This is a genomic window from Gemella parahaemolysans (assembly GCF_053758945.1).
On sequence record NZ_JBSMTP010000007.1, the window covers coordinates 1 to 57,671 of the forward strand.

At 31.2% G+C, this 57,671-nt stretch carries 53 protein-coding genes, 1 rRNA gene and 1 riboswitch (1 of these 55 running past the window's edge); of the genes, 13 read left to right on the top strand and 41 right to left on the bottom strand.

The genetic code is table 11. The features are described 5' to 3' along the window. The 3 genes from ACWOBP_RS05515 to hisS all read right to left on the bottom strand — a co-directional run. Positions 1-64, bottom strand: a 16S ribosomal RNA gene (locus ACWOBP_RS05515); the annotation flags it as partial. 535 nt (positions 65-599) lie between these two features. Beyond that, on the bottom strand, positions 600-2,372 hold the full coding sequence (gene aspS, locus ACWOBP_RS05520; RefSeq protein ID WP_048803091.1) for an aspartate--tRNA ligase: 1,773 nt from the start codon (positions 2,370-2,372) through the stop codon (positions 600-602). Then, positions 2,372-3,652 (bottom strand): histidine--tRNA ligase, encoded by a 1,281-nt coding sequence (hisS, locus tag ACWOBP_RS05525; protein WP_455337840.1) that lies wholly within the window; start codon positions 3,650-3,652, stop codon positions 2,372-2,374. The genes aspS and hisS overlap by 1 nt, the downstream gene beginning before the upstream one ends. A gap of 565 nt (positions 3,653-4,217) precedes the next feature. On the opposite strand from hisS, the gene ACWOBP_RS05530 reads away from it, so the two are divergent. Then, positions 4,218-5,081, top strand: coding sequence for a hypothetical protein (locus ACWOBP_RS05530; RefSeq protein ID WP_455337841.1), 864 nt, complete (start codon positions 4,218-4,220; stop codon positions 5,079-5,081). 30 nt (positions 5,082-5,111) lie between these two features. Here ACWOBP_RS05530 and ACWOBP_RS05535 read toward each other — a convergent pair whose 3' ends face one another. The 6 genes from ACWOBP_RS05535 to ACWOBP_RS05560 all read right to left on the bottom strand — a co-directional run bounded on the left by ACWOBP_RS05535 (position 5,112) and on the right by ACWOBP_RS05560 (position 10,712). Then, entirely contained in the window at positions 5,112-5,495 is a 384-nt protein-coding gene (locus ACWOBP_RS05535; RefSeq protein WP_003147859.1) for a RidA family protein, read from the bottom strand. A gap of 327 nt (positions 5,496-5,822) precedes the next feature. Further along, on the bottom strand, positions 5,823-6,023 hold the full coding sequence (locus tag ACWOBP_RS05540; RefSeq protein WP_003144740.1) for a cold-shock protein: 201 nt from the start codon (positions 6,021-6,023) through the stop codon (positions 5,823-5,825). 225 nt (positions 6,024-6,248) lie between these two features. Beyond that, a complete protein-coding gene (gene rpoE, locus ACWOBP_RS05545; RefSeq protein WP_448913366.1) occupies positions 6,249-6,728 on the bottom strand; it encodes a DNA-directed RNA polymerase subunit delta in 480 nt (159 codons plus the stop codon). Positions 6,729-6,758: 30 nt separating this feature from the next. Continuing rightward, positions 6,759-8,393, bottom strand: a complete 1,635-nt coding sequence (gene argS / locus ACWOBP_RS05550; RefSeq protein WP_455337842.1) for an arginine--tRNA ligase — start codon at positions 8,391-8,393, stop codon at positions 6,759-6,761. Positions 8,394-8,416: 23 nt separating this feature from the next. Beyond that, positions 8,417-8,800, bottom strand: a complete 384-nt coding sequence (locus ACWOBP_RS05555) for a hypothetical protein (RefSeq protein ID WP_455337843.1) — start codon at positions 8,798-8,800, stop codon at positions 8,417-8,419. Then, entirely contained in the window at positions 8,793-10,712 is a 1,920-nt protein-coding gene (locus tag ACWOBP_RS05560) for an ABC-F family ATP-binding cassette domain-containing protein (RefSeq protein WP_455337844.1), read from the bottom strand. Before ACWOBP_RS05560 ends, ACWOBP_RS05555 begins: the two co-directional genes overlap by 8 nt. Before the next feature lie 414 nt (positions 10,713-11,126). Here ACWOBP_RS05560 and ACWOBP_RS05565 point away from each other — a divergent pair, with 414 nt between their 5' ends. Together ACWOBP_RS05565 and ACWOBP_RS05570 are read left to right on the top strand one after the other, a co-directional pair. Beyond that, positions 11,127-11,807: a YdjY domain-containing protein gene (locus tag ACWOBP_RS05565; RefSeq protein WP_455337845.1), complete on the top strand. Its 681-nt coding sequence runs from the start codon at positions 11,127-11,129 to the stop codon at positions 11,805-11,807. A gap of 24 nt (positions 11,808-11,831) precedes the next feature. Next, positions 11,832-13,019 (top strand): TVP38/TMEM64 family protein, encoded by a 1,188-nt coding sequence (locus ACWOBP_RS05570; protein WP_455337846.1) that lies wholly within the window; start codon positions 11,832-11,834, stop codon positions 13,017-13,019. Between the two features lie 355 nt (positions 13,020-13,374). Here ACWOBP_RS05570 and ACWOBP_RS05575 read toward each other — a convergent pair whose 3' ends face one another. Then, positions 13,375-15,990 carry an FtsX-like permease family protein gene (locus ACWOBP_RS05575; RefSeq protein ID WP_455337847.1) on the bottom strand — a complete coding sequence of 872 codons (2,616 nt, stop codon included), beginning with the start codon at positions 15,988-15,990 and terminating at the stop codon, positions 13,375-13,377. 4 nt (positions 15,991-15,994) lie between these two features. Next, positions 15,995-16,696, bottom strand: coding sequence for an ABC transporter ATP-binding protein (locus ACWOBP_RS05580; protein WP_455337848.1), 702 nt, complete (start codon positions 16,694-16,696; stop codon positions 15,995-15,997). Between the two features lie 173 nt (positions 16,697-16,869). Here ACWOBP_RS05580 and ACWOBP_RS05585 point away from each other — a divergent pair, with 173 nt between their 5' ends. Next, entirely contained in the window at positions 16,870-17,229 is a 360-nt protein-coding gene (locus ACWOBP_RS05585) for a Spx/MgsR family RNA polymerase-binding regulatory protein (RefSeq protein ID WP_455337849.1), read from the top strand. Positions 17,230-17,367: 138 nt separating this feature from the next. Beyond that, a complete protein-coding gene (rplS, locus tag ACWOBP_RS05590; RefSeq protein WP_004263065.1) occupies positions 17,368-17,712 on the top strand; it encodes a 50S ribosomal protein L19 in 345 nt (114 codons plus the stop codon). Between the two features lie 203 nt (positions 17,713-17,915). On the opposite strand, the gene ACWOBP_RS05595 is transcribed toward rplS, so the two are convergent. The 20 genes from ACWOBP_RS05595 to gnd form a co-directional block, all read right to left on the bottom strand. Further along, the gene (locus ACWOBP_RS05595; protein ID WP_455337850.1) at positions 17,916-18,989 is read right to left on the bottom strand and encodes a PTS transporter subunit IIC; all 1,074 of its coding nucleotides are present in this window, start codon (positions 18,987-18,989) and stop codon (positions 17,916-17,918) included. Between the two features lie 139 nt (positions 18,990-19,128). After that, a complete protein-coding gene (locus ACWOBP_RS05600) occupies positions 19,129-20,403 on the bottom strand; it encodes an NAD(P)H-dependent oxidoreductase (RefSeq protein WP_455337851.1) in 1,275 nt (424 codons plus the stop codon). Between the two features lie 17 nt (positions 20,404-20,420). After that, the gene (locus tag ACWOBP_RS05605) at positions 20,421-21,134 is read right to left on the bottom strand and encodes an NADPH-dependent FMN reductase (protein ID WP_455337852.1); all 714 of its coding nucleotides are present in this window, start codon (positions 21,132-21,134) and stop codon (positions 20,421-20,423) included. Between the two features lie 57 nt (positions 21,135-21,191). Beyond that, on the bottom strand, positions 21,192-22,127 hold the full coding sequence (locus ACWOBP_RS05610) for an FAD:protein FMN transferase (protein ID WP_455337853.1): 936 nt from the start codon (positions 22,125-22,127) through the stop codon (positions 21,192-21,194). A gap of 546 nt (positions 22,128-22,673) precedes the next feature. After that, positions 22,674-22,967, bottom strand: coding sequence for a hypothetical protein (locus ACWOBP_RS05615; protein WP_455337854.1), 294 nt, complete (start codon positions 22,965-22,967; stop codon positions 22,674-22,676). Then, a complete protein-coding gene (locus ACWOBP_RS05620) occupies positions 22,967-23,659 on the bottom strand; it encodes an N-acetylmannosamine-6-phosphate 2-epimerase (protein WP_455337855.1) in 693 nt (230 codons plus the stop codon). Before ACWOBP_RS05620 ends, ACWOBP_RS05615 begins: the two co-directional genes overlap by 1 nt. Before the next feature lie 4 nt (positions 23,660-23,663). Then, the gene (locus tag ACWOBP_RS05625) at positions 23,664-24,491 is read right to left on the bottom strand and encodes a carbohydrate ABC transporter permease (RefSeq protein ID WP_455337856.1); all 828 of its coding nucleotides are present in this window, start codon (positions 24,489-24,491) and stop codon (positions 23,664-23,666) included. 11 nt (positions 24,492-24,502) lie between these two features. Continuing rightward, a complete protein-coding gene (locus ACWOBP_RS05630) occupies positions 24,503-25,408 on the bottom strand; it encodes a carbohydrate ABC transporter permease (RefSeq protein WP_455337857.1) in 906 nt (301 codons plus the stop codon). 71 nt (positions 25,409-25,479) lie between these two features. Continuing rightward, positions 25,480-26,781, bottom strand: a complete 1,302-nt coding sequence (locus ACWOBP_RS05635; protein ID WP_299321669.1) for an ABC transporter substrate-binding protein — start codon at positions 26,779-26,781, stop codon at positions 25,480-25,482. A 55-nt stretch (positions 26,782-26,836) separates the two neighbouring features. Next, entirely contained in the window at positions 26,837-27,940 is a 1,104-nt protein-coding gene (locus tag ACWOBP_RS05640) for an ABC transporter ATP-binding protein (protein WP_455337858.1), read from the bottom strand. Positions 27,941-28,469: 529 nt separating this feature from the next. Beyond that, on the bottom strand, positions 28,470-29,786 hold the full coding sequence (eno, locus tag ACWOBP_RS05645) for a phosphopyruvate hydratase (protein WP_455337859.1): 1,317 nt from the start codon (positions 29,784-29,786) through the stop codon (positions 28,470-28,472). A 65-nt stretch (positions 29,787-29,851) separates the two neighbouring features. Then, positions 29,852-30,616 (bottom strand): triose-phosphate isomerase, encoded by a 765-nt coding sequence (tpiA, locus tag ACWOBP_RS05650; protein WP_455337860.1) that lies wholly within the window; start codon positions 30,614-30,616, stop codon positions 29,852-29,854. 26 nt (positions 30,617-30,642) lie between these two features. Then, on the bottom strand, positions 30,643-31,839 hold the full coding sequence (locus ACWOBP_RS05655) for a phosphoglycerate kinase (RefSeq protein ID WP_455337861.1): 1,197 nt from the start codon (positions 31,837-31,839) through the stop codon (positions 30,643-30,645). A 94-nt stretch (positions 31,840-31,933) separates the two neighbouring features. Next, entirely contained in the window at positions 31,934-32,941 is a 1,008-nt protein-coding gene (gap, locus tag ACWOBP_RS05660; RefSeq protein WP_455337862.1) for a type I glyceraldehyde-3-phosphate dehydrogenase, read from the bottom strand. A gap of 13 nt (positions 32,942-32,954) precedes the next feature. Further along, positions 32,955-34,001: a sugar-binding transcriptional regulator gene (locus tag ACWOBP_RS05665; protein WP_455337863.1), complete on the bottom strand. Its 1,047-nt coding sequence runs from the start codon at positions 33,999-34,001 to the stop codon at positions 32,955-32,957. Between the two features lie 171 nt (positions 34,002-34,172). Then, positions 34,173-34,799 carry an exonuclease SbcC gene (locus ACWOBP_RS05670; protein ID WP_455337864.1) on the bottom strand — a complete coding sequence of 209 codons (627 nt, stop codon included), beginning with the start codon at positions 34,797-34,799 and terminating at the stop codon, positions 34,173-34,175. Positions 34,800-34,897: 98 nt separating this feature from the next. Next, positions 34,898-35,860: an asparaginase gene (locus ACWOBP_RS05675; protein WP_455337865.1), complete on the bottom strand. Its 963-nt coding sequence runs from the start codon at positions 35,858-35,860 to the stop codon at positions 34,898-34,900. A 13-nt stretch (positions 35,861-35,873) separates the two neighbouring features. Then, entirely contained in the window at positions 35,874-36,449 is a 576-nt protein-coding gene (locus tag ACWOBP_RS05680; protein ID WP_448905150.1) for a beta-class carbonic anhydrase, read from the bottom strand. A 151-nt stretch (positions 36,450-36,600) separates the two neighbouring features. Then, positions 36,601-37,992, bottom strand: a complete 1,392-nt coding sequence (zwf, locus tag ACWOBP_RS05685; protein WP_455337866.1) for a glucose-6-phosphate dehydrogenase — start codon at positions 37,990-37,992, stop codon at positions 36,601-36,603. Continuing rightward, complete coding sequence (gene gnd, locus ACWOBP_RS05690) at positions 37,964-39,376, bottom strand: decarboxylating NADP(+)-dependent phosphogluconate dehydrogenase (protein WP_455337867.1); 1,413 nt, start codon at positions 39,374-39,376, stop codon at positions 37,964-37,966. Before gnd ends, zwf begins: the two co-directional genes overlap by 29 nt. Positions 39,377-39,825: 449 nt before the next feature. Between gnd and aldA the strand changes: the two genes are divergently transcribed. The 6 genes from aldA (at position 39,826) to ribH (ending at position 46,817) form a co-directional block, all read left to right on the top strand. Then, complete coding sequence (gene aldA / locus ACWOBP_RS05695; RefSeq protein ID WP_455337868.1) at positions 39,826-41,277, top strand: aldehyde dehydrogenase; 1,452 nt, start codon at positions 39,826-39,828, stop codon at positions 41,275-41,277. Positions 41,278-41,760: 483 nt separating this feature from the next. After that, the gene (locus tag ACWOBP_RS05700; protein WP_455337869.1) at positions 41,761-43,104 is read left to right on the top strand and encodes a sodium-dependent transporter; all 1,344 of its coding nucleotides are present in this window, start codon (positions 41,761-41,763) and stop codon (positions 43,102-43,104) included. Positions 43,105-43,211: 107 nt separating this feature from the next. Next, a riboswitch (FMN riboswitch) is annotated at positions 43,212-43,336 on the top strand. A gap of 171 nt (positions 43,337-43,507) precedes the next feature. Then, positions 43,508-44,578, top strand: coding sequence for a bifunctional diaminohydroxyphosphoribosylaminopyrimidine deaminase/5-amino-6-(5-phosphoribosylamino)uracil reductase RibD (gene ribD, locus ACWOBP_RS05705; RefSeq protein WP_455337870.1), 1,071 nt, complete (start codon positions 43,508-43,510; stop codon positions 44,576-44,578). Further along, positions 44,563-45,174, top strand: a complete 612-nt coding sequence (locus ACWOBP_RS05710; RefSeq protein ID WP_004263116.1) for a riboflavin synthase — start codon at positions 44,563-44,565, stop codon at positions 45,172-45,174. Before ribD ends, ACWOBP_RS05710 begins: the two co-directional genes overlap by 16 nt. Beyond that, positions 45,167-46,342, top strand: coding sequence for a GTP cyclohydrolase II (gene ribA, locus ACWOBP_RS05715; RefSeq protein ID WP_455337871.1), 1,176 nt, complete (start codon positions 45,167-45,169; stop codon positions 46,340-46,342). Before ACWOBP_RS05710 ends, ribA begins: the two co-directional genes overlap by 8 nt. Before the next feature lie 13 nt (positions 46,343-46,355). Further along, positions 46,356-46,817 (top strand): 6,7-dimethyl-8-ribityllumazine synthase, encoded by a 462-nt coding sequence (gene ribH / locus ACWOBP_RS05720; protein ID WP_455337872.1) that lies wholly within the window; start codon positions 46,356-46,358, stop codon positions 46,815-46,817. A gap of 57 nt (positions 46,818-46,874) precedes the next feature. Here the strand turns inward: ribH and guaB are convergent, their stop codons facing one another. The 8 genes from guaB to ACWOBP_RS05760 form a co-directional block, all read right to left on the bottom strand. Further along, the gene (gene guaB, locus ACWOBP_RS05725) at positions 46,875-48,338 is read right to left on the bottom strand and encodes an IMP dehydrogenase (RefSeq protein ID WP_455337873.1); all 1,464 of its coding nucleotides are present in this window, start codon (positions 48,336-48,338) and stop codon (positions 46,875-46,877) included. A gap of 17 nt (positions 48,339-48,355) precedes the next feature. After that, the gene (locus ACWOBP_RS05730) at positions 48,356-48,946 is read right to left on the bottom strand and encodes a xanthine phosphoribosyltransferase (protein ID WP_455337874.1); all 591 of its coding nucleotides are present in this window, start codon (positions 48,944-48,946) and stop codon (positions 48,356-48,358) included. A 108-nt stretch (positions 48,947-49,054) separates the two neighbouring features. Continuing rightward, a complete protein-coding gene (gene hslO, locus ACWOBP_RS05735; protein WP_455337875.1) occupies positions 49,055-49,930 on the bottom strand; it encodes an Hsp33 family molecular chaperone HslO in 876 nt (291 codons plus the stop codon). Positions 49,931-50,213: 283 nt separating this feature from the next. After that, on the bottom strand, positions 50,214-50,759 hold the full coding sequence (locus ACWOBP_RS05740) for an LOG family protein (RefSeq protein ID WP_455337876.1): 546 nt from the start codon (positions 50,757-50,759) through the stop codon (positions 50,214-50,216). A 129-nt stretch (positions 50,760-50,888) separates the two neighbouring features. Continuing rightward, on the bottom strand, positions 50,889-51,662 hold the full coding sequence (locus ACWOBP_RS05745) for a type III pantothenate kinase (protein ID WP_455337877.1): 774 nt from the start codon (positions 51,660-51,662) through the stop codon (positions 50,889-50,891). Between the two features lie 149 nt (positions 51,663-51,811). Beyond that, positions 51,812-52,990 carry a helix-turn-helix transcriptional regulator gene (locus ACWOBP_RS05750; protein WP_455337878.1) on the bottom strand — a complete coding sequence of 393 codons (1,179 nt, stop codon included), beginning with the start codon at positions 52,988-52,990 and terminating at the stop codon, positions 51,812-51,814. A gap of 28 nt (positions 52,991-53,018) precedes the next feature. Next, positions 53,019-53,840 carry an ABC transporter permease gene (locus tag ACWOBP_RS05755; protein ID WP_455337879.1) on the bottom strand — a complete coding sequence of 274 codons (822 nt, stop codon included), beginning with the start codon at positions 53,838-53,840 and terminating at the stop codon, positions 53,019-53,021. Beyond that, positions 53,840-55,042: an ABC transporter ATP-binding protein gene (locus ACWOBP_RS05760; RefSeq protein WP_455337880.1), complete on the bottom strand. Its 1,203-nt coding sequence runs from the start codon at positions 55,040-55,042 to the stop codon at positions 53,840-53,842. The genes ACWOBP_RS05755 and ACWOBP_RS05760 overlap by 1 nt, the downstream gene beginning before the upstream one ends. Positions 55,043-55,538: 496 nt before the next feature. On the opposite strand from ACWOBP_RS05760, the gene ACWOBP_RS05765 reads away from it, so the two are divergent. Further along, entirely contained in the window at positions 55,539-56,105 is a 567-nt protein-coding gene (locus ACWOBP_RS05765) for a 5-formyltetrahydrofolate cyclo-ligase (protein ID WP_455337881.1), read from the top strand. After that, on the top strand, positions 56,080-56,850 hold the full coding sequence (locus tag ACWOBP_RS05770; RefSeq protein WP_455337882.1) for a class I SAM-dependent methyltransferase: 771 nt from the start codon (positions 56,080-56,082) through the stop codon (positions 56,848-56,850). The genes ACWOBP_RS05765 and ACWOBP_RS05770 overlap by 26 nt, the downstream gene beginning before the upstream one ends. A gap of 3 nt (positions 56,851-56,853) precedes the next feature. Here ACWOBP_RS05770 and ACWOBP_RS05775 read toward each other — a convergent pair whose 3' ends face one another. Next, entirely contained in the window at positions 56,854-57,120 is a 267-nt protein-coding gene (locus ACWOBP_RS05775; protein WP_455337883.1) for a UPF0223 family protein, read from the bottom strand. Positions 57,121-57,128: 8 nt separating this feature from the next. Further along, positions 57,129-57,671: the 3' portion of a response regulator transcription factor gene (locus ACWOBP_RS05780; RefSeq protein WP_455337884.1), read on the bottom strand. Its footprint extends 132 nt past the window's final position; the window shows 543 of its 675 coding nt (coding positions 133-675); its start codon lies beyond the right edge, outside the window — the gene reads right to left on this strand; it ends in the stop codon at positions 57,129-57,131.

Sequence of the window (57,671 nt, forward strand, 5' to 3'; positions counted from 1 at the left end):
CGACTTGCATGTATTAGGCACGCCGCCAGCGTTCGTCCTGAGCCAGGATCAAACTCTCCAAATAAATTTGTTAGCTTGATTAGCTCATTAAAAAGTTTTATAGTTTCTTTTTAAAACTGTCCTTTTTGGAATTAACGTTGACTTAATTCGTTTAGTTTTCAATGTTCAAATCGTTGCGATTAACAACTTTTATATTTTAACATTTTTAAATTTCTTTGTCAAGTCTTTTTCAAAACTTTTTTTAAAAAATGTTTTCCATCTTCTTTCAGAAGACTTTTACTATTTTATCATTTCTTCGAATGTTTGTCAAGAAGTTTTTTTATATTTTTTAAAACTTTTTAACCGTTTACTTCGTTGAAACAATCAACTTCGTCTTTCTTCAAGACTTTTATAAGTTTATCATTTCTTTTATATTTTGTCAAGAGCTTTTTTATAATTTCTTAACATTTAATATTTTGAAATATTTGATTGTTCGTCTTCTTCTTGAGAAGACTTTTACTATTCTATCATCTGTTTTAGATTATGTCAATACAATTTTTAAAAAAATCTGAGGAAAAGATAATTTTTTCCTCAGATATTCTTTATATTACTATGTTGATTTATTTTCTTAGTAGTGAAATATTTAATTCTAATAGTTGCTCCAAATCTACAGGAGACGGAGCTTGAGTCATTGGATCTGCCGCATTCGCAGTTTTAGGGAACGCAATTGTATCACGTAAGTTATCACGTCCAGCTAATAACATAACGAATCTATCTAATCCTAATGCACATCCTCCGTGAGGTGGTACACCATATTCAAATGCATCTAATAAGAATCCAAATTGCTCTTGTGCTTGTTCTTGTGTGAATCCTAGTGCTTTAAACATAGATGATTGAACTTCTTTATCGTAAATACGGATACTTCCTCCCCCTAACTCATATCCATTAAGTACTATATCATAAGCTTGTGCATATGCTTTTTCTGGTGCAGTTTCTAATAACTCTACATCTTCTACTTTTGGCATTGTGAATGGGTGGTGAGCTGCACTATAACGACCTTTCTCTTCATCATACTCTAATAAAGGCCAATTTACTACCCATAGATAGTTGTATTTATCTTTATCAATTAAGTCTAAATCAGCTGCTAATTTTTGACGTAATGCACCTAAAGATGCATAGCATACTTTCTTACTGTCTGCAGCAAATAGAATAATATCTCCAACTTCTGCATCTACACGAGCTACTAATTCTTGTGCTACTTCATCTGTAAAGAATTTAGCAATTGCTCCATTTAATCCTTCTTCTGTTACTTTAACCCATGCTAATCCTTTAGCTCCATAGTTTGCAACATATTTACCTAAAGCGTCAATATCTTTACGAGAATATTGCTCTGCACATCCTTTAGCTACGATACATTTTACTGCTCCACCTTGTTCTACTGCATTTGAGAACACTTTGAAGTCTAAGTTCTTAACAAGATCACTAACATCTTTTAATTCCATTCCGAAACGAGTATCTGGTTTATCACTACCAAATCTTTCCATCGCTTCTTCATAGTCAAGTCGTGGGAATGGTAATACTACATCGATACCTTTAACTTCTTTCATTACATGAGCAATTAAACCTTCTATCATAGTAAGAATTTCTTCTTGCGACATAAAGCTCATTTCCATATCGATTTGTGTAAAATCTGGTTGTCTGTCTGCACGTAAATCTTCGTCACGGAAACAACGAGCTACTTGATAGTATCTGTCAAATCCTGCAACCATTAATAATTGTTTAAATAATTGTGGTGATTGCGGTAATGCATAGAATTCACCAGGGTGAACCCTACTTGGTACTAAGTAGTCACGTGCTCCTTCTGGAGTAGACTTAGTTAAGATCGGTGTTTCAACATCAACAAACATGTTGTTGTCTAAATAATCTCTTGTTGCTTTAGTAATTTTTGAACGTAAATGTAATACTTCTGCAAGTTCTGTTCTTCTTAAGTCAAGGTAACGATATTTTAGACGTAGCTCTTCACTCGATAAACTTGCATCGTCTAATACGAATGGTAATGTTTTTGCTTTTGATAAAATTTCTAATTTATCAGCGATAACCTCTACTTTACCTGATGCAATTTTCTCGTTTACAGTAGATTCATTTCTTAACACTACTTCCCCTTCAATAGAAACTACGAATTCGTTTCTTAAAGTTCCAGCTAGTTCATGTAATTCTGCATTTTTTTCTCCTGAGAATACACATTGAACTACACCCATTCTATCTCTTACATCTATAAAGATTAAGTTACCAAGGTCACGACGTTTACTAACCCAACCTTTTAATGTTACTTTTTTTCCTACATATTTTTCATCTATACGACCAGCGTATTCCGTTCTTCCGTATGCGCTCATTATTTTTCTCCTCTCAATTTCTCTTGTAAATAATCAACAATGTTATCTAGGTTAATTGTTTCTTGTTCAAATGATTTCATATCTTTTACGACAAGTGTTCCATTTTCAAGTTCACTTTGTCCAATTATTATAGAATATTTTGCATTATATCTATCTGCAATCTTCATTTGAGCTTTCATTTTTTTATCGAAATAATCATTTTGTACGCTATATCCAGCTAATCTCAAATCATTAGTAAGTTTTACTCCAGCATTTGAAGCTTCTTCACCCATAGCAACTACAAACACATCGATTGTATCATCTATAGGTAATTCAATACTTTCACTTTCAAGTGCTAATAGTAATCTTTCAATACTTAAAGCAAAACCAATACCTTTTTTGTCTTCCGGTCCATCTAACAATTTAATTAAACCATTATAACGACCACCACCACAAAGTGTTTTTAATTCCACTTCAGGATTATCTATCATAATCTCAAATGCAGTATGAGTATAGTAATCTAATCCACGAACTAAATTATGATCGATTTCATATTTTACACCTAATGCATCTAAATGCTTAAGTACTTCAGCAAAATATTGTTTTGATTCTTCACCTAAGTAATCTAATAATTTTGGTGCTGATTTAATAAGTTCATGTCCTGCATCAACTTTACAATCTAAAATTCTCATAGGGTTTTTGTAAAGTCGATTATTACAATCTTCACAAAACTCATTTATTCTAGGTTCAAAATGTTTTACTAATGCTTCATTATAAGCTTGTCTTTCTTCAGGGTTACCTAAAGAGTTAATACTTACTTTGATATTTTCTATACCAAACATTCTGTAAATATTATACGCTAGGCTTATTACTTCTGCATCAATTTTTGGACTTTCTTCTCCAATAACCTCAACCCCATATTGAACGAATTGACGATAACGTCCTTTTTGTTTTCTTTCATATCTAAACATCGGACCAACATAGTATAGTTTTTGTGGTTGAATTGTTTTTGCGAATAATTTGTTTTCTATATATGAACGAACTGTTCCAGCTGTTCCCTCAGGTCTTAGCGTTAAAGATCTATTACCTTTATCTTGGAAAGTATACATCTCTTTTTGAACTATGTCAGTAGTATCTCCAACACCTCTACTGAATAATTCTGTTGATTCAAACATCGGTGTTCTAATTTCTTCATAACAAAAGTTCTTGCTAATTTCTCTTAGTTTCCCTTCAATATACTGCCATTTAATACTTTCTTCAGGTAGTATATCTTGAGTTCCTCTCGGCATACTAATTACCATTTCATTCTCCTTTCAATGATTTATCTACAAATCATACTTCAATATAAATTAAAATCGCCCCATATAGCCTATACTATATGGGACGATAACTAAATTCGTGGTGCCACCCTAATTCATATCGAAATATCGATACCTTATTTTTAAATTATTAAGTTTTACAAAAAGTGTTACTTATTTTAATCATTAATATTTAATCTTTCAGCCTAGGGATTAAATTCTCTTTAATTAAAACATAAAATAAAATTCTTTTTACTTTTTTTGTCACGTTTCTTTTAAATATATTATACCAAACTATTATTATTGTCAAGAAATTATTATATATTTCATCTTATTATTTTTAAAATCCATCCCAAACATTCTAGCCTGTATATAAGATTATTTTTCTACAAAATTCAACATTAATAGTCACTATTTTTTTCACTATACTGAATGTGCATCAATTAATTAAACAGCTAACTCACGTATTTAATTTAATTACTTATTATTTTATTCACTTGATTTTTCTTTCTTAACATTATACAATAAATTATAGTTAAAGACATTAAGGAAAGGAGTTTAGCCTTTTATGAAAAAATTAATTTCTGTTTTAATGCCTATATTAGCAATTTTTTTCTTAGTTGGTGGAACTTACTACTACCTAAATGCTGGAAATAAAAATTTTAGAGAAGAACACTCTAAATATATCTCATTAATTAACGATTCATATGATTTCAAAGCTGGATTAAACGGTCTTGAAATATTAACCACAGAAAAAGCTAAAGAAACACTACGAAATATAGATAACGAAGTTAATATTGCTAGTGAACTAGTAAAAATCGATAATGCACTTAATAACACAGACACAGAAACTGCTTATGAACATTTAAAACAAGCAAAAAAATTAGACACAAATCGTACTTTTTCAAAAGCAATTTCATATTTAGATACACAATTAGATAATTATGATAATGCTCTTACTGAGATTTTAGAATTAGATACAACTTCACCTAACTATGCTGATCAAGTTAAAACTATAATAGCTAAGTATGAATTTAAATACGATGCTTTAAAAGAAAAGCTATTGAATTCTGAAACTTCAGACCTTGAACAAGATCACAATACTAATATAACAAAAAAAGAAGAGACAAAAAAAGAAATAGCAATTAAAGAGGATTCAAAAAAAGACAATGTTTCCGCTAATAAAAACTCTAATATTGGTAAACATGGTTCTACAGATTCTAAAAAAGCTTCATCTATACCAAATACCCAAAATCATCCTCAAATTATTGGTCAACAAGTACCTGAAACATACAATACAATACGTTATACTCAAGAAGGCAGTACTAGTAGAAGCATTATCGAAAACGAATTAAAAGGTGATATTTCTAATTTTACAAATGAAGAAATAAACTCTGCAATTGCAAGCTATAACGCAAAAAATCAAGGATAGCGATGACTATCCTTGATTTTTTATATTTCATTATTTTTCTACCGCTATAACTTCAATCTCAATATTACCACCTAATGGCAGTGCTGCTACTTGGAAAGCAGATCTAGCAGGAAGTACATCATTGAATTGTTCAGCATATACTTTATTCACTTCAGCAAAATCAGCAATATCTTTTAATAATACTAATGATTTTACAACATGATTCATAGAACTCCCAGCTTCTTCTAAAACTGCTTCAATATTTTTAAACACTTGTTTCGCTTCTTCGATAACCCCACCTTCAACTATTTTTCCAGTTTCTGGGTTAATTCCTAATTGACCCGAGCAAAAAATTAGATTCCCTACTTTGTTTGCTTGTACATATGGTCCTACAGCTTTTGGTGCTTTTGGTGTATTTACTTCTGTAATTTTCATCTTATAAATCTCCTTTTTCTAGATAAAATACCACAATTTCAGTTCTAAAGAATGGAAGATATCTATACTCTTACCTCTAAAATTAGAGTTTGACAATCTTGAATTCATCATTTTTCTTTGTGTACACTCTCTATACTGATATTTTTTACTTTTAACATAATTATAATTTATATGTAATTATTTTTCAATAGAATTGCGTTCGTTTCCATTAGTGTGTTTCATTTATCATAATAAGTTTATTAAAACTACAAACCTAAGATATATATACTTATAAAAAAAGCTATAACTAGACATAAAAGTCTAATTATAGCCTTCTTACATTTCTAATTAAAGAACAACTACGTTAGCTGCTTGTGGTCCACGAGCTCCATCTTCAACTTCAAATTCAACTTTATCGCCTTCTTTTAAAGTTTTGAATCCGTCTTTTTTAATGCTTGAGAAGTGAACAAAAATATCCTTTTCACCTGCTACTTCGATAAATCCGAATCCTTTTTCCTCGTTAAACCATTTTACTGTACCTTGTTTCATAAGTTACAATCTCCTTTATATTTTTTATTATCAATAATCAATCGTATTCTTGCTGTTAAAGATAATAAATAAAATAAATGTGTATTGTGTTATTCACTTAAAAAACTTAGAACCTGTATTACAATTTTTACTATATGTTTTATTGACTTACCCTATTATACTTCATACAGAAAGTATATGCAACTAATAAGACTCACAAAATAAAAAAGCCTTACGGCCTTTTTATTAAAACTCTTCTTCTTCAGTTGAAATGTTGAATTTTGACACAATACCATCGTTATCAAAATCATAAACATCTTCACTTTCTTCCATATCCTCTTCTTCAATTAAAGCATCTACTTCGTCATGAATATCTTCTTGTTCTTCTTCTCCAAGTTCTTCAATATCATCTTCATCATCGATTTCAAATTTTTGAACACTTGGCTCAACGAAGTTTTTAATATCTTCTACGAATAAACTATCTCTTAATTTCCAACTTCCATCTTCAACGCATACAAAACGTCCATCTAAGTTTAAATCAGTGTAGAAATATGCGGCTTGTGCTGTAAATTCTTCTTCATCAACATTTCTTAATGGTTTAATATAATCTAGGAAATCATAAATATTTAATTTTTCAATTCCTTCTTCTACCATATATGCATAACATAAATCTATTAATGACATTTCCTTAATTTTTTCTGCGCTTAAATCTTTTAACTTTACCATTTATATTAGATTCCCTTCTTTTTTTATTTATTACATTTTTTCTGGAGCAGATACTCCAATTAAGTCTAAAGCGTTTCTTAAAGTTATCTTAACAGCAGTGATTAATGCTAGGTAACTTTGAGTTTGTTCTTTATTTTCAGTTATTACTTTGTTATTATTATAGAATTTGTGGAATGAACTTGCAAGACTTTGTAAATAATTACAAATTCTGTGTGGTTCATAATTTTTAGCTGCTTGTGCAACTATTTCTGGATAATATGCTAAGTTTTTCAGTAAATCTACTGAGTACTCATCTGTTAATAATTCATAATCACAGTTATTAACATCATATTCAACTTGTTCAGCTGCTTGACGTAAGATTGAGCAAATTCTAGCGTGAGCATATTGAACATAGTATAGTGGGTTATCACTTGATTGTTCTTTTGCCACTGCAAAATCAAAGTCTAAGTGACTATCTGCACTTCTCATTACTAAGAAGTAACGAGCAGCATCAGCTCCTACTTCATCTATTAAATCACGAAGTGTAATTGCTTTACCTGTTCTCTTACTCATTTTTACAACTTCACCATTATTAAGAAGTTGTACCATTTGCATAATTAGAACTTCTAATTGCTCTGCCTTATACCCCATAGCAACGATACTTGCTTTTAATCTTGCAATATATCCGTGGTGGTCTGCACCAAGTACATCTAGTAATAAATCGAATCCACGATCTAATTTATTTTTGTGATAAGCTATATCACTAGTTAAGTATGTTAGTGAACCATCTGCTTTAATTAATACACGGTCCTTATCATCGCCTGTACCTAAAGCTGTTGTTTCTAACCATAAAGCTCCATCTTTTTCATAAACAAACCCTTGTTCTCTTAAAGACTCTAAAGCTTTATCTACAAGACCATTTTCATATAATGACTTTTCACTAAAGAACACATCATATTCTAATCCAAAGTCACCTAAATCTTTTTTAATATTTTCCATTTCATACGCTACTGCATACTCACGAATAAACTCATTTAAGTCTTCTCTTTCTAATAATGATTCACCAAATTCATCTTTTAGTTTTTGACCTAGAACTTTAATATCTTCACCGTGGTATGCATCATCCGGCATTTCAGCATCCATACCTAGTGCCTGTTTATAACGAACGATTGCAGAAATTACAAGGTTATTAATTTGATTACCAGCATCATTGATATAGTATTCACGAGATAAATCGTATCCTGATTTTTTCATTATTCTTGCTAATGAATCAGAATATGCAGCATTTCTAGCATGCCCCACATGTAATGTTCCAGTTGGGTTAGCTGATACATACTCTAAAAGAACTTTTTTACCTTGCCCTATGTTGTTTTCACCGTATTTAAAATCATCTTCTAAGATTTTTCCAACAACACTTCCAAGACTTGATTTTTTAACGAAAAAGTTAATAAATCCTGGTCCAGCTATTTCAATTTTTTCTACCGCTTCATCTTCATCTATATTACTGATTATTTCCTCGGCAATAACTTTAGGGTTTTTACGTAAAACTCTCGTTAATTGCATCGCCACATTTGAAGAAAAATCTCCATTATCTGTGTTTTTCGGAGTTTCTACATGAATATCTACTCCATCAATTTCTAATTTGGCTAAAGAATTTTGTATTAATTCTACTATTTTATTTTTCACCAAAAATTCCTCCTAATTACCTACTATATATTTTTCACTAATATTTTCAATTTATTTTGCTGTTTATCATTACTTCCGAAATGTATATTGTACACTATTTCGTATAAAGTAAGGTTATTTTTTGTTTTTTTACTTATATTTACAAGCTGTGTTTCTAATTTCATCTGACCATATTGCGTACTGTAGTCATTACTTGTTTTCGTATATGCTAAGTACATTTTTGAATCGTCTTTTTCTATACTAACACTTTCTTTTATTTTGTCAATAAAAATCTCTATTTTTTTATTATTTTTATCACTATAGCTTATTTTTTCACTACTTGTTTGCTCTAAAAAACTTCCTAGATAAGATTCTTCATGTATTTTTTCAGAGTCAACATAAGTCGTTATTTTTACTTTACTATCCATTTATACTCTCTAATTCCTCTTCAATTTCTAACCAAGAATCATTTAACTCTTCTAATTCAGAAGAAAGTTGTTTTAACTGCTCATTAAATTCTTGAGTTTTTACCATATCAGTATAAACTTCCTCTTTGGCAAGTTCATTATTTACAACCTGTATTTCTTCTTCTAAAGTTTCAATTTTATTCATCAGCTCATCACGAGTTCTCTCTAATTTTCGAACACGTCTTTTCGCTTCTTTATCTAGTATATAGTTATTCGCTTCTTTCTCAACAACTACTTCTTCATTTTGTTTAGTTAGTTGTTGAGCTATTCTCTCTTGTTCTCTTTTTTCCAAATAGTAATCATAATTTCCTAAGTACATATTATGACCATTATCAGTAATATCTAGTACTTTATTAGCTATCTTATTAATGAAGTACCTATCGTGACTGACAAAAAGAATAGTCCCTTCGTAATTTTTTAATGCTTCTTCTAATACTTGCTTACTAGTAATATCAAGGTGGTTAGTCGGCTCATCTAATATAAGAAGATTGTTTTTCTCTAACATCAATTTAGCAAGTTGCAGTCTCGCTTTTTCTCCACCAGAAAGATCTCTTACTATCTTAAGAACATCATCACCTCTAAATAAGAATCTACCAAGCACCGTTCTTACTTCCGCTTCTTTCATTAAAGGATATTCATGCCACAATTCATTTAATATTGTTTTTGAAGATTCAAACTCTGCTTGTTTTTGGTCGTAGTAGCCTAATGACACTTTACTTCCATATTGTACAGAACCCGCGATTTCTTTTTGTCTCTTCGCTATAGTTTTTATTAAAGTAGATTTTCCTATACCATTTCTTCCTACAACCGCTATCCTATCACCTTTATATACAGAAAGATTATAACTTTGACCGACTCTAGTTCCATTATAACCTACTTGTAAATCACTAATCGTTAGAACATCTCGACCGCTTTGCTCCTTAATTAGAAACTCTATACCTGCTGCCTTATCATCTTTTTTAGGATTATCAATAAGTTCCATCTTATCTAATACTTTTTGACGACTTTTAGCCATTTTACTAGTAGATGCTCTAGCTATATTTTTCTGAACAAACTCTTCTAATTTTTTTATATCCTTCTGCTGACTCGTATACTCTTTTAGTTGTTTTTCATAGTCTTCTTCATATTGTACTAAGAATTTCGAATAGTTACCTACATACTTCTTAAGTTTACCAAATTCTAAGTTATATACAACATTTACAACTTTATCTAAAAAATATCTATCGTGACTGACAATAACAATTGCTCCATTATATGATGAAAGATAATTTTCTAACCATGCTACATTTTCCATATCAAGGTGGTTGGTCGGTTCATCTAAAACTAATAAATCTGGCTCACTTAATAATAGTTTAGCCATTGATAACCTTGTTTTCTCTCCACCAGAGAAAGTACTAATTTTCTTATCAAAAACATCTTTTGTAAAATCTAATCCGTATAATACACTCTCTATCTTACTTTTATAATGATAATCCTTATGTGTTAGCACTTCATTTTGTAATCTATCGAATTTATTAAGTAGCGTTGGATCATTTTCTATATTTTCTGGAGTCAATTCAAATGAAAGTTTTTCTAATTCTGCTTCTAATGTAATAATTTCATCAAAACATGTAATCATCTCTTCATAAATTGACAAATCTTCTCTTACGATAAATTCTTGAGATAAATATCCAACAGTTGTATTCTTAGAAATAGTTCTCTCCCCACTATCGAAACTAATAGCACCTGATATAATTTTTAATAACGTACTCTTCCCCGCTCCATTTCTTCCTACAATGGCAACACGATCTTTATCATTAATTTCTAATTTCACATTTGAAAAAATTTCATTAACAACGAAATTCTTTGTTACATTATTTAATTGAATTAACATTATTTTCTCCTTTCTCTGATTTTTTACTTTTTTTCATAAAATCCTTATATTTTTCATTTATAACTGAACTATTATACCATATTTCCGATTATTTAGCTAATAATTGTTACATCTATATTATCCCAAATATGCTACACAGAATAGTTGATAATATATATCAATTATTCATTTTTATTATTTTATATCCTAGAGTATAAAATTTATAATAAATTATTTATTCAATACAGTTACATACTTATTATTCCTATCAATATATTACATTTAAAGTAAAATAATATTTTTTTATAATTAAATTAAATTTCTAGTATTTTGTCTACTAAATTTATAATATTTATTACAGATTATTGTTACAGCATTATATAAATGTTATAATACAAATATATGATAAATTAAAACTATAAGGGGGATTCTTTCATGAAACCAAAAAAAATATTATCGGTCCTTATGGCTGCTGGATTAACTTTTACAGCTGTTGGTTGTAGTAGTTCATCTAATTCAACATCGCAAAACTCTAACCAACCTGCAGATTATGTAGCAGGTGTATCATTAGATAAACCAATAAAAGTAGATAAAGAAGCGGGCACTATAACAGTACTTACAAAAATCAATGGAAAGTACTTTGATGAAGCTACAAGACACAATTCAGTAGAACAAAGCGGTACAAACGGTGCTAAATCTATATTTACAGCATTCGCTAAACCTGAAGAATTCTACAACGCCCTAATCGAGATTGGTGCTAAACCTGGAAACAATATGACTGCAAATAATGCAACTACTACGCATGTAGAAGGAACACCAATTAAAGCTGAAATTACTTGGAATGGTGCTGACAAAAAATATGACATCAACGAAGTAGTAAAAGACAGTAATGGGAAACAAATTGATTTTCGCTTCGGTGGTAACTTGAAAAACGCTCTTGATAAAAATACAGGATGCTTATCTTGTTTAGACAGTTGTCCTGTTGGTATTATATCAAATACTACCTACACTTATGGAGCTGTTGAAACTCGTAAAGAAGTGAAATTTTCAGGTAATGAAGATGTTCTTCCAGAAGATGGAACATATGCGGCTGTTATCTACAGCATTAAGAAATAATAACTAACTTCAAGGAGAGAGTTAATGAAACGATTAAGACTTTTATTTTATTTTACTAGTGTTGGTATAGCAGTCGGTTACTTCTTCGCATTTTTACTATTTTTCTTTACAAAGTTTGAAATGCTTGCTGATCAAAGTCTTGTAGTTTTTGTTTGGACTGTATATGGTATAATGACGGGGATATATTTCAAACGTATTAATCGCAAGTATACATTCTTTATTATTGAAGCAATAATACTTTTAATGGCTATTTTTTCAGGGAAAACAAAAACATTACTGTATATAGCTCGTGAAATATTACACGCTGGTTCACTTACTCAAATCAAGACTCCATTTATTATCGCTGTGATAGTTATTAACTTAATAAACCTTTATATTATTTTAACACTTTCTAAATATCAAACAGTTTATACTAAAGATGAACTTAAAGTATTAAAAGAAAAAGAAGTAAAACTTAGCGATTTAAGAGAAGTTGATCCTGGAGAAGAGAAAAAATTAAAAGCACAGCGTAAAAAAGTAAGATATATTACACTTGCTTGCTTTGCAATTTTCTTCGCAATTTACTTCACAGTACCTAGTTTTAAAACTGGTATTAATACAGCATTCGCAACTTTATCTCAATTTGATACAAATGCAGTAATCGAATATCTACGCGGATGGGGAGCCTGGGCTGCGGTTGTTTCTGGAGTACTAATGGTACTTCAATCAATCGCTGCACCAATTCCAGCATTCTTAATCACGCTATCTAATGCTGCTATCTTTGGATGGGTACTAGGAGCTGTATTATCTTGGTCAACTGCGATGATAGGGGCTGCATTATGTTTCTATATTGCTCGCGGATTAGGGCGAGATGTCGTAGAAAAACTTACGAGTAAAGGTGCAATGGCAAGTATTGACGTATTCTTCGAACGCTACGGAGACAAAGCTATTCTTATTTGTCGATTATTACCATTCGTATCTTTCGACTTCGTTAGTTACGCTGCTGGCCTTACTAATATGAGTTTCTGGCGATTCTTTATTGCTACAGGAATTGGGCAACTACCAGCAACAATAGTTTACTCATACGTTGGTGGTACACTTTCTGGTGGAGCAAGAAATCTGTTCATCGGATTAATGTGTTTATTCGCACTATCAATCGTCATTGGTATTATGAAAAAAATCTACAACGATAAACACAAAAAAGAAGAAGAGCTTAGCGCCTCTTCTAACTAAGACATAAAAACAACTAGAAATGATATTTTCCATCTCTAGTTGTTTTTTTCTATGTCGTTAAGCTGTAATTCCCACTTGGTTAAAATATTTCATAAATAGGAATTTTTCAACACCAATTTCTACATTTTCTCCTATATTTAATCTATAGTCAATATAAACATCTATTCCATCAACTACATATTTCGAATATAATTCTTTATCGAATTTGCTTGCTATCGAAACCCCGATAACTTTATTTACTCTTCCCCCTCAACAAGCTTGTTGAAATAATGATACTAATATATAGTTTTTATTTTTATCTTTTAATAATTGTTTTGCTTCGTCATTTATTATAATTGCCATTTTTTCTCCTATTCTACTCTATTGCCTTAAGAGCTTCTACCATGTTTACTTTTTTTAGTTTTTTATGCATTACTATCATTACGATTATAGTAATCAATATTGTTATACCTGATGCTAATAAGTATACTACTAAAGGTACTTTACTACTAAACATCATACCTCTACCCGCAAGTTCTAGTATTATTTTCAAGTACATTTTGTAACCTAGATAATTACCTAAAATAATACCTACCCCACTCAAGTAGAAAATCTCTCTAAATACATAAATAGTTACTTCACTTGGATAAAAACCAAGAACTTTTATCGTTGATAATTCTCTAATACGCTCAGATACATTAACATTTATTAAATTATATAATACTACAAGTGCTAAGGTAACTGAACAAATCACCATAACTGCCACTATAATATCTATTCCTTTAATAAAATTATCAAGTATCTCTTGTATTTTAGAATTATCACTTATATTTACTATATCACTATTATCATTTAAATTATTTACTACACTTTCAACAGTTTTCTTACCACCTGTAGTTTGTATTAAGAATGTATTGTCCTTATACTGTTTTTTAAATACTGATTCATAATATTCTTTATTAATATATATTGTATGTCCAAAGTAATTTTTATTAATTTCACCAACGGTAAGTGTGTATTCTTTATTGTTTACAATTATATTAAAACTATCTCCAATATTCAATTTGTGTAAATATGCAATTTTTTCACTTACTACAGCTCTATCCTTAGGAATATTAATTTCGTTTTCACTGCTATCTTTTAAATTAATATACTCCTTATATTCATTTTTGTCAACTGTTATCAACTGTGCAGAATCAACAATTTCATTATTATTTTCAAAAGTAGCAAGTTGCATATTTACTTTGGTGCTAGCTTTAACATCCTTATTATTATCAATATTTTTTTGAAGTTTTTCTACACTTTCATTATCTATATAAGAATTATAAGTAGCTGCGATATCTACCTTATTAATTACTTTGAATTGTTCATTAGAAATATTTATTACTCCATAACGAATACCAAAACCTATAAACATAAGAGTTAGACATCCTGCGACTCCAAAAATTGTCATTAACATTCTAATTTTATAGCGGAAAATATTTCTAAAGGTTACCTTCCTTAAAAAGCTAAGTCTTGACCAAATAAATGATATTTTTTCTAAAAATATTCTACTTCCTCCACTCGGAGCCTTAGGACGCAACAAGTACGCACTCTTTTCTCTTAAATTTTTTCTAAGTGGTATATAAATCGCTAAACTTATACATCCTAATGAAATAACAAAAGCTGCGATAAGTATACTTGGAGTGTATACAATCTCCGGTGTGTTAAAAGTAAAGAACCTTGCATAAGAATTATATATTATCGGCACAATCACCAAATATGCTCCAATAATCCCTAATATCGTACCTATCAAGGTAGATAATCCACCATATACAAAATATTTTTTAGAAATTTGATAATTACTGTATCCTAGTGATTTAAGAGTACCGATATTTATCCTATTTTCATCTATCATTCTAGTTAATGTTGTTAGTGAAACTAAAATCGATACAACGAATAAGAATATTGAAAAAACATTAGCTACAAAGGTTAAACTACTCGCAGAATCTATAAATTGAGCATAATTTTTTAAACCTCTAATATTTTCTACAGAGAATCTAGGATAACTTTCTTCTGAAAGACTAGCTTTCCCAATATTTAGTTGCTTTTTATTATCATCAATCTCTTTTTGAGCTTTATTCAATTTTTCTACTTGTTCACTATAACTCTTGCTATCAATATTTTTTAATAATTCAAGTTTTTCTTTAACACTATTAAGTTGTTCTTGTGCTTGATTTATTACTTTTTCATTTTCGTTTAATTTCTTATTATTTTTATCTAAATAATTTTTTTCATCAATTTTCTGCTGAGTTTTTAATTTTTCTATCAAGGTATCTCGAGTCTTATTAACTTCAGTAATATAGTCTTTATCACTATATTTGTAGTTAATATCTTTAAGTTTTATATTAACTCCACTTACATTTTCAAATTTGAAAACATCTCTTTTTACATACCCAAAATAATCCTTATTAGCTAAATTATTATTAGAAACCTCTATATGATCTGCTCCTTGAACAAAACCAACTACCTTAAATTTATACTGTTTTAAAATATTACTTTCGCTCTTATCTGAAATAAAAGAGATCTTATCCCCAATTTTATACCTACTTTGCAGTGATTCAACTAAAGCTATTTCTTCATCATTTGTAGGTAGAGCCCCTTCTGTTACCTTGGATAAAACTAATTTTTGAGGTAAAGATTCAATATTTACAAAGTCATTACTATTAGTTACCTGTAGTTTTTTTATGAAATAACTCTCACTTAAATCAATATTATCCAGAGCATTTATGATTTTCATATCTTCTTCATTGATTCCAAAATTATGACTTACTCGTAAATCATACATCTTATGATGTTCTATGTACTTATTATAAGTATTCATCATCGCTGGCGATGTTTCTTTTAAACCTACAAAGATAAAAACTCCCAGAAACATTATTATCATTATCGATATAAACTTCGATTTTGTTTTTGAGATTTCTCGTAATATATCTCTATTTATTACTTTCATAACACTACCACTCTATTTCATCAATACTTTTAGGATTAGTATTCTGTATTACTTTCTTCACCTTAGCATCATATATTTCTATTACCTTATCTGCAGCTTCAGCTATAGAGCTATTATGAGTTATAATAACTACCGTTTTTTTCTCATCAATACTATAGTCTTTCAATATCTTTAAAATATTTTTCCCCGTTTTATAATCTAATGCTCCCGTTGGTTCATCACAAAGTAATAGTTTTGGATTTTTAGCGATTGCTCTTGCTATAGCAACACGCTGTTGTTCTCCACCAGAGATTTGCGAAGGGAAATTATCCATCCTATGTTCTAATCCTACTAACTTTAAAATATCTGTTGCTTTTTTAGGTCGTTTCACTATTTGTCCAGCTAATTCTACATTTTCCAAAACTGTTAGGTTTGGTATTAAATTATAGAATTGAAATACAAATCCTATATCTTCTCTTCTATATTTTGTAAGTTCGTCTTCATTTAAACCAACAATTTCTTTTCCAAATACATTAATAAATCCCTCACTAGCATTGTCCATTCCACCTATAATATTCAACAATGTACTTTTTCCAGCCCCACTAGGACCTAAAATCACAACGAATTCCCCTTCATCAATATCAAAACTAATAGCATCATTTGCCATAACTTTATTATTATTTTCACCATATATTTTAGAAACATCTTTTACAATTATCTTTTGCATAGCATTTCTCCTTTATTCCTATAATATAATTATATCACATATTATTTGTTCAATTAATCTAAATGCTTTTCATATACACTAAATCCTAAACAGATTTCTTTACACTAATAAAAATAAATATTATAATATCAATTAATTATTTAGAATTCATAAAAAATTATTGAGGAGATTATATGCTAACTATTTACGAATATCCAACATGCTCGACATGTAGAAAAGCAAAAAAACTTTTAACAGAAAACAATATTGAAGCAACATATTTCAATGTTAAAGAAAAGACACCAACAGTAGCAGAATTTAAAAAAATTATTAAAACATTCGAGCTACCATTAAAAAAATTATTCAACACTAGCGGCCTAGTTTATAAAGAACTTGGATTAAAAGATAAGTTAGAGACTTTATCTCTTGATGAAGCTTTAACATTACTTCATGAAAATGGTATGTTAATTAAGCGTCCCTTAGCATTTGATTTTAAAAACGATATCCTACTTCTTGGTTTTAAAGAAGAAACTTGGGAAAAAGCTCTTTTATAATAAATTTTATTAAATTTTCTATTGATATTTAATTGAAATAATGTTATAATAGTCAAGATGTGAAAACATTAAATTACGATGTTCCTCTGTTAATCAAGCATTAGTAATGAACATTTTGTAAAAAAAGGAGAAAGAATAATGAGCAAAATCATTGAAGCGATCACTAAATCGCAATTAAGATCAGATATTCCTGAATTTAAAGCTGGGGATACAGTAAGAGTACACGTTCGTATCGTTGAAGGTGGACGTGAACGTATCCAACAATTTGAAGGAGTAGTTATCAAACGTCGTGGTGGAGGAATCTCTGCTACTTATACTGTACGTAAAATTTCAAACGGTGTTGGTGTTGAAAGAACATTCCCTGTTCACACTCCAAAAGTTGAAAAAATTGAAGTTGTACGTAAAGGTAAAGTTAGACGTGCTAAATTATACTACCTACGTAACTTACGTGGTAAAGCTGCTCGTATTAAAGAAGTACGTTAATAAGAAGAAGCTTAAAAGCCCTATTACATCAGTAACGGGGCTTCTTTTTTTTTATTTTCAATGCCATTTTAATGCCATATACATAGGAGTGCCTTAACAAAATCTACAAAATCTTGTTTCTCCGAAATCACGATTTTCTACTCACTCCCTATAAACGTAAAAAAAGAACTAACTATATTTTTCTATAGCTAGTTCTTAAATTTTTATAAATCTAATTTATAATCTTCTGCTTTTACAAAACCTTTTTTCTCCATATAGTAATATACCCCATATGAAATAATCGCAGGTAATATAAAATGTAGTAACAATATTTCAATTAACAATACTGAATGAGCTGTATAAGAAGACATTGTTTGCCATGTCATAAGTTGTCCTACTAATCCTGATGTTCCCATTCCTCCACCAGCTGGATTATTTTCCATTCTACAAACAATTGTAGCAATAGGTCCTAAAACAGCACTTGCTACTATTGGTGGAATCCAAATCACTGGTTTTCTCATAATATTAGGTACTTGCAACATAGACGTTCCCAATCCCTGTGCAAATAGGCCATTCCAACGATTAGCTTTAAAACTTATTACTGCAAATCCTATCATTTGAGCTGCACATCCTACAGTAGATGCTCCTGCCGCTATCCCAGATAATCCCAAGATAATAGATAATGCAGCAGAACTTATCGGTAACGTTAGAATTATTCCCATAACTACAGAAACAACTATTCCCATAATGAATGGTTGAAGTTCAGTAGCTTCTCTTATAAAGGTACCTAAAATTTTCATACCTTTTATTAGATATGGTCCAGTAAAGTACGATACAATCGCTCCAATTACTATAGTAATAAATGGGGTTACAATAATATCTATTTTCGTTTTACCTGACACTAGCCTTCCTATTTCTGCTGCAATAACAACAGAAATGAACGCTCCTAATGGATCACCAGAACCACTAATAACTAATTTACCTTGTTCTAATAAATGATTAGTTCCAAGATTCGAACCAAATGCTCCTAGAAACCCAACAACACCTGACGCTAAAATTACCAACTTAGGAGCTTTTAGCGCGTGAGCAACACCTATACCAATAACAGGACCTGTTAAAGCCATTGAAATTGTAGCTACAACAATAAAAAAATTTGATAGAGGACCACTTAAATTAATCGCAATTTGCTTAATAATTAACCCTATAATCAATGTACAAAACAAACCTAAAGCCATTCCATTTAACGCAACTATAAAGTATCTATGGAATAACTTTGATAATAAGTTATTTTTATTCATATAATACTCTCCATATTTAGCAAAGATTTTTTTGCACTAACTTGTGCTTAATTAATATTATAACTCATTCTTCCTTATTTTTCTCTAAAAATACTTCCTAAAAAAGAAAAAAGGTTTAAGTAATTTTTACCTAAACCTTTTAATATTTTCTACTATTATGCTGAAGCTCCGCTTGTTGCGTCTGCTGCTGGTGCTGGCGCTGCTGGTGCTGCTCCACCATGTGACCTGCATCAGAAGCTCCACTTGTTGCATCTGCCGCTGCAGGAGCTGGTGCTGCTGCATATCCGTGACCTACAGGTACTCCATTTTTAACTAATGATTGACCTGTTTGTTTTAAGTACCAGTCTACAATTGGTTTGAAGTCTAAGATATACTCGTTGATACCTGCATATTTACCATTTTTGTCGTACATAGCTTGGTAGTTGTGCACAACATATTTATCTGGTCCGTGAGTTGGAACGTGTGTACGGAATACATCGATTTGTCCTGAACGTAGTAATCCTACTAACCAGTTTACACTACCATAAACTCTTTCAGGGTGAACTTTTGCTAATGAGCATCCAACTTGACCTGGACGACGTTTTGCAAGCATTTCATAATCTTCTTTGTTGTAGTTATAGTAGATGAATTGGTTATTGCTATCTGCATAAGTTAATTCCATTGGCATAGAGTTTAAGAAATAGTTAAGTTGGTCTACTGTTAAAATACCACGGTCAAGTTTAACATATGTATCTCCAGATACAGCATTAACTTTCTCAGCTGCTAATTCAACCCAGTTATCATCATCCATATCAACACCTTCAATTGTTGTATCACATTTTCCACTAGCTGTTAAGTCTTCTTTTGGTGTTGGTTTTCTTTCTGCTAATGATTGAGCTACTGTAGCAAATTTAACGAATTTAGTTAAACACATACGTAAGTATCCTACTGTACGATCATCAACTAAGTTACCTTCAGCATCGAAAGCTTCTTTAGCTTTACCTAAAAGGAACTCGTGACCAGGGAATACAATTGCGTTTACACCTGGAGCATCTAAGATTTGACGTAAGTGTAATTGAGCACGAGATGATCCTTGATCATAGTATGAAGCTCCAAGTACCATTACAGGTTTGTTTTCAAGTGGGTGTAATTCGAATGATAACCACTCTAAAGCACTCTTAAGTGATGCAGTAATTGTGTGGTTGTGCTCAGGCGTAGCGATAATAACACCATCAGCTTGTAAAATTTTACGATTCATTACTAATAAATCTTTGTTTTCTCTTGAATGATCTTCATCTTGGTTAAACATTGGTAAGTTAGTAATGTCTAATAATTCTAAAGTGAATAAATCTTTATATTCTTTTGCTATAAATTCCATTAATTTGCGGTTATAAGAGATTTCCGCATTTGAACCTACGATTCCTACTAATTTCATGTGTCTACACTCCTATCCTATTTTAAATCTTCCCAAGAGAAGTTTTCAATTTCTTTTTCAGCTAATTTATGTGCATTAATTAATTTTTCAGTAATTTTAATAAATAATAAGAAATCAGCAAATAAACTATCTAATTTAGCTACAGTTTCTGGGTTAGAGATATCTCCAGCTTCATCAAAAGCTTGTAAAGAATGTCCTAATAAGAATTCAGAACTTGGCATTACACGTGCTTTAACTTCTGGTGAGTCTAAAATTTGACGAAGGTGAGCTTGAGCACGTGATGATCCTAAAGTTCCGTATGAAGCTCCTGTTAACATTACTGGTTTGTCAAGTAATGGGTGAATTCCATAAGATAACCAAGCGATTGCACTCATTAGTGATGCAGGTACTGCGTGGTCATACTCAGGTGAACTGATGATAACTCCGTCTGCCGCTTCAATTTTAGCTGCAATTTCTTTAACTCCTTCAGGTACTTCTTTATTCGCTGGTTTGTTGAATAAAGGAAGATCTTTAATTTCAACTAATTCGATGTCAGCTTTACCTGCAAAATGTTTTTTAATATATTGTAAAAGTTGGCGGTTTGTAGATTTTTTAGAGTTTGTTCCAACTAGACCAATTAATTTTACCATGTTTTTATTTCCTCTCTCTTTTTTTGTACTATCTACTTTATTTGTATCTAGATTTTCTTGTCTTGTTTTTTTAACATTTTTTTTATTTTTTACTTCAGCCACTTTAATAGAGCCTCCTTAAATTAATAGTATTTTCAGTATTCTTCAAGATATTATTAGCTAACATATTATTTTATCTAGCACTCCGCTTGTATAATAGATTTTACCTTCAATTGTTACAACAACACCTTCTATATCAGGTAAACTTTCTATTTCATCCATAATATCTTTGACATTTTTTCCAAATAACCTTGTAGTCCAAATTTCCCCATCCACTGAGGCTGTTGAAATTATAGATAGACCAGCTACATTGGTTTCGACAGGGTAACCTGTTTCAGGATTTAATATATGATGATAAGTTTTTCCATTTTCTGTGTGTTTACGTTCATAAATCCCAGAAGTAACAACAGATTGATTTTTTATACCTATAGTAAATAGATGATTCCCTCGAGATTCAACTGGATTTTGGATACCTATGCGCCACATTAAATCTGGATTATGTTTAGCATCACCAAACGTTAATACGTTACCACCTAGATTAATTAATCCCGCGTCTACACCTCTTTTTTTCAAATATTCAATCATCAAATCAGCAATATATCCTTTTGCTACAGCTCCTAAATTAATAGCCATGCCTTTTTTAGCAAGATAGACAGATTGTTCTTCTTCGTTAAGAATTATTTTATTGGGATCCGTTATTTCTAATAGACTATCAATTTCTTGTTTTGTTGGAACTTTTACATCGTTAAATCCAATTCTCCATGTTTGCACAATCGGTCCAATAGCTATATTTAAAAAACTATTAGACGCACAACTATGAACTTTCCCTATCTTTATTAAATCAAATAAATCTGGATGGACTTTGACAGCTTTAATACCTGCATTATGATTTACTACCATAAGTTCAGAACTATCATCGTTTGCACTAAATCTATGCTCATACATCTTTAGCATTTCCACAGCATCATCTAAAATATTTTCAGCATCAATGCTATCAAAAATAAGAATATCTATATGAGAACCCATTAATTTTAAGGTTTTTCTTCTTAAATTCATTTTTTTACACCTTACAATAAAAAATTTATTTGCTTAAGATAACTAAATATGTTGTATACATCTACAAGAAACCTGTTATTAAAAGACAAAGTAATAATAGATAATTAATACTTTAATTACATTATATAACAGAATTATCATCAAATCAATAAAATATTTTACATATAAAGAAGTTAATTAAAATCTTTTTCATTAAAAATCACAATAAAAAAAAATCATTTTTTTTTAATTATATAGTTAAAAATAAATAAATGCCTAATAAAACTGTTTATTAATTCATTAAAATAACTGATTTATCAATAATTAAAACAAGTATTAGTTTTTTGAAATTTCTTAAAATATACTTATCTATAAATTATAAAAATACAAATATTAACTATTTAAAAAAATAATTGCAATTGATTTTTTCTGATTTTCATTGATTTTCAATATTATTTAGAATTTTATAACACTATCAAAATGTTTCGTTACAACAAAATAAAACTATTAATTAGTTCTTTATATAAATATCTCTTAACTTTTTAACTAATTAATAGTCCTATTATATTATTTTAATTTCAATCTAATTCTTCTGATACCAAACACCAATAAATTCATTATAATGCTAGAAAATACTATCGGCATATACACATTTAATACTGATGCTCCTACTTCTTGCCCCTCTATTAACTTATAGTATATACCTATAAATAATACTCCCAATGCAAGTGCATTTATCAATAATGGTGAAAGCCATAATTTCTTAAATGCTATGTTTAAAATATATGTGATAAACCACGATCCTAGTATATACCATTTACTATAGGTATACCAATATGCCAATAAAACAATTATACTCATTATCTCAACTCACTTAAAAATCTTGTCGCAATTTCTTGCGGTCTAGTTATTGCTCCACCTACTACTATACAATGCGCCCCCACTTCAAACGCTTGTTTTGCTTGTTGTGGAGTATGGATTTTCCCTTCTGCAATAACTGGAATTTTTACATTTTCTACGATTTCTTTTACTAAACCTGGATTAAATTGTTTTGAATCTGCTGTGTACGGCGTATAACCATTCATAGTAGTTCCTACAAAATCAACTCCTGCTTTTTCAGCTTCAATCGCTTCTTCTAAATTAGAAATATCTGCCATCAATAATAAATTTGGATATTTTTCTTTAATTTCTCTTACGAATTCGCTTGGAGTTTTACCGTCTCCACGTTCTCTATTCGTACAATCTAACGCTATTATATCAGATCCTGCATCAACTAATTTATCAACTTCATCCATTGTAGCAGTTATATATGTAGCATATCCTTCATATGATTTTTTTATTATACCAATTACTGGTAAATTCGTCTGTTCTTTAATCTGTTTAATATCTAAAACACCTTGAGCCCTAATAGCCTTTACTCCTGCATTCTTAACAGCTTTAGCCATTAGACACATTACTCCACCTTCTTCTTTATATAAGGCTTCTCCTGGTAATGCTTGACAAGAAACTATCATTTCTCCTTTTAGATATTCTATTAATTGTTGTTTATCCATAAGATTATCCTTTCACCGCTCCTAAAGTAACACCTTGAGTAAAGTAATTTTGGAAACAAATGAACACGATTATCATCGGTAATGACGCTAATGATGCCCCTGCCATTAGTAATCCATAGTCATTAGAGAACTCTTGACCTTGTGCTAACGCTGCTAACCCTAAAGGTAATGTAGACATGTCTGGTGTATTAGAGAAAATTAATTGTGAGAAATAATCGTTCCAGCTTGCGATGAATGTAAAGATCGCTAATGCACCGATACCAGGTTTAATGATTGGTAACGCGATATTCATAAATGTTCTTACTTCACCACAACCATCAATTCTTGCTGATTCAAGTAATTCTGTTGGAATTGCTTGCGAGAACTGTCTCATTAAGAATACTCCAAACGGCCAACCTACTGCTGGTAAAATTAACGCATAGTATGTATTCATTAAGTTAAATTCAGTGATTAGATTTAATAAAGGTATTAAAATTACTTGTTTTGGTAATGCCATTGCTGCCACAAATACCATAAATATTATCTTAACACCTGGGAAATTTTTCTTAGCTAATGCATACCCTGCTAATGCTGATGTTGCACAAACTAAGAATGTTGTCATTACTGAAATAAATACTGAGTTAAAGAACCATCTTAAAGTGTTCGATGTGAATAACTTCTCGTAGTTTTCCAATGTTGGAGTCGATGGCCACCACTCTGGTGGAATTGTTATCGCTACATCTTGTAATTTAAATGATCCTGATGCAATCCAATAAAATGGAAAAATAAAGAATATAGTTAACCCAAGTAATATTATCATTGATACTATTTTAAAAATACTTATACTTTTCATTCTAAATCCTCCTAATCATTGTCTGTAGATAGGAACTTGAATTGTAATATTGAAATTATTCCAATAATTACAGCAAGGATAATACCCATCGCACTAGCTACACCATGATTTCCGTTTTTAATTGCCGCTTCATATACTAGGTACATGATTGTACTTGTTCCGTAGTTCGGTCCCCCTGCAGTTAATAACTGGATTAGGGCGAAAATTTGGAACGAGTTGATTGTTGTTACAACTACAATATATAATGTTGTTGGTTTAATCAGCGGCCAAGTGATTTTTGTGAATACTTGCCATTTTGTTGCTCCATCAATCTCTGAAGCTTCTAATAATTCTTTTGGCACGTTACCCAATGCAGCAACATAAAGTATTATAGGTTGACCTAATGAAGTAGTAATCAAAATTGTAATAATAGCATATAGTGCTGTTTTCGGATTTCCTAACCAGTCAACATTTTCACTAATTAAATGCATTGACTTAAATACATAATTCAAAATTCCATATTCTGGATGATAAATCCAAGCCCAAACTACAGTAACAGATACTACTGAAGATATAGCTGGAATATAAAATACCCCACGGAAGAATGATCTTACTACTGCACTCTTATTGTAAATCGTTACTGCAACAAAAATCGATACCAATACTACTATCGGTACTGCAACAACTGTTACTACTATCGTGTTAACAAGAGATTTCATGAATGGTTCATGAATTGTTGCACCGTTGCCACTAAACATCAAATCTGAATAGTGTTTCAATCCAACAAATACTGGATTTTTTTTTGCAAAACTATATAATGATAACTGAAGTCCACGTAACATTGGGACTAAAACGAATGTTATGAAAAATAAACTAACTGGCAAAATAAATAGATATGCACTAAAGTCTATTTTTTTTCTTTTCTTAGTAGTTTTCATAGAACCTCCTAAAAAGTTTATTTTTTATCTAAAAAAGGGATAGAAGCAACTCTATCCCTTCATACGTCAAATTACAATGCTTCTTTTATTGTTTTATTTGCATCTTCAACAAATTTATCTAATCCTTCTTTAGGTGTAGTTTTTCCATTTAATACACCTTGAACCATGTTGAACCATAGCGGTCTCATTTTAGCGAATCCTGGAATTGTGTTATAGTATGGAGCGTATTGTCCAGTTAATCCTTCAGCAAATTTAAGTTCTTCTGAATCATATAATCCTGTTTCACCTTTTTTAGCTGAGAAGTTACCAGATGCTAATAGAGTACGTTTACCCCAATCTTTATCATTAACCATAAAGTCAACGAATTTTTTAGCTGCTGCCGCTTTGTCTGCATCACCATTATCAAAGATGGCTGGTCCTGCAACTAGATAATCGTATTTAGCTTTTCCTCCATTGTTAGGGAATGGTAAGAATTTGTAGTTAAATCCAGATGCGTGTGAAGCTGCGATACCAGGAGAGAATAAGATTGTAGTTGCCGCACGTCCTGATTTGAATGCTTCTAGAGCATCTTTTGCTTCTAATGCAACCCCTTGTCCTAATAAACCATCATCGTAAGCTTTTTTAACCCACTCTAATCCTTTAACACCATTTGCATCATTAATAGTGTATTTGCTGATTGCATCATCTGTAATCCAAGAATTGTATAAGTTTGCTACAAATGCTCTTGGTCCCTGGTCTCCTGCTTGAGATTTAGTGTAAAATAAAGCTGGAGTAATACTTGAATCTTTTTGTTTAACTGCTTTTAGGAATTTTTCATATTCTTCTACAGTCCAACTTCTATCTTGTTTGTTAAGAGGTAGAAGGTCTGTAACACCTAATTTATCAGTTAAGTCTTTATTCACACCCATTAAGAATGGCGCTACCCCTTGTGGATACATGTAAAGTTTATCTTTGTAACTAGATGCTTTAACTGCTGCTTCATTTAATTTAGATTTATCAACATCATCTAATGGAACTAATAAATCTTTCGCTGCCCAAGCAATTACACGTCCTGGTGCATCATAGATTACATCTGGAGCTGTTTTCGATTGAATAGCTGTTTCAATTTTTGCTGGTCCATCTGTAAATTCAATTTTTTGATAGTTAACTTTAATATTTGGATTTTTTGCTTCAAATGCTTTGATTAATGCTGCATCAAAATCCTCAGTCTTTTTGAATTCTTTATCTTTTGTAAATTGTGGAAAATCCCAATAAGTAATTTCTACTTTTTTATTCGGATCAGCTTGTTTTTCTTCTTTTTTGCCGCCCACACACCCTGTTAAAACAAGAGCTGTTGTTGCTGCTACAGCAAACAATTTATTTAATTTTCTCATAATATGAGCCTCCTTATTTTATATGTTTTTTTAAAAATTTGACGTCTTATTTAAATTATTCCAAGATACTAAGTTCTGTATCTACATCGAAATAATGAGCTCTATTCATATCTAAAGCGAATGTTAGTTCGTCTCCCATTTTAATATTTTGTCTTGAGTGTACAATCGCTTTAATATTTTCACCATTTAGATCAGTATGAACAATATACTCAGATCCTAATAACTCTGCCACAATTACTTTTGAAGTAATTTTAGCATGTGAATATGTCTCCAGTACAAGTGGATCATTAGATATATTCTCTGGTCTAATCCCTAGAACTACTTCTTTTCCTTCATAACCTAGTTCTTTTAATTTATCATAGTGTCCTATCGGAATTTCTATTTTCCCTCCATCTTTAGTCACAAAGTTACCTTCAGCAACTCTACCTCTCATGAAGTTCATCGTAGGTGCTCCGATAAATCCTGCTACGAATAGATTTTCTGGATGATCATAAATCTCTTTAGGACTTCCAACTTGTTGAACAATACCTTTTTTCATTACTACAATTCTATCTGCCATTGTCATAGCTTCAGTTTGGTCATGCGTTACATAAATCGTAGTAGCTCCTAATGTGTTATGTATTTTAATAATTTCCGCTCTCATGTTACTTCTTAACTTAGCATCCAAATTCGATAACGGTTCATCCATAAGAAACACTTTAGGACTTCTAACTATTGCTCTTCCCAATGCAACCCTTTGACGTTGTCCTCCAGAAAGTGCTTTTGGCTTTCTATCTAAAAGATCTTCTAATCCAAGAATTTTTGCAGCTTCTTCAACCTTCGCTTTAATTTCATCTTTAGGTACTTTTCTTAATTTTAAAGCAAATGCCATATTATCGAAAACTGTCATATGCGGATATAATGCATAACTTTGGAATACCATTGCTATGTCTCTATCTTTAGGTTCAACATCATTTACTAGTTTATCCCCTATATAAAACTCACCTTCTGTTATATCTTCTAAACCTGCAATCATTCTAAGGGTAGTAGATTTCCCACAACCTGATGGTCCAACAAATACAACGAATTCCTTGTCAGCTACTTCCAAATTAAAATCAGTTACCGCACAAAAACCATTATCATATTTCTTATAGATTTTTTTTAATGATAAACTTGCCATATTAACCTCCTAAAAATTAATATTTATCTTTTCAACAAAAATAGTACCATATATGAAAACGTTTGTAAAGATAAAAATATAGATATTTAATGTTCTAACTTTATTATAATTCCATTATTTTTTTATTTTATTTAAACAATAATCAAACTAAAATATCTTATTTTATTAGAAATATAAGAAAAAAAGCACATTTTTCTTGTAAAAACAAACATTTAATTGATTAGATTATTATTGATATATTCCAGGTTGAATTTAATACGTTAATACCATTATAAATTTTATTGTCTTTTTAAAATCTATTGTCTTTCATATTTTTAAAATAAAATCATATTGAATATTAAAATTAGTGTTTTAAAATAATTTTATTTAATATAACCAACATCACCATGAGTGATAATATTCTTTATAATTATAATAAACAATATTTAATATCCTTAATATATTTTTAAAAAAAAATAAATATAAATATAATATTTTAAAATAAAAAAGGTAAGAGTCATAGACTCCTACCTTTTTAAATATATTCTAATTAGCGTTTGATGTTGTAGAATGCTTTAGCTCCTGGGTATTTAGCTGTTGCATCTAATTCATCTTCAATACGTAATAATTGGTTGTATTTAGCAATACGGTCTGTACGGCTAAGAGAACCTGTTTTAATTTGTCCAGCGTTAGTAGCAACTGCGATATCTGAGATTGTTGAATCTTCAGTTTCTCCAGAACGGTGAGAAATAACAGCTGTGTAACGAGCACGTTTAGCCATTTCGATAGCGTTTAAAGTTTCAGTTAAAGTACCGATTTGGTTAACTTTGATTAGGATTGAGTTACCAACACCTTGTTCAATACCTTGTGATAATTTCTTAGTATTAGTTACGAATAAATCGTCACCTACTAATTGTACACGGTCACCGATACGGTCTGTAAGTAATTTCCATCCTTCCCAGTCGTTTTCATCCATACCATCTTCGATAGTGATGATTGGGTATTTGTTTACTAATTCTTCTAAGTAATCAACTTGCTCTGCTGAAGTACGAACTGCTCCACCTTCACCTTCAAATTTAGCATAGTTGTAAACTCCGTTTTCGTAGAATTCAGATGACGCACAATCGAATCCTAGGAATACATCTTTACCTGGCTCTAATCCAGCAGCTTTAATTGCAGCTAGGATAGTTTCAACCGCATCTTCAGTTCCTTCGAATGTTGGAGCGAATCCACCTTCGTCACCTACTGCAGTAGATAAACCACGGTTGTGTAATAATTTAGCTAAGTTGTGGAATACTTCAGCTCCCCAACGTAAAGCTTCTTTAAATGTAGGTGCTCCTACTGGTAAAATCATGAACTCTTGGAATGCGATTGGAGCATCTGAGTGAGATCCACCGTTTACGATGTTCATCATTGGAGTTGGTAATTCTTTAGAGTTAGTTCCTCCTAAGTATCTGTATAGAGGCACTCCTAAAGAATCAGCTGCAGCATGTGCTACTGCTAAAGATACACCTAAGATAGCGTTAGCTCCTAGACGTCCTTTGTTTTCAGTTCCATCTAACTCGATCATAGCAGAATCAATTCCCACTTGATCAAATACGTCGAATTTACCTTCTAATAATGGTGCAATTTCTTCATTAACGTTAGTTACAGCTTTAGTTACACCTTTACCTAAGTAACGACCTTTGTCTCCATCACGTAATTCAACTGCTTCATATTGTCCAGTTGATGCTCCTGATGGTACTAGTGCGCGTCCAAACGCTCCTGATTCAGTTGTTACTTCAACTTCTACAGTTGGGTTACCACGTGAATCTAAAACTTCTCTTGCATATACTTCTGCGATAATATCAAATGTTTTTGCTAACATTAATTTTCTCCTTGTTGTTTAATTTATATTTCTATTATACTACAATTTTTAAAAAATTGCTAAACCTAATCTAATTTTCCGCCTTCTAAAAGAGCTAAGAATGATTCTGGTTGTAAAGCAGCTCCACCTACTAATGCTCCATCTACGTCTGGACACGATAGGTATTCTTTTACGTTTTCAGGTTTAACTGAACCACCGTATTGGATACGAACTTTTTCAGCAACTTCTTTTCCGTATAGTCCTTCAACTACATCACGAACAGCTTTACACATTTTTTGTGCATCTTCTTTAGTAGCTGATTTTCCTGTTCCGATAGCCCAGATAGGTTCATAAGCGATAACTAATGATGCTACTTGTTCAGCTGTTAAATCAGCTAAAGCTCCTTTTACTTGAGCTCCTACGAATTCAGCAGCTTTTCCTGCTTCATAAGTTTCAAGTGTTTCACCACAGCAGATGATTGGTAATAATCCATTTGCAAAAATAGCTTTTGCTTTTTTGTTAATATCTTCATCTGTTTCGTGGAAATATTCACGACGTTCTGAGTGACCGATTACTACATAATTAACTCCCATTTCAGCTAATACTTTTGGTGAAGTTTCACCAGTATAAGCTCCTGAATTTTCAAAGTAACAGTTTTGAGCTGCAACTTTTAATCCTGTTCCTTCAGCAGCGATAAGTAATGCACTTAGGTCTACAGCTGGAGCTGCAATACCTGCTTCTACTTTATCTGCTGATGGTAATTTCCCAGCGATTGCTTCAACGAATGCTTTAGTTTCTTCTGGGTTTTTGTTCATTTTCCAGTTTCCTGCGATAAATGGTAATCTTGACATAATGTTACTCTCCTTGAGTTAAAAAATTATTTGTTTGATAATGAATCGATTCCTGGTAATACTTTTCCTTCTAGGTATTCTAGAGAAGCTCCTCCACCTGTTGAAATGTGTGAGAATTTTTCTGCATATCCTAAAGAAATAGCTGCTGTTGCACTATCTCCACCACCAATAATAGTAGTAGCACCTTCTAAGTGAGCGATAGCTTCACATACACCAATTGTACCTTTTGCAAAGTTTGGCATTTCGAACACACCCATTGGTCCGTTCCAGATTACAGTTTTTGCTCCCTTAAGAGTGTTTTTGAATAATTCAACAGATTTAGGACCGATATCTAATCCTTCTTCATCAGGCTGAATATCACCTTCAGCAACACGACTAGGCGCATCATTTGAGAACTCTTTAGCTACAACTGTGTCGATTGGTAATACTAATTTATCACCAGCTTTTGCCATAAGTTCACGAGCGTATTCAACTTTATCATCTTCACAAAGTGAAATTCCGATTTCTTTACCTTGTGCTTTCATGAAAGTATAAGCCATACCTCCACCGATGATTACTTTATCAGCTTTATCTAATAAGTTTTCAATTACTGCAATTTTATCAGAAACTTTTGCTCCACCTAAGATTGCAACAAGTGGTCTTTCTGGGTTATCAACTGCTCCACCGATAAATTTAATTTCTTTATCTACTAGGAATCCAGAAGCAGAGTTTCCTTCACCAATATTAGATGCAATACCTACGTTTGAAGCGTGAGCACGGTGAGCTGTACCAAATGCATCGTTTACATATACATCACCTAGAGAAGCCCAATATTTAGCAAGCTCTGGATCATTTTTAGATTCTTTTTTACCATCTACATCTTCGAAACGAGTGTTTTCGAACATTAAGATTTCACCTTCATTTAATCCTTTAACCGCTGCTTCTAATTCAGCTCCGCGAGTTTCAGCTACGAATTTTACTTCTTTACCTAATAATTCTGATAATCTTTTAGCAACCGGTGCTAAACTTTTTGAAACTTTATCAGCTTCTTCTTTAACACGTCCTAAGTGAGAGAACGCTACTACTTTAGCTCCTTGATTCAAAGCATACTCAATTGTTGGTAATGCTGCAGTAATACGATTATCGTTTGTAATTACACCATCTTTTAAAGGCACGTTGAAATCAACACGCATTAAGACAGTTTTCCCTTGTAAGTTACCTAAGTCTTTAATAGATTTCTTCATGGAAAGCTCCTTTTAAATATTTTTGGAATATATGAGACAAGATATAAGTCAAAAGAACTTATATCTCATCTCCCCTTATTATTACCTAATTAGATTATTTGATTAATCCTGCAAAGTATTTTAATGTTCTTACTAATTGAGCAGTGTAAGACATTTCGTTGTCGTACCAAGATACAACTTTAACTAATTGTTTGTCTCCAACTGTTAATACTTTTGTTTGAGTAGCATCGAATAATGATCCATAAGAAATTCCTACGATATCAGAAGATACGATTGGATCTACATTATAACCGAATGATTCGTTAGCTGCAGCTTCCATAGCAGCGTTAACTTCTTCTGCTGTAACAGTTTTTTCAACTACAGCTACTAATTCAGTTAATGATCCTGTTGGTACTGGTACACGTTGAGCAGCTCCATCTAATTTACCATTTAATTCTGGGATTACTAATCCAATTGCTTTAGCAGCACCAGTTGTGTTAGGTACAATGTTCTCAGCTGCAGCACGAGCACGACGTAAGTCTCCACCACGGTGAGGAGCGTCAAGTGTGTTTTGGTCTCCAGTATATCCGTGGATAGTTGTCATTAATCCTTCAACTACTGTGAAGTTATCGTGTAATGCTTTAGCCATTGGAGCTAAACAGTTAGTTGTACAAGAAGCACCTGAGATAACTGTTTCTGATCCATCTAAAGTTTCGTGGTTTACATTGTAAACGATAGTTTTAACATCGTTTCCACCTGGAGCTGAGATAACAACTTTTTTAGCTCCTGCTTTAACGTGAGCTTCAGCTTTTTCTTTAGAAGTGAAGAAACCAGTACATTCTAATACTACGTCTACTCCTAATTCACCCCATGGTAACTCAGCTGGATTTGGATTAGCGAATGCTTTAATTTCTTTACCATTTACTAATAAGCTTCCTTCTGTTGCAGATACTTCTCCGTCGAAACGCCCTTGAGTTGTATCATATTTTAATAGGTGAACTAGTTGATTAACTGGTGTTAAGTCGTTAATCGCTACTACTTCAATTCCTTCTACGTTTTGGATTCTTCTTAATGCAAGACGTCCGATACGTCCAAATCCGTTAATTGCTACTTTTACTGTCATTTTTTAGTTCCTCCTAAAAATTTTTATTAACTTTTTTTATTATTTTTTTGCAAATAGCCTCGTCAATAATTAGTGTTGCATTCGCTGGCTTAGTATTTAAATAACTGTATACCGCATCAGCTTTCGCATCTCCACCAACTATTGTAAAGACATGATCAATGCCATTAACATCTTTAAAACTCATACCTATAGTAGATGTTTTAAATATCTCATCGCCGTTTTCATTAAAGTAACTCCCAAATGATTCACTAACAGCTTTTTTTTCATGTAATACTTCTAAAATTTCTTTAGATGACTTTCGTCTTTCCGCCATTTCAAAAGCATTTCCTATACTATGGATTATTATGGATGTTTTTCCTATAACATCGAGCGCATTTTTTACAACTGGTTCTTTCACGAGTTCTTCTAATGCCTTTTCTCCTATATTGTCTGGTGCATGTAGTAATTGATAAGCATGTCCAGAATTTTTTGCCATTTTAGAGGCTATATCATTGGCTTGATACTCTGTATTAACTACAGATAAACCTCCCCTAATTGGTGTTATAGTAACGTTTTTTCCATAACCAAATGTTGCATTTGCTTTACCGGCTATATAGTACATAGTACTTCCACCACTGACTCCAATTACACAATCTTTAGTTATTTTAGCATTAACCTTATCCAAAAGTAGGCTTGTCATTTCTTCCCTAGTGACTTCATTATTAACAAAATCACCAGCTACAATATGAACCTGTTTTATTGAAAAATGATTTTTTATAAAACTTCTTTCTTTAACAAATACATCGTTTATTACCGATTCTTTTATTTCTAGAAGAAGCATCTCTCCTTTTTCTGTAACACTCATCCCTGTAGCTTTTTTGGTTATCAACCCTAACTTGGATAAAACTTCACATTCCGTACGTAATTGCCTTTCCGTCATATTAATAAAATTTAATAATGTTTTTCGACCAATAGGTTGATTAACTTTTATTGTAACTAATAATTCATATCTATTATTAAATTTCATAAACATTTCAGGAACGAGTCTACTTTGCATATGTAACAAATGTAAAATATCCATCTTAAGTTTCCCCTGTCATATTGAAAATTTATTTTTATGGACAACTTACGTCCGGTTAGGTCATTTTTCGACCAACTAATTCTAAAAAAATAAACTTTCTGATTAAAATTATATCAAAGGCTTAATAAAAAATCAAGCCTTTAGGAAAATTTTAATCAAAAAATCCATTTTTTATTTTAAAATTGTTAATAATTCGATTAGTATTATAAAATAGAACACAAAAATCATTTCATATTCTTTGTAATCTATCGGTAAATCAGAGATGTATTGACTAGGATAATTCACTTCAATATCTTTTTTTAAATCAGAAACACTAATACCGTCAAAGTTATATCTAGTTAGCAAATTCTCCAATTCTCTGTCACTATAATAGAATATTTTTTTTACTTTTGAAGAGAATAAACCATCTGCAAGTGTAATATTTTCTATTACAGATAAAACTGACTCTAAGTCATGTTCCGCTTTACTTGAATTTTCCGAAATAATACTATATAACCTTTTTAACAGCAGTCTTGGTATCTTATATTTCAATTCTAGTACCTCAAAATCAATTTCCTCGACTTCTTTTGTATCTTCTTGTTTTTTTGTATTTTTCTGTTTTGTAGATTGTCCAGTATTTTTTTCAAAAAAGACTACTAACTTATCTTCTATATCCAATATTTCATCTTTATTAAACTCAGTCTTACTACCTAAGTTTTTTAATGTTTTCTCTTGATCTAATTTTTGGTATGGTCGTTTAAATTTGTTCTCATCAAGTAGATAAAAACCGCGATACGACTTATGATATTTAAATTTCAATTCTACACCTCTTTCCTAATTTTAATCATTTAATATACTACCATAATTGTAAAAATTATTCAACCTTATAAATATATTAATAGTAATTAGAACAACTATTAAAATAGCTCTCCTAATTTTTCAAATGATATCCCCGCTTCTAATAGAATCATTAATTTAACTCTAGCTTTTTGACCACTCAAACCTGTTGTGAAAATAACACCATCTTGTTGGAATCTTTTCCCTCCACCTTCATAGTCATAAACATCTTGAGTAACTCCATTAAATGCACGAGAAACAAAAACTACCGGTATATTCTTTTCAATACAGTTTCTGATTGCGGGAACAGTTCTTGGAGGTAGATTCCCTGCACCTAAAGCTTCTATAACTAATCCATCTGCTCCTAATTTAACTACAGCATTAATCAACTCCTCATCCATGCCAGCATAAGCTTTTAGTAAATATACTTTCTTTTCAGTAGTATTTACCTCATAGTGTTCCTCTTTAACTAATTTTTGAAAATATATAACATTATTTTTTGATACCAGACCTATCGGACCAAACGTTGGCGTCTGGAATGTCGCAACATTGGTAGTATGCGTCTTTGTAACATATGTTGCAGTATGAACTTCATCATTCATAACTACTAAAACACCTTTATCTCTACTCTCATCATTAATAGCAACTACTAAAGAGCTTCTAAGATTAGCTAATCCATCTGCACCTATTTCGTTGCTTGATCGCATAGCACCTGTTACGACAACAGGAATGTTTATATCTAATGTCAACTCTAAATAATAAGCCGTCTCTTCTAGTGTATCAGTACCATGAGTAACTACTACACCTTCATAGCCCTCTTTCACAGCTTCTTCTATTCTATTTTTAATCCCTAACATTTCACGTTCTGTTATTTGCGGTGATGCAAGATGATATAAATCTTCAACATACAAATCTCCAATATAAGAAAATATGTTTCCACCAGCACCTATCGGGTTACTATCAGTTGGAGCAACTTTCCCAGTTTTCTGGTCCTCACTCATTGAGATAGTTCCACCTGTATTTAGTATTAATATTTTTTTCAACTCGCGTGTCCCCCTAATTTCTTAGATTTTCATATCCATTTACAACTAAGTCTACTTTTCCATTTTCAGGATTAATAACCAACCCATGAACAGGAACATCTTTTGGAATCAATGGATGTTTCGTTATCATATTTACGTCGTGAGCCACACTCTCATTAACATCGTCAAATCCATGTAACCATGAACTCAAATCAAGGCCTGAATACTGTAGAATTTCTAAAGTTTCCTTACCTACACCCCTATTCTGCATTTTTTCCATAATTAAACCAGTATCGATATTTTGCATACCACAATCATGATGCCCCATAACGATAATTTCGTCAGCCTTAAGCATATAAACTGCTATTATCAAACTCCTCATAATCGAACCATATGGGTGAGTTAATATTGCTCCAGCATTTTTTACTACTTTTACATCCCCAGAAGACAAGTTTAAAGATTTTGTTGAAAGTTCAACTAATCTCGTATCCATGCATGTAAACATTACAACTCTTTTAGCCGGGTATTTATCCTCAGTTTTATATTTTTGATATTCTTCAAATTTCACAAAATATTCGTTATACTCTAACATTGAATCTAAAAGTCTCATTAATTGCTCCTTTTCAAAATCTTTATTTTTTGTACATCTTTTAATTATACTACACTTATCCGTTATCGTAAACTTTACAACCCTGTTTAATAATATTTAAAACAAAAAAATGTACTGTATGAGATGTTACTCACACAATACATTTAATTATTTATTTAACCCAATTAACAAGTTCGTCAGCTTCTTTAGGCCCTTTTGAACCTTGTTCGTAAGTATATAGTGGAGCACCTTGTTCTTCATACTTATCTATAAGTTTATTAACAAATGTCCAAGATTCAACTATTTGATTCCATTGAGAAAATAATGCTCTATCTTCTCTAAAACAAGCATCCAATAATCTTTCATAAGCTTCAGGTGTATTTACTATATTTTCTAAAATGCAACTTTGACAGAAATCAAGTGAGATTGGTTGCAATTCTTGCTCTGTACCTGGTTTTTTAGCATTAAATTGGAAATATACACCTTCTTCTGGTTGAATTTTTATTATTAATACATTACCTGGAGAAGAACCCACCGCTTTGAATTGAACTACTACTTGAGTTTCTCTTTTTTCTAGTTTTTTACCAGTTCTTATGAAGAATGGCACACCTTGCCAACGCTCATTATCTACGAATAATTTTAGTGCTGCATATGTTTCTGTTTTAGAATCTGCAGGAATATTTTGTTCCTGAAGATACCCTTCATATTGTCCCATTACTAAACTTTCATGAACATCCTCAATCGGTTTAAGTGCAGAAAGAAGATTATATTGGCTCTCATGTATACCACGACTTCCTTCTTCTTTTGGTTCTTCCATAGCTACTAATGATAAAACCTGTAATAGGTGATTTTGAACCATATCTTTTAAAGCACCACTTTTATCGTAGTAACTAGCTCTTGTTCCTACACCAACTGTTTCAGCAGCAGTAATTTGAACATTTTCGATAAAGTCTTTATTCCAAATACCTTTGAAAATTATATTTTCAAAACGTAAAGAAAGAATGTTTTGAATCATCTCTTTCCCTAAATAGTGGTCAATATGATAAATTTCATTTTCATCGAAGAATTTAGCAAGCTCATCATTTAGTAATCCCGCTTTTTCTAAATCTTCTCCGAATGGTTTCTCAATAATAACCTTCGCATTATTTTCAGAACAATATTTTTTAAGTCCATTCGTAATAGTTATAAAGAACGAAGGCGCTACTGCAAAGTAGTATACATGATCTTGAATATCTTGCTCAACATAGAAGTTTTGTAATAACTCATAATCATCTTCGTTTGTCATATCCATTTTGAAGTAAATGATTCTCTTAGCATATGCATCAAATTGTGCATCGTCAAATTTTGTACGAGCGTACTCTTTAACCCAAGTACGAGCAATATCAATATAATCTGATTGTGTGTATGCTCTACGACCTATCACAACAATCTTAAAATCATCGGCTAATTTACCCAATGCATTTAAGTTATATAATGCAGGTAACAGTTTTCTATAAGTTAAGTCTCCTGTCCCACCAAAAAGTGTTATAGCTGTTTTATTTTTCATTGTTTCCAACCCAGTCATAGTGATAACTTCCTTCTTTATCAGTTCTTTCAAAAGTATGTGCTCCAAAATAGTCACGTTGCGCTTGAATTAAGTTAGCACCACTGTTAGCTGTAGTGTAGATATCTAAGTATGAAATTGCAGATGTCATTGCACTTAGCGGTAATCTATTAGTAATTGCTAATGCAGCAACTTCACGTAAACTATCTTGTCTTGTTTCGATTACTTCTTTGAAGAATGGATCAAAGATTAAGTTTTCTAATTTTGGATTATTTTGGTACGCTTCGATAATATTTTGTAAAATTTTCGCTTGAATAATACATCCACCACGGAAAATTTTAGCAATTTGTGAATAATCAAAAGTCCAGTTGTATTCTTTTTCAGCAGCTTGTAGTAATTTAAATCCTTGTGCATAAGATACAATTTTTGAAATGAATAATGCATCTTTTACAATATTTTTTAATCTTTCTTTATCTTCTACAACTGCGTAAGGTTTACGAGTGAATTCTTGTTCAGCACGAACACGTTCTTCTTTAAGATTTGACATATATCTTCCATTTAAGGCAGCTGTAATAACTGATACATCAATTCCTAAGTCAATAGCTTGTTCGTTAGTCCATTTACCTGTACCTTTTTGTTGAGATTTATCTAAGATTTTATCTACTAAGTAGCTTCCATCTTCTTCTTTAACTTTGAAGATATTTGCAGTGATTTCAATTAGATAAGATTCTAATTCACCTTTATTCCACTCTTCAAAAGTTTCTTGTAATTCTTCGTTAGTAAATCCACCTAGGTGTTTAAGAACTTTGTAAGCTTCAGAGATTAATTGCATATCTCCATACTCGATACCATTGTGGACCATTTTCACATAGTGACCTGCTCCACCAGTTGAAGTGTAGCTACAGCAAGGAACATCGTTCACTTTAGCAGCAATAGCTTCTAAAATTGGACGAATTTCTTCATATGCTTTTTCATCTCCACCAGGCATTAAAGCAGGACCAAATCTTGCACCTTCTTCTCCTCCTGATACACCAACACCGAAGTAGTTGATTCCTTTTTCTAATAATAAATCGTATCTTCTTTGAGTATCTTTGAAGAATGAGTTTCCTCCATCGATAATAATATCACCTTTTTCTAGTAGAGGTGTTAATTGTTCTATTAAACTGTCAACAGCAAACCCAGCTTTAACCATTAAAACAACTTTTCTAGGTTTTTCTAGACCATCAATTAGCTCTTGTAGTGAGTATCTTCCTACTACATTTTTGTGAGGATGCTCCTCTAACATTTTATCAACAACTGTTGTTGTTCTATTAAATACCGCAACTTTAAATCCATTGTCCGCGATATTTAAAGCTAAGTTACTTCCCATTACTGATAAACCAATAACTCCTATATTCTGTTTCATTAATGAACCTCCTAATTGTTTCTTATGCTAAGATTATACCACTAAATATATTGAATATGGAAATAATTTTGCTCAAGAAAATTTTTTCTTATTATTTACTTAAATTACTTAATGTGTTAAATATTAAATTTAACATTAATCTGTAACAAGTACAAAATTTATTTATTAGATAACAAATAACCTTTTCCGTCTTTTTGTATACGCTTTATTTGCTGTATTACAGATATTTATATTTTTTTAATTTTTTACATCTCTCATTAATTAACGCTTATTTTTTTAAACATACATATACAATTTTTTTATTAAAAATATTGAAATCAACCTTTAAATATATAAATATATATCAAAAACCTAAACAAAACACTTGATTTATACTTTTTCATAATATATAATGTTAGCAACAAATGGTAACGTTTACTTACTAAAAAAAGAAAAAGGAGATTTAAACTATGAGTGAAATTAAAGTTTTAAAAAATTTTATTAACGGAGAATTCGAAAATAATTCAAATTATGATTATCTTGACGTGCTAAATCCGTCAACAGAAGAAGTTATCGCAAAAGTACCTTCTTCTTCAAAAGAAGATGTAGACCGCGCTATTGATATCGCTGAAGTTGCACAACGTGATTGGGAGAAATTACCAGCTGTCGAAAGAGGAGCGTACTTAAGAAAAATTGCGGATCGTATTCGTGAACGCGAACCAGAAATTACACAAACTATTGTTAACGAAGGGGGAAAAACTTTCGATTTAGCTAAAGTTGAAGTATTATTTACAGCTGATTATTTAGATTATATGGCTGAGTGGGCTAGAAGATACGAAGGGGAAATTATTCAAAGTGATAGAAAAGATGAACACATCTTCCTATTCAAACGCCCTCACGGTGTAACTACTGGTATCTTACCTTGGAACTTCCCATTCTTCTTAATCGCTAGAAAAGCTGCACCAGCTTTATTAACAGGTAATACAATCGTTATTAAACCTAGCCAATTAACACCAATTAACGCAGATATTTTCGCTGAAATTTGTGTAGAAGTAGGACTTCCTAAAGGCGTTCTTCACATTGTTCACGGTCTTGGATCTGTAGTTGGAAATAGATTAGCTTCTAACCCAAAAGTTGGATTAGTAAGCTTAACAGGTAGCTTAACAGCTGGACAAGAAGTTATGAAAGCGGCAGCTGAAAACATTACTAACGTTTCTCTAGAACTTGGAGGAAAAGCACCAGCTATCGTATTTAAAGATGCAGACTTAAATCTTGCTGCAAAAGCAATTGTAGCTTCTCGTGTAATTAACTCTGGACAAGTATGTAACTGTGCAGAAAGAGTATATGTACATGAAGATGTTAAAGCTGAATTCGAAAAATTATTATTTGCTGAACTTGATAAAGTTAAATTCGGTGACCCTAATAAAGAAGGTGGCGTAGATTACGGACCACTTATTGAAAAACGCGCTTTAGATACTGTTGCTGAAAAAGTTGCTTACGCTGTTAAACAAGGTGCTACTCTATCTTACGGTGGAACTCGTGATGAAAATCAAGTTGGATACTTCTTTGGACCAACTGTTTTAACAGACGTAACTAACGAAATGAACATTATGAAAGAAGAAACATTCGGTCCTGTAATCCCAATCGCTACATTCAAAACTTTAGAAGAAGTATTAGAATATGCTAACGATTCAGAATATGGATTAACTTCATCAGTTTATACTACTAACCTAAATACTGCATTCAAAGCAGTTAACGGTCTAAAATTCGGTGAAACTTACATCAACCGTGAAAACTTTGAAGCAATGCAAGGATTCCACGCTGGACGTCGTAAATCTGGTATCGGTGGAGCAGACGGTAAACACGGTTTAGAAGAATACTTAACTACTCAAGTTGTTTACATGCAATTAGATAACGACTAAAAAATTAAAGAAGCAGATTCTAGTTTTCTAGAGTCTGTTTTTTATATTATAAGGTATAAAAAACATAGACACATTCCAAAATTAATGATTATATCAGTCTGTATAATATCTATATTATACTTGAAAATTCAATGTCACTTTAATTTTTTCATAAAGATTTCCAAAAAATAATTGACAAATTTTCTGATAAATGTTAAGATTTTAACAACAATTATAAAAAGGAGCTACTCAATAATGAAAAATACAATTTTAACTAGTAACAGAGAATACTTTTTCGTGCCATTTTAGCAGCACTTATATCTCATAGCATTGTAGATATAAGTGCAACGATATCTACAATGGCTAGTTAAGTTTGTTTTTCGGCCATTGGTAAAATACTAAATGGCCTTGGGTATCATATTATTTTATGTTTAAAAGCTATTTAGTATTTTCTAAATAGCTTTTACTTATTATTTTTAAAATCAAATTTAGGAGGAAAATTTTATGTCAGATAATTCAAAATGGAGTTCTAAAATAGGATTCATACTTGCCTCTGCTGGTTCTGCAATAGGACTAGGTGCAGTATGGAAGTTCCCTTATATGACCGCAGCTAATGGTGGAGGTGGATTCTTACTAGTCTTCCTTATCTTTACATTATTAATTGGATTACCTCTTCTTCTAGCTGAATTCGTACTAGGTCGTGGTGCGGGAGTATCAGCGATTAGAACTTTTGGTAAATTAGGAAAAAATAAAAAATACAATGCTATTGGTTATATCGGTGGATTCGCACTATTCATCTTACTATCATTTTACAGTGTTATCGGTGGATGGATTCTAGTATATCTTGGTATTTCAATCGCAGATACGCTTGGTATTCACTCTACTACTGATCATGCAGCACTTTTCACTAGTATTATTTCTAATACTTGGATTGCACTAGGAGCCCAAGCACTATTCATCTTATTGAATATTTATATAGTATCTCGTGGTGTTCAAAAAGGTATTGAAAAAGCATCAAAAATTATGATGCCACTATTATTCATTATCTTCCTAGTAATTATCGCTAGATCATTAACATTACCTAATGCGATGAGCGGTGTGACTTATTTCTTAAAACCAGATTTCACAAAAATCACTAGCTCTGGAATTTTATTCGCACTAGGACAATCATTCTTCGCATTATCAATCGGAGTTACAGCTATGCTTACATATGCTTCTTACCTTGACAGAAGAACTAATCTTGTTCAATCTGGTATCTCAGTTGTATTAATGAACATCGCTGTTTCAGTAATGGCTGGTCTTGCAATCTTCCCTGCGATGAGTTCATTCGGTATGGAATCTGAAGGTGGACCAAGTTTATTATTCATAGTATTACCTCAGTTATTCAATAATATGGCTTTTGGTAAAATCTTCTACATCTTGTTCTTAATATTATTCTTATTCGCTACTATTACTTCATCAGTAGTTATGTTAGAAATTAATGTAGGAAATATCACTAATCAAAGAAATACTAACCGTACTAAATTTAGTATCATTATCGGAATCTTGACTTTCATCGTTGGAATTCCTTCTGCTCTATCTTACGGTTCATTATCTAATACATTAATATTTGGAAAAACAGTCTTCGATTTAATGGATTTCTTAGTGTCTAATATTCTAATGCCACTTGGTTGTCTAGCTTTATCAATATTCACAGGATATGTACTTGATAAAAAAGTAGCTTTAGAACAATTACACATCGACGAAAATAAAAAATCTAGCCTAGTATTATTCAAAGTATGGTTATTCTTACTAAGATATGTACTTCCAATTATTATCCTTATCGTTTGTTTAGCACAATTCTTATAATAAATTAAATAAAACTATCACATTGTATATTTCATATTTTGTGATAGTTTTTATTTTTTATCATTGACAACCGTTTTCATTAGTGTTAATATTAAGTCATGAATTAAATATTTCTTCGGGGTCGGGTGAAAGTCCCAACCGGCGGTGACTAGTTTACTAGAAGTCCGTGAGCGCAAGCTGATCTGGTGAAATTCCAGAACCGACAGTAAAGTCTGGATGGGAGAAGAAATTAGTAGTATTAGGATAAAAATACCTAATGCTTTATCGAGAATATTTTTATAGCCTATGGTGCATCTAAGAGTACTAAGGTCTATTAATCGAATATAAAACTAACCATCAATCCCGATTAAATTTGAAATTCAAATGTAATTGGGATTTTTATTTTTAGAAAGGAGTTGATAATATGCATGAATATTTTATGAATCTTGCTCTTCTTGAAGCCAAGCGTGGTGCTAAATATACACATACTAATCCAATGGTTGGAGCAGTTATTGTAAAAGATAATGAAATTATCGCAAGAGGTTCACACCTTCGATACGGCTGTGAACATGCTGAAAAAAATGCAATTTCTACTTGCAAAACTCCTGAAAAATTATTTAATTCAACACTTTACGTTACTTTAGAACCTTGTAATCATAAAGGTAAACAACCACCTTGTACAAATGCTATCGTAGAAATGGGTATCTCTAAAGTAGTTGTTGCTCAATTGGATCCTAATCCTATCGTAAGTGGAAAAGGTATCAAATATCTGCAAGATAATGGTATAGAAATAATAACTGGTGTTCTTGAAAAAGAGGCTTATAATTTAAACTACGCTTACAACCTATATCATACTGAAAAAAGACCTTATGTAGTTCTAAAACAATCCACCAGTCTTGATGGAAAACTAGCCTTTACCGATGAAAGAACACAGATTACCGGTAAAGAAGTCTATGATTTCGTCAGAAATGAAAGAGATAATTATCAAGCAATTCTCGTAGGTGCCAAAACGGTATTAATAGATAATCCAACATTACTTGGTGCTAATACATCTCTTTTTCCACCAAAAAGAATTGTCCTAGATGCTGAAGGTTCTATCTTTGAACAAAGTAATCTTAACTTATTTAACAATAGTTCATCTGAAGTTATAGTTTTCACAAAAGTAAAATACGAAAACTTACCTACACATGTGACTCTTATCACACCTAAAGATTTCAGCATAAAAGAAATATTATCAGAAATTGCGAGACTAGGTATTCAATCGATTTATGTTGAAGGTGGGCCTAACATTCACGATCAATTTTTAGCTAGTGGGTATTGGGATGAAGTCATAACTTATATCTCCCCTATTCTTTTAGGTGGAAACAACACTTCATCATTCACTAGTAGTAGAATAACAAATGAAAAAATAAAACTTCATGATACTAAGATTACTAAACTTGGCGAAGATATACGTATCTCAGGAAGGAGAGTATCTCAATGTTTACAGGATTAATAAAAGAACAAGGTAAAATAGTAAAAATTATTAAATCTAGCCACAGTATAAAACTGACTATTCAAGCGAGTAAGAATTTACTAGAAACATATAAAATTGGTGATAGTATGGCGGTAAACGGTGTATGTCTAACATGTGTGCAAAAAAGTTCATCACAGTTTACTGTAGATATTATGCCAGAGACTTATAAAAGAACGACATTTAAAGATTTGAAAATAAATGATGCCGTCAACTTAGAACCTGCAATGGGACATTCAGATAGATTTGAAGGTCATATTGTTTCTGGACATAGTGATGGTTTAGCACAGTTAGCAGCAAGACAAAAAGACGAAAATGCCATCCTACTTACTTTTTCTTATCCTAGTAAGTTCCAAGGGGAAATTATTAACCAAGGATCTATTACAATTAACGGAATAAGTTTAACAGTAGTAACTTGTGATAACAACAAATTTACGGTATCGCTAATTCCACATACAGCTAAACATACGAATTTAGAAAAATTAAAAATTGGAGATAGTGTAAATATAGAGACAGATATATTAGCAAAATACATAAAAGCTCAATTAAAACTATTTGGAGGAAAGTTTAATGATTAATAACGTAAGACAAGCAATAGAAGATTTAAAAGCTGGGAAATTAATCGTTCTTATCGATGATGATGACAGAGAGGCTGAAGGAGATTTAGTAGGACTAGCAGAATTTGTTACAGGCGAAACTGTTAATTTTATGGCAAAACATGCACGTGGTTTAATTTGCGCACCAGTTTCAACTGAAATAGCTAAAAGATTAAATCTACACTCTATGTTAGATAAAAATACAGATCCACACGAGACTGCATTCACTGTTAGCGTTGACCACAAAACATCAACTACAGGAATCTCAGCTTTCGAAAGAGCAACAACTATAAAAGAATTAGCAAGTCCTAATTCTAGACCTGACGATTTCAATAGACCCGGACATATGTTCCCACTTATCGGTCGTGACGGTGGAATTAAGGTTCGTCGTGGTCACACAGAAGCAAGTTTAGACTTAGCAAGATTAGCTAATAGTACAGAAGCTACATACATCTGTGAAATTATGAATGAAGACGGCACTATGGCTAGAAGAGATGACTTATATGAATTCGCTAAAAAATGGAATTTAACGGTTGTTGATTTGGATGAACTAACACGTTTTTTGTCATTTGAAGATAGTGTCAAAGTAAAATTACCTACAGAATTTGGTGATTTTGATTTACAGCTATTCGAAGATGAATTTAATAAAGAACATTTAATCATTAGTAAAGGTGATTTAACTTCTGAAGAACCTTTATTAATACGAGTTCACTCAGAGTGCTTAACTGGAGATGTCTTCACTTCACACAGGTGTGACTGTGGGGAACAACTACATGCTGCTCTACAAAAAATTTCTGACTTAGGTCGTGGCGCTGTTCTTTATCTACGTCAAGAAGGACGAGGAATAGGATTAAGAAACAAACTTCTTGCCTATCAACTACAAGAGCAAGGGGTTGATACATATGAAGCTAATGTTCAACTAGGTTTTGCTCCCGATGAAAGAGACTATACTATAGCCGTAGATATGCTTGACTACTTAGGGATTAAATCAGTAAAACTTCTTACTAATAATCCTGACAAAGTAGAACAACTAAGCTCTCTAGGAATAAATGTGGTAGACCGTGTTCCAATAAATATAAAACCACAAAAAGAAAATAAATACTATTTACAAACAAAAAAAATTAAATTTAATCACTTTTTAGACATATAAGGAGAATATTATTATGACAACATTTGAAGGAAAATTTATAGGTAAAGATATTAAAGTAGCAATCGTAGTAGCTCGTTTTAACGAATTTATTACGTCTAAATTATTAGGTGGAGCTAAGGATACGCTAATTAGAAACGAAGTAAAAGAAGAAAATATCGATGTTTACTGGGTTCCTGGAGCATTTGAAATTCCATTTATCACTAAAAAATTAGTAGCTACAAATAAATACGATGGTATTATTACATTAGGTAGTGTTATTCGTGGAAGTACTAGTCACTATGATCTAGTTTGTAACGAAGTTGCAAAAGGTGTTGGGCACATTAGTCTTAATAGCGATATTCCTGTTATGTTCGGTGTTATAACTACTGAAGACATAGATCAGGCTATCGAAAGATCTGGATCAAAAGCAGGAAATAAAGGAAGCGACTGCGCCCAAGGTCTTCTTGAGATGATCGATTTAACTAAACAAATCTAGAAAACAAATAAAGCTAGGAACTTGAACTTCAAGATCCTAGCTTTTTTATTTTTCATATTATTTAGAGTAGTTTGGACTTTCTTTTGTAATTTGAACATCATGTGGGTGAGATTCGATTAACCCTGCACCTGTCATACGAACAAATTGTGAGTTTTCACGAAGTGCACGTAAATCACGTGAACCTGTGTAACCCATACCTGCACGTAATCCACCAATAATTTGGTAAATTGTTTCAGAAACAGCACCTTTATAAGGTGTACGTCCTTCGATTCCTTCTGGAACTAATTTTTTACCGTCTTCTTGGAAGTAACGATCTTTAGATCCTTTTTCCATTGCAGAAATTGATCCCATTCCACGGTATGCTTTAAATGTTCTACCTTGGAAGATTTCTAATTCACCTGGTGATTCTTCACAACCAGCAAGCATAGAACCTAACATTACTGCGTGTCCTCCAGCTGCGATAGCTTTTACTACGTCACCAGTATATTTAATTCCACCATCAGCGATGATTGTTTTACCTAATTCACGAGCTACTGTCGCACAGTCATAGATAGCAGTTATTTGTGGTACCCCTACCCCTGCAACTACACGAGTAGTACAGATTGATCCTGGTCCAATACCAACTTTAACAACATCTGCTCCTGCTTCGAATAAATCACGAGCAGCTTCTCCAGTTGCAACGTTACCTGCGATAATGTCTAGGTTAGGATAGTTAGTTCTTAATGTTTTAACAGCATCTAATACTCCTTTAGAGTGTCCGTGAGCTGTATCAACTACGATAGCATCTACTCCAGCAGCTACTAAAGCATCTACACGGTCTACTGTATCGTTTGTAATCCCAACAGATCCAGCTACTAATAAACGTCCTTTAGCATCTTTTGCTGAGTTAGGGTATTTAGCTAATTTTTCAATATCTTTAATTGTAATTAATCCTGTTAATTTTCCTTCTTCATTAGTTAAGATTAATTTCTCAATTTTATGGCTACGTAAAATTTCACTAGCCTCTTCTAAAGTAGTTTTTTCTGGAGCAGTAATAAGATGCTCTTTAGTCATTACTTCACTAATTTTAATATCGAAATCAGTTAAAAATCTCATATCACGGTTAGTAATGATCCCTACTACTTTCATATCTTTTTCATTATTTACAATAGGTACACCTGAAATTCTGTATTGTTGCATTAACTCTTCTGCTTCATATACTAAGCTATCTGGTGTAAGGAAGAAAGGATCAGTTATTACTCCACTTTCTGAACGTTTAACTTTTCTTACTTGCTCAGCTTGTTCTTCGATACTCATATTTTTGTGAATTACACCTAGACCACCTTCACGTGCCATTGCAATCGCCATTTTGTGCTCTGTTACTGTATCCATTGCAGCAGAAATAATAGGTACTGATAATTTGATTTTCTCCGTTAAACTAACTTTTAAATCAACCTTCTTTGGTAAGATATCACTTTTTGCTGGTACCAAAAGTACGTCATCAAATGTTAAACCTTCTTTTTGAAATTTATTTTCCCACATTTTATTAAAATCCTTTCTTATTTTTCGTCATCTGATATATTAAATTTAACTTCGTTATTTTCAAGAGAAGCTATTCTACATAAAGAACATACATTCACATTTCTCTCATCTAATAATTTTCTACCATCTTGGAAACTTTTCTCAACTAGGATACCAACACCTACAGTTTCGGCACCAGCCTTTTCTACTATTTCCATAAGACCTAGAGTAGCTTGCCCATTAGCAAGGAAATCATCAACTATAAGAACTTTATCATCTTTATTAATGAATTTTTCAGAAACTACTATAGTATTAGTTATATTTTTAGTATAGCTATGAACTTCTGCAGTATACACATCATTATTTTTCAAAGTAGATGGCTTACTCTTTTTAGCAAACACCATCGGTACTTTAAACAAATTAGCAACCATAATTGCCGGTGCAATACCACTTGCCTCAATTGTGAAAATCTTCGTTATCTTCTCTTTTTTAAAATACTCATAAAAAGATTCTGCCATTTTCATCATTAAACCGGCATCGATTTGATGATTTAAAAATGAATCAACTTTAAGGACATTATTATCATAAACTTTACCATCGGTAATAACCATTTCTCTTAGTAATTCCATAACTCCTCCTATATAAACTTTGAGTAATTTTATTTATGATACCAAACTTTCATTGAAAATTCAAGAGCCTAATGAAATGTTATTCATTAAGGCTCTTTATTCATAATATTATTTTAAATTGTCTAATAAGTCAGTTATTTCTTTTTGAGAAAAATGATATTTTTCTTTACAAAATGCACAAACTAATTCTGTTGTCTTTTGTTTAGCAATATCTTCCAACTCTTCTTTACCTAATGTTACTAAAGCATCAGCATAACGTTCTTTAGAACATGTACATTTAAACTCAACATCGTTCTTATGTAAGATACGATAGTTTTCTTCTCCACCAAAGATAATATTTGCAATTTCTTCTGGAGTTTTCCCTTCATGAATAAGCGTAGAAATTGGTTTAATATTACTAATTGCTTTTTCAATCTTCGTTATTGTATCATTAGTTGCATTTGGCAGTACCTGTAAAATGAATCCACCTGCAGCTATTACAGAATTGTCAGTTTCTACTAACACCCCTAAAGATACTGCAGAAGGTACTTGTTCACTAGCCGCGAAGTAATATGTGAAGTCTTCTGCGATTTCTCCAGATACGATTGGTGAGGTAGTAGTATACTTCTCATTTAATCCTAAATCACGCACTACTGTGATGTTACCACCACCTACTACTCCTTTTACATCTAGTTTCCCTTTTGCATTACTTGGAATATGAACCTGCATATTTTTCGCATATGCCGTGGTTTCTCCAAGTTCATTTGATGAAGCGTATATAGTTCCTACAGGACCATCTCCACGCACTGCAACATCAATTCTATCCCCACTCTTAAGCATAGCCCCCATCATAGTAGTAACTGTAGCAGTACGTCCTACTGCTGCGATTGCCGTTGGATACGCATCGTGTCTTTGTCTGATTTCTTCTACTAAATCTGTAGTTTTTGTTACAAAAAATCTAATTTCATCATTAAAGGCTAATCCTCTAATCAAATAATCTTTCATTAAAATAAATTCCTTTCAAATTCTTATACTTCTAAAAATTTCTTACGATTTTCTATTATACATTTAATTTTTATTATTGTCTATTTTTTTATATATTAATAGTGACTAACAAAAAATTCCTAAAATTTAACAATGTTCGTATGAGAACTCATAGACGCAGTGGTTTATTGATATCTAAATTCGCTTTATAAAAGCTTTTTAGATATCTAATGAACTGTACGGAGGTGACTCGACAAAATCGATTTCTTCGAAATCACGATTTTTGAATCACTCTCGTCTTCTCTTATTTATTATTATAATTTATGATAAACTCTTGCATCTCAGCTACACTATCAGTAAATAATGTTCTTTCTCTATCTTCTTTAGTTAAAAATCCTTCTTCAACCATCTTATCAAAATATTGTTCTAGAAAATCATAGTATCCATCAACATTCATTAATATACATGGTGCATCTTTTTTCCCTACTCTTACCCATGAAATTACCTGTGAGATTTCTTCTAATGTTCCAGGGCCTCCTGGTAAAGCGACAAACACATCACCAAAATCAACAAGCTTTTCCTTTCTTATAGACATGTCATCAACAATAATAAATTCAGTAATACCAGTATAGCTTATCTCTCTATCTACTAAAAATTGAGGCATTACACCAATGACTTCGCTATTATTATCTAATACAGTATCTGCTATAATACCCATTAAACCTATTTTACCTCCACCGTAAACTAGAGTATGATTATTATCGACAATCCACTTCCCAAGTTCTTTAGCATTTTCCTTATATGCTTCATTTCTACCATTGTTAGCTCCACAAAAAACAGTAATTTTCATATCAATTTATCTCCTTTTAAACTACACTAAAATCTTTGTTTTTATTATATTCGGAATAAAAGACTTACCTCTCCTTTTCGAGTGGTAAATCTTTTATTTTTCTCAATTAATAAATAATATTATTAAATATTATTTTTCTTTATTCATTTTATATAATTCAATAATACCTTTTAATGTTAATTCTTCATCAACTATATCAACTACATCACTATATTTTGCTATAAATTTAGATAGACCACCTGTTAATACTACTTTGTAATCTTTATCTAAATCTTGCTTCAAGTTTCTAATAATATTTTCAAATTGTCCCAGGAAACCATAGAATAATCCTGCTTGCATCTGGCTAGTTGTATCTAAACCTAAAGAAGTACTAACCGCTTCAAACTCAACTCTAGGTAATTTAGCTGCTCTTGCATACAATGCTTCCGCACTAATATTCATTCCGGGACAGATAATACCTCCACGGTAATTCATATCTTCATCTACACAATCAAAAGTTGTCGCTGTCCCAAAGTCTACCACGATGGCAGGCAAGTATGAACTAACTTTTGCACCAACGATATCAACAACACGATCCGCCCCAAGTTTACTACTATATGGCTCTGGAACTTTTATACCGGTATTAATTTCTGCTGAAACTATAACGGGTTCTTTTTCAAAATATTTTTTACTCAGCAATTCTAATGCAAACATCATCTTAGGCACTACACTTGAGATAACTACTCCATCAAAATCTTCAAACTTTATCCCTTTATCAATGAAAAAGTTTCGAATAATAACATAAAGTTCATCTTCAGTTTTAGTATTATCTGTAGCAATACGCCAAGAATGAAGCATTTTATAATCACTACCAAATACTCCAAGTACAATATTAGTATTTCCAACATCTAATGCAAAAATCATCTATAATCTCCTATGATTAACTTATTTTAAAGAATGAATATATTATACCACAATTACTAAAATGCAAGTAGTAAAATACAAATATATTAATTTTAATTACTAGTAGAAAAAAGATTGCCGACTAATATATTAGCCAACAATCCCTTTTACTATCTTTTTGATAATGACTCTCTATATTTAAGAGGGGTCATTTTAACTAGAGTTTTAAATATTCTAATGAAATAACTTGTATCAAAGTATCCAATATAATCAGCTACTTCTGAAATCGAAAAATCAGTATTAGCTAATAAGTAACAAGCGTTAGAAATACGTTTATCATGAATATAGTCTACAATACTAATTCCCATATCTTTATTGAAGATTGATGATAAATAACTCTTATTAACACCTAGGTAGTCACTTACATTATCTAAGCTGATTTTTTCAGAAATACGATCATTAATATAAGCTATACAATTACGAACTACAGCTTGTTTATCTTTATATTTATTTCTGTCAACAAGTAAGCAGTAGCTTCTAATAACATCCTCTGATAAGTCGTAATTATCAAGTTTATTTTTTATTTTAACCCATAATTCCTCAATACCTAAATAATCATCATTATCTTGCTCTAAAGCATAACGTAATAAATCATTCATATTATATGATTTTCTACGTTGCACATTAATTCCTTGTTTAACATTATTTTCTTCTACTCCATGATTTCTATGACGAAGATCAAATAACATATTTACTCGTGAAATATTCCCATCTACCACAGCTTCTAATATTTCACGTTTAAATTTAACTTCACTCTCTAGAATTCCATTTAAGTACGTATTCTTTCTAGAAGAAGCTCTTCTTACGTTTTTAACACTTGAGTCTTCTACTAAAACTATTGCATCTAAGAAGTCTACATTTTCATCTCCTACTAATAATTCTATTAAATAGTTGAATTTTTTACGTGGTGTAATTGGTAATGAAAAATACACATCACAAATTAATTCACTTATACTTGCTCCATATTTTGTTAATGTTTCTTGGAATAACTTTGTTGGTATTAAATACTCCAAAAATGGTGTAATTAAATAAAACTCTTCATCATCTTCACTTGGAATGAATAAACACGATATCCCTAATCCACTTTGGCATTTTACAAGTTTTCCTGCATGTAATCCTTCTTTTATCTTCGGTAAATTCCTCTTTATAAATCTACTAAAAATACTACTTAATTGTTCTTCCCCTAAGTCAAGTCGGACATCTTCTTCCGAATATTTATAAGTTAACACATCTCCATTTAAATCTAAAATATCTTTAATTCTCTCAATTTTTTTTAATGAACTTCTCATTTTACCTACCTCCTAACAACTTTTAATTTTAATCAATTGTAATATCACGACGTGCATTTACAATATACGAAATTGTAAAGAACACAAAACTATACCCTACCAGCATAATGATTAATGCATTTGCATTTTCAAATTTGAATATTTCTTTTACAACTTGACGCGCTGCTTCATTTTTATAATAATCACTAAATAATGGGACATCAAACATGTGGTATTTAGCCCATGAATATTTTTCAACAGCAAAAACTGTTAAACTTTGAATCAATCCAGTTCCTAAAAGTGATAACATTACTAATACTAGTGATAAAATTTGTGTTTTAAACACTACACATACTAGCACCACCATAGCAACGAAGAAGATAAACACTGCTAAATCTGCTAAATTTGTAATAATAAGCTGTCTAACAACTGTTCTACCAAAATACCCTTCTTTTATAGTATCATTTAAGTAATTTAATCCTACTTTCCCATCAAAAAACACATAGTTTTTTGTTACAAAATCAAATATAGTTCCTACTACTAAGAAAATAATATAATTAATAAATGCTAAAACTATTTTTGCAGTTAGTATTGCAGAACGTGATTTAGGTCTCGTATATAAAAACTTAATAGTTCCTTTTGAATATTCTTGCGATAAGTTATTAGCTAACATAATTAATGTAAATACCATAGCTAACGCAGCAGAAACTATTGTTATTCCACTTAATATTTTCACCGCGTCAATACCATCTTCAAACTGTCTTTTTGTAAAGTAACTATTTAGTAAAATAATCCCAAATGATAATAAGAAATATAACCATGTAGTTTTCTTTTTATAATCTTTTATAAACTCATTTATTAGTAATTTCATTATTTTGTCTCCCCTCCTGTAATTTGTAGGAATCGATCCTCTAATGATGTGTGTAACTCACGAATTGTATCTAATTCTACATTATTATTAACTAGATATGTAATTATGCGAGCTTTTTCTTCACGATTAAGATTTTCAAATACAAATCCATCTTTAGTCAACTCATATCTAATACCTAATTCTCCTATTAACACTTCTGTTTTTTCTATATTATGAGTTACTATTAATGTTTTAACAATTTCATCTGACACAAGGTTTTCTAGTTTGTCGTCTGCAATAATTTTCCCTTTTTCAATAACAATAATTCTATCAGAAACTTTTTCAATTTCATCTAATAAGTGTGATGAAATTAAGATAGATACTCCTGTAGCTGCTATCTCTTTAAGTTTATTACGAAAATCTTGCACACCTTGTGGATCCAAACCATTTACAGGTTCATCAAGAATTAACACTTTAGGATCGTTAAGCAATGCTTGAGCTAATCCTAAACGTTGGCGCATACCTAGAGAATAGGTTTTAACTTTCTTTTTAATTACTTTACTTAGGCCAACGAATTCTACCAATTCTTTCATACGTGCTCTTGTTACTTTTTTTCCACAGACACGAGCAAATTGTTTTAAGTTCGCCCATCCAGACATATAGTTATAAAACTCAGGTGTTTCAATCATCGCTCCAACTTCTTTAAGCATAGCGGTTTTCCCTAAGCCTAAAGGTTTCTCAAAACAATAGACATCACCTTTAGTAGCTTTAGTTAATCCTACCATCATTCTCATTATAGTGGTCTTCCCACTTCCGTTCGGCCCAAGTAATCCGATGATTTCACCTTCATGCATATCAAAAGTGATATCCTCAACTATTGTTTTAAGCCCTATACGTTTTTTAAGTCCTAACACTTCTAATACAACTGGACTTTTTTCCACTTCTTTTACTTGTTCTTTCTCAATTGCATACACTATTTCATTTCTGTCGAGTACAACTGTTTCAGCATGAACATCTACTTCTTCACTCACAGTAGGCATCACAACTGTTTCTTCAAAACTTGCTTGTTCATCATGCGATTTTCTAGTGTAAGTAGAAGAATTTTCTATATCTACTTGTTTTCTAATCTTTTCTAGTAAACTTGAATAATCGTCTGTTTTTTTACTATTTTTTCCCAATTCGTCACTACTTAATATATCTTTATTTTTTTCTGAATTTGTCATTATTTGTAGAAGATTCCTTTCTCATAAATTTTCTTTTATATTATATCATATTTATACTATTATTTCCATTAAATATTGAATAATTATTTTTTATTTTACTACTTTCCTTCTTTACATATTATAATCCATAATTTAAGATTTTTTTATTTGTATAATACCCTTTATATTATGGAATTCTAAAATCCACTTATAAAGGTATTTATACATTTTATATTTAATTATATTTTCTTAAAATATTGATTATACTTGTACATACATTATTATAAAAATTCTAAAAATTTATACATAAAATCTACTATAACAGTATAATTTTATTTACTATTAAAATCCATATTTGTTTTTATATTAACTTTTATAAATACTAGACTTATAAAAATTATATTACAGATATAATATAGTTTTTTTTATTTACATAATCCGATAAAGAGCTTACTCATTAATTAAATTAAAATTACATTTAAATTTATGATATAATATAATATGAGGTGAATTTACTATGAAACAAGAACTTAGAAAAAAGTTTATCACTAAGCGAAATAAACTAATTGATGACTACCGCGACTATGCATCTACTAAAATTCTTTCAACAATTGAAACTAATGAATTATTTAAATCAGCTACAAAGATATTTATTTTTGTAGGCTTTGGAAGTGAAATAGCAACCATACCTTTTATAAAAAAATGGATAAATAAAAAACAAATCTTTGTCCCAAAAATTGATAACAATACAATGAATCTTGTACATATAACTTCACTAGAGGAATTAACTGAAGGTTGTTTTGGTATACTCGAGCCTACAAGTTGCAATTATTTTACCGACAATATTGACCTAGTAATCACTCCTTCTATAGTATTTGATAAAAAGGGATATCGACTTGGTTATGGTAAAGGATACTATGATAAATACTTTGCAAAAAACAAATATAAAACAAGTATAGGTTTATCTTACGATAAACTTCTCCAAGAAAGAGTTCCAACTGATAAGCACGATAAAAAAGTAGATATTATTATTACAGAGGAGAAAACTTTAATAATTAATGAAAAATATGATTGTAACAACTAGTGTAAAGACCACCTTAGAATTAAATGACAAAGCACAAAAACTAGCTGATGAATTAAATTTAAAATATATCAAAAGAAATAAAAGTACTATCAAACAGTTGCTAGGAACCAAAAAAGGAGTAATAGTTGTTTATAAAAATAAACTTAGTTATTTCGAAAACAACTCTGAATTTTTCTTTCATTTGGATACAACCGCACTAAAAATAAAAAATTCAGATAATGAACCGTTAGTCGAAATAATAGGTAAAGAAAAACAAAATATTCTAGATTGTACGATGGGGCTTGCTGGTGATAGTATTCTATTAAGTTATTACGGGCACACTGTTACTTCTATTGAAAAAAATAAGATTATACATCTAATAACTAGTAACGGACTTAAAAATTATATATCTCCTAGCGAGAAAATAAACAAAGCCATGAGAAAAATTACAACTCATAACTATGATTGCATAGATTATTTAAAAAAATCTCCTGATAATACATTTGATATAATATACTTTGATCCAATGTTTTCACATAATATTAGAGAATCTGAAAATCTATCAGGAATTACTCCATTAGCTGATAAAAATTTTCGATACAAAGAATTTATAAAAGAAGCTAGTCGCGTGGGTAAAGATAAAATAATTATTAAAGCTCACTTTAGAGACAATATATTTGAAAAATATAATTTTACTAGAATTATTAGAAAAAACACTAAATTTCATTTTGGATTCCTTGAAATAAATAAAAAAACCAAAAATTAAGCTTCACAGCTTGATTTTTGGTTTTTCATTTTTCATTTCTTTTACTGCCTGATAACCATCATATCCAGTGATTTCTTTGAAATCACGATATAACGAATTTTCCTCAGATTTAGCTCGAACTACGCTCTTAAATTCTTTGTATACAACCTTAAACTCTGACAGTTCTACCCCTGATAAATAACATTCTTCTACTAAATCTAAAAATTTGATAATACTAGTTATCTCATCAGTATTGTATAATGTATAATCTATTGGATAATTAAATTCCATGCTCCTACCTACTCAAATGTATACCCGACACCGCGAACGGTTCTTAAGTTTTTATCGTAACCAATTTTTCTTAATTCTTTTCTTAATCCAGAAATATATACTTCAATAGCATTTATAGTTGTTTCTGAATCAACACCCCACACACGGTCAAAAATTTCTTCTTTTTCTAATACAATATTATTATTAATTACAAAGAACGATAACAATTCAAGATATTTCCCTTTAATAGTGTCTAATGTCCCTTCATTTGAAGATACCAATTCATTTTTAAGATCTAATACTAAATCTTTATAAGTAATTTCGTTCTCACCCTTCAAGTTACTTTCGCGTTGAAGTAAGTTCGACATTGTTGTCAATAAAAGAGAAGCATCCGCTACACGTGGTAGATATTCTGTTACTCTATACTTCATAACTCTAGCCTTTTCTTCTGTTGATTCAGCTATAGTTATTACAATCACTGGTGTTTTAAGTTCTTTTTCTTCACGAATATAATCCAGTAAATCTATTCCGCCCATTCCTGGTAAAATACTATCAGCTATAACAAAATCATA

Bases quoted from the DNA above. Each gene is read 5' to 3' on its own strand.
- ACWOBP_RS05655 (WP_455337861.1), bottom strand. From the start codon at position 31,839: ATGAAGAAATCTATTAAAGACTTAGGTAACTTACAAGGGAAAACTGTC.
- gap (WP_455337862.1), bottom strand. From the start codon at position 32,941: ATGACAGTAAAAGTAGCAATTAACGGATTTGGACGTATCGGACGTCTT.
- ACWOBP_RS05625 (WP_455337856.1), bottom strand. From the start codon at position 24,491: ATGAAAAGTATAAGTATTTTTAAAATAGTATCAATGATAATATTACTT.
- ACWOBP_RS05565 (WP_455337845.1), top strand. From the start codon at position 11,127: ATGAAACCAAAAAAAATATTATCGGTCCTTATGGCTGCTGGATTAACT.
- eno (WP_455337859.1), bottom strand. From the start codon at position 29,786: ATGTTAGCAAAAACATTTGATATTATCGCAGAAGTATATGCAAGAGAA.
- ACWOBP_RS05745 (WP_455337877.1), bottom strand. From the start codon at position 51,662: ATGATTTTTGCATTAGATGTTGGAAATACTAATATTGTACTTGGAGTA.
- ribA (WP_455337871.1), top strand. From the start codon at position 45,167: ATGATTAATAACGTAAGACAAGCAATAGAAGATTTAAAAGCTGGGAAA.
- ACWOBP_RS05635 (WP_299321669.1), bottom strand. From the start codon at position 26,781: ATGAGAAAATTAAATAAATTGTTTGCTGTAGCAGCAACAACAGCTCTT.
- ACWOBP_RS05595 (WP_455337850.1), bottom strand. From the start codon at position 18,989: ATGAATAAAAATAACTTATTATCAAAGTTATTCCATAGATACTTTATA.
- ACWOBP_RS05775 (WP_455337883.1), bottom strand. From the start codon at position 57,120: ATGGAATTTAATTATCCAATAGATTATACATTATACAATACTGATGAG.
- ACWOBP_RS05640 (WP_455337858.1), bottom strand. From the start codon at position 27,940: ATGGCAAGTTTATCATTAAAAAAAATCTATAAGAAATATGATAATGGT.
- rpoE (WP_448913366.1), bottom strand. From the start codon at position 6,728: ATGGTAAAGTTAAAAGATTTAAGCGCAGAAAAAATTAAGGAAATGTCA.
- gnd (WP_455337867.1), bottom strand. From the start codon at position 39,376: ATGAAACAGAATATAGGAGTTATTGGTTTATCAGTAATGGGAAGTAAC.
- ACWOBP_RS05615 (WP_455337854.1), bottom strand. From the start codon at position 22,967: ATGAGTATAATTGTTTTATTGGCATATTGGTATACCTATAGTAAATGG.
- ACWOBP_RS05600 (WP_455337851.1), bottom strand. From the start codon at position 20,403: ATGAAATTAGTAGGAATCGTAGGTTCAAATGCGGAAATCTCTTATAAC.
- hisS (WP_455337840.1), bottom strand. From the start codon at position 3,652: ATGGTAATTAGTATGCCGAGAGGAACTCAAGATATACTACCTGAAGAA.
- ACWOBP_RS05570 (WP_455337846.1), top strand. From the start codon at position 11,832: ATGAAACGATTAAGACTTTTATTTTATTTTACTAGTGTTGGTATAGCA.
- rplS (WP_004263065.1), top strand. From the start codon at position 17,368: ATGAGCAAAATCATTGAAGCGATCACTAAATCGCAATTAAGATCAGAT.
- ACWOBP_RS05700 (WP_455337869.1), top strand. From the start codon at position 41,761: ATGTCAGATAATTCAAAATGGAGTTCTAAAATAGGATTCATACTTGCC.
- ribD (WP_455337870.1), top strand. From the start codon at position 43,508: ATGCATGAATATTTTATGAATCTTGCTCTTCTTGAAGCCAAGCGTGGT.
- ACWOBP_RS05770 (WP_455337882.1), top strand. From the start codon at position 56,080: ATGAAAAATATGATTGTAACAACTAGTGTAAAGACCACCTTAGAATTA.
- ACWOBP_RS05555 (WP_455337843.1), bottom strand. From the start codon at position 8,800: ATGGATAGTAAAGTAAAAATAACGACTTATGTTGACTCTGAAAAAATA.
- ACWOBP_RS05585 (WP_455337849.1), top strand. From the start codon at position 16,870: ATGCTAACTATTTACGAATATCCAACATGCTCGACATGTAGAAAAGCA.
- ACWOBP_RS05765 (WP_455337881.1), top strand. From the start codon at position 55,539: ATGAAACAAGAACTTAGAAAAAAGTTTATCACTAAGCGAAATAAACTA.
- ACWOBP_RS05710 (WP_004263116.1), top strand. From the start codon at position 44,563: ATGTTTACAGGATTAATAAAAGAACAAGGTAAAATAGTAAAAATTATT.
- ACWOBP_RS05580 (WP_455337848.1), bottom strand. From the start codon at position 16,696: ATGCAAAAGATAATTGTAAAAGATGTTTCTAAAATATATGGTGAAAAT.
- ACWOBP_RS05620 (WP_455337855.1), bottom strand. From the start codon at position 23,659: ATGGATAAACAACAATTAATAGAATATCTAAAAGGAGAAATGATAGTT.
- aldA (WP_455337868.1), top strand. From the start codon at position 39,826: ATGAGTGAAATTAAAGTTTTAAAAAATTTTATTAACGGAGAATTCGAA.
- ACWOBP_RS05680 (WP_448905150.1), bottom strand. From the start codon at position 36,449: ATGAGACTTTTAGATTCAATGTTAGAGTATAACGAATATTTTGTGAAA.
- ACWOBP_RS05665 (WP_455337863.1), bottom strand. From the start codon at position 34,001: ATGGATATTTTACATTTGTTACATATGCAAAGTAGACTCGTTCCTGAA.
- ACWOBP_RS05750 (WP_455337878.1), bottom strand. From the start codon at position 52,990: ATGAGAAGTTCATTAAAAAAAATTGAGAGAATTAAAGATATTTTAGAT.
- tpiA (WP_455337860.1), bottom strand. From the start codon at position 30,616: ATGTCAAGATTACCATTTATCGCAGGAAACTGGAAAATGAACAAAAAC.
- ACWOBP_RS05535 (WP_003147859.1), bottom strand. From the start codon at position 5,495: ATGAAAATTACAGAAGTAAATACACCAAAAGCACCAAAAGCTGTAGGA.
- ACWOBP_RS05575 (WP_455337847.1), bottom strand. From the start codon at position 15,990: ATGAAAGTAATAAATAGAGATATATTACGAGAAATCTCAAAAACAAAA.
- zwf (WP_455337866.1), bottom strand. From the start codon at position 37,992: ATGACTGGGTTGGAAACAATGAAAAATAAAACAGCTATAACACTTTTT.
- hslO (WP_455337875.1), bottom strand. From the start codon at position 49,930: ATGAAAGATTATTTGATTAGAGGATTAGCCTTTAATGATGAAATTAGA.
- ACWOBP_RS05610 (WP_455337853.1), bottom strand. From the start codon at position 22,127: ATGAATTTAAGAAGAAAAACCTTAAAATTAATGGGTTCTCATATAGAT.
- ACWOBP_RS05560 (WP_455337844.1), bottom strand. From the start codon at position 10,712: ATGTTAATTCAATTAAATAATGTAACAAAGAATTTCGTTGTTAATGAA.
- ACWOBP_RS05530 (WP_455337841.1), top strand. From the start codon at position 4,218: ATGAAAAAATTAATTTCTGTTTTAATGCCTATATTAGCAATTTTTTTC.
- guaB (WP_455337873.1), bottom strand. From the start codon at position 48,338: ATGTGGGAAAATAAATTTCAAAAAGAAGGTTTAACATTTGATGACGTA.
- ribH (WP_455337872.1), top strand. From the start codon at position 46,356: ATGACAACATTTGAAGGAAAATTTATAGGTAAAGATATTAAAGTAGCA.
- ACWOBP_RS05755 (WP_455337879.1), bottom strand. From the start codon at position 53,840: ATGAAATTACTAATAAATGAGTTTATAAAAGATTATAAAAAGAAAACT.
- ACWOBP_RS05740 (WP_455337876.1), bottom strand. From the start codon at position 50,759: ATGAAAATTACTGTTTTTTGTGGAGCTAACAATGGTAGAAATGAAGCA.
- ACWOBP_RS05630 (WP_455337857.1), bottom strand. From the start codon at position 25,408: ATGAAAACTACTAAGAAAAGAAAAAAAATAGACTTTAGTGCATATCTA.
- ACWOBP_RS05540 (WP_003144740.1), bottom strand. From the start codon at position 6,023: ATGAAACAAGGTACAGTAAAATGGTTTAACGAGGAAAAAGGATTCGGA.
- ACWOBP_RS05730 (WP_455337874.1), bottom strand. From the start codon at position 48,946: ATGGAATTACTAAGAGAAATGGTTATTACCGATGGTAAAGTTTATGAT.
- ACWOBP_RS05760 (WP_455337880.1), bottom strand. From the start codon at position 55,042: ATGACAAATTCAGAAAAAAATAAAGATATATTAAGTAGTGACGAATTG.
- aspS (WP_048803091.1), bottom strand. From the start codon at position 2,372: ATGAGCGCATACGGAAGAACGGAATACGCTGGTCGTATAGATGAAAAA.